Source organism: Micromonospora sp. NPDC047548 (genome assembly GCF_040642975.1).
Lineage (GTDB): Bacteria > Actinomycetota > Actinomycetes > Mycobacteriales > Micromonosporaceae > Micromonospora.
Window position 1 is genome coordinate 54187 of sequence record NZ_JBEYTI010000019.1, and the last position, 55526, is coordinate 109712.

56 protein-coding genes and 1 pseudogene (2 of these 57 only partly in view) are annotated in these 55526 nt (G+C 72.3%); 24 read left to right on the forward strand and 33 right to left on the reverse strand.

Features of this window, described 5'->3' with window-relative positions:
• Nucleotides 1-873 carry the 3' portion of a hypothetical protein gene (locus tag ABZ807_RS20050; protein WP_357159835.1) on the forward strand. 369 nt of this gene lie to the left of the window's left edge, so the window shows 873 of its 1242 coding nt (coding positions 370-1242); the start codon falls outside the window, past its left edge; its stop codon occupies nucleotides 871-873.
• An 80-nt stretch (nucleotides 874-953) separates the two neighbouring features.
• On the opposite strand, the gene ABZ807_RS20055 is transcribed toward ABZ807_RS20050, so the two are convergent.
• From ABZ807_RS20055 to ABZ807_RS20065, 3 genes are all read right to left on the reverse strand, one after another.
• Nucleotides 954-1352: a DUF2267 domain-containing protein gene (locus tag ABZ807_RS20055; protein ID WP_357159838.1), complete on the reverse strand. Its 399-nt coding sequence runs from the start codon at nucleotides 1350-1352 to the stop codon at nucleotides 954-956.
• 517 nt (nucleotides 1353-1869) lie between these two features.
• Nucleotides 1870-2688 (reverse strand): sugar phosphate isomerase/epimerase family protein, encoded by an 819-nt coding sequence (locus tag ABZ807_RS20060; protein ID WP_357159841.1) that lies wholly within the window; start codon nucleotides 2686-2688, stop codon nucleotides 1870-1872.
• Nucleotides 2688-3521: a zinc-binding dehydrogenase gene (locus ABZ807_RS20065; RefSeq protein WP_357159844.1), complete on the reverse strand. Its 834-nt coding sequence runs from the start codon at nucleotides 3519-3521 to the stop codon at nucleotides 2688-2690. Before ABZ807_RS20065 ends, ABZ807_RS20060 begins: the two co-directional genes overlap by 1 nt.
• A gap of 331 nt (nucleotides 3522-3852) precedes the next feature.
• Here ABZ807_RS20065 and ABZ807_RS20070 point away from each other — a divergent pair, with 331 nt between their 5' ends.
• Nucleotides 3853-4467: a methyltransferase domain-containing protein gene (locus ABZ807_RS20070; RefSeq protein ID WP_357159846.1), complete on the forward strand. Its 615-nt coding sequence runs from the start codon at nucleotides 3853-3855 to the stop codon at nucleotides 4465-4467.
• A 38-nt stretch (nucleotides 4468-4505) separates the two neighbouring features.
• Nucleotides 4506-5111 carry a class I SAM-dependent methyltransferase gene (locus ABZ807_RS20075; protein ID WP_357159848.1) on the forward strand — a complete coding sequence of 202 codons (606 nt, stop codon included), beginning with the start codon at nucleotides 4506-4508 and terminating at the stop codon, nucleotides 5109-5111.
• A gap of 46 nt (nucleotides 5112-5157) precedes the next feature.
• Here ABZ807_RS20075 and eccB read toward each other — a convergent pair whose 3' ends face one another.
• From eccB to ABZ807_RS20090, 3 genes are all read right to left on the reverse strand, one after another.
• The gene (eccB, locus tag ABZ807_RS20080) at nucleotides 5158-6549 is read right to left on the reverse strand and encodes a type VII secretion protein EccB (protein WP_357159851.1); all 1392 of its coding nucleotides are present in this window, start codon (nucleotides 6547-6549) and stop codon (nucleotides 5158-5160) included.
• Nucleotides 6550-6627: 78 nt separating this feature from the next.
• The gene (locus ABZ807_RS20085; RefSeq protein WP_357159854.1) at nucleotides 6628-7248 is read right to left on the reverse strand and encodes a hypothetical protein; all 621 of its coding nucleotides are present in this window, start codon (nucleotides 7246-7248) and stop codon (nucleotides 6628-6630) included.
• Nucleotides 7249-7268: 20 nt separating this feature from the next.
• Entirely contained in the window at nucleotides 7269-7442 is a 174-nt protein-coding gene (locus tag ABZ807_RS20090) for a hypothetical protein (RefSeq protein WP_357159856.1), read from the reverse strand.
• A gap of 63 nt (nucleotides 7443-7505) precedes the next feature.
• On the opposite strand from ABZ807_RS20090, the gene ABZ807_RS20095 reads away from it, so the two are divergent.
• The 7 genes and pseudogenes from ABZ807_RS20095 to ABZ807_RS20125 all read left to right on the forward strand — a co-directional run bounded on the left by ABZ807_RS20095 (nucleotide 7506) and on the right by ABZ807_RS20125 (nucleotide 14276).
• Entirely contained in the window at nucleotides 7506-8108 is a 603-nt protein-coding gene (locus ABZ807_RS20095; RefSeq protein ID WP_357159859.1) for a class I SAM-dependent methyltransferase, read from the forward strand.
• 278 nt (nucleotides 8109-8386) lie between these two features.
• Nucleotides 8387-9097, forward strand: coding sequence for a spermidine synthase (locus ABZ807_RS20100; RefSeq protein WP_357159862.1), 711 nt, complete (start codon nucleotides 8387-8389; stop codon nucleotides 9095-9097).
• An 80-nt stretch (nucleotides 9098-9177) separates the two neighbouring features.
• Nucleotides 9178-9357, forward strand: a complete 180-nt coding sequence (locus ABZ807_RS20105) for a hypothetical protein (RefSeq protein WP_357159865.1) — start codon at nucleotides 9178-9180, stop codon at nucleotides 9355-9357.
• A gap of 144 nt (nucleotides 9358-9501) precedes the next feature.
• Nucleotides 9502-10503 (forward strand): hypothetical protein, encoded by a 1002-nt coding sequence (locus ABZ807_RS20110; protein WP_357159868.1) that lies wholly within the window; start codon nucleotides 9502-9504, stop codon nucleotides 10501-10503.
• A 169-nt stretch (nucleotides 10504-10672) separates the two neighbouring features.
• Nucleotides 10673-11677, forward strand: coding sequence for a hypothetical protein (locus tag ABZ807_RS20115; protein WP_357159871.1), 1005 nt, complete (start codon nucleotides 10673-10675; stop codon nucleotides 11675-11677).
• 108 nt (nucleotides 11678-11785) lie between these two features.
• Nucleotides 11786-13072: pseudogene (locus ABZ807_RS20120) on the forward strand (AMP-binding protein); the annotation flags it as partial.
• A gap of 343 nt (nucleotides 13073-13415) precedes the next feature.
• Nucleotides 13416-14276 carry a hypothetical protein gene (locus ABZ807_RS20125; protein ID WP_357159873.1) on the forward strand — a complete coding sequence of 287 codons (861 nt, stop codon included), beginning with the start codon at nucleotides 13416-13418 and terminating at the stop codon, nucleotides 14274-14276.
• A 116-nt stretch (nucleotides 14277-14392) separates the two neighbouring features.
• Here the strand turns inward: ABZ807_RS20125 and ABZ807_RS20130 are convergent, their stop codons facing one another.
• The 3 genes from ABZ807_RS20130 to ABZ807_RS20140 are packed head-to-tail and all read right to left on the reverse strand — an operon-like array spanning nucleotide 14393 to nucleotide 16395.
• Complete coding sequence (locus ABZ807_RS20130) at nucleotides 14393-15841, reverse strand: acyl-CoA dehydrogenase (RefSeq protein WP_357159876.1); 1449 nt, start codon at nucleotides 15839-15841, stop codon at nucleotides 14393-14395.
• The gene (locus ABZ807_RS20135) at nucleotides 15814-16200 is read right to left on the reverse strand and encodes an acyl-CoA dehydrogenase family protein (protein ID WP_357159878.1); all 387 of its coding nucleotides are present in this window, start codon (nucleotides 16198-16200) and stop codon (nucleotides 15814-15816) included. The genes ABZ807_RS20130 and ABZ807_RS20135 overlap by 28 nt, the downstream gene beginning before the upstream one ends.
• 21 nt (nucleotides 16201-16221) lie before the next feature.
• Nucleotides 16222-16395, reverse strand: coding sequence for a hypothetical protein (locus ABZ807_RS20140; RefSeq protein WP_357159881.1), 174 nt, complete (start codon nucleotides 16393-16395; stop codon nucleotides 16222-16224).
• 364 nt (nucleotides 16396-16759) lie between these two features.
• On the opposite strand from ABZ807_RS20140, the gene ABZ807_RS20145 reads away from it, so the two are divergent.
• From ABZ807_RS20145 to ABZ807_RS20165, 5 genes are all read left to right on the forward strand, one after another.
• Nucleotides 16760-17215 carry a hypothetical protein gene (locus ABZ807_RS20145; RefSeq protein ID WP_357159884.1) on the forward strand — a complete coding sequence of 152 codons (456 nt, stop codon included), beginning with the start codon at nucleotides 16760-16762 and terminating at the stop codon, nucleotides 17213-17215.
• Entirely contained in the window at nucleotides 17212-17736 is a 525-nt protein-coding gene (locus ABZ807_RS20150; RefSeq protein WP_357159887.1) for a hypothetical protein, read from the forward strand. Before ABZ807_RS20145 ends, ABZ807_RS20150 begins: the two co-directional genes overlap by 4 nt.
• The gene (locus ABZ807_RS20155) at nucleotides 17733-19013 is read left to right on the forward strand and encodes an MAB_1171c family putative transporter (protein ID WP_357159890.1); all 1281 of its coding nucleotides are present in this window, start codon (nucleotides 17733-17735) and stop codon (nucleotides 19011-19013) included. Before ABZ807_RS20150 ends, ABZ807_RS20155 begins: the two co-directional genes overlap by 4 nt.
• Before the next feature lie 82 nt (nucleotides 19014-19095).
• A complete protein-coding gene (locus ABZ807_RS20160; protein ID WP_357159996.1) occupies nucleotides 19096-19614 on the forward strand; it encodes a hypothetical protein in 519 nt (172 codons plus the stop codon).
• Nucleotides 19615-19809: 195 nt separating this feature from the next.
• Entirely contained in the window at nucleotides 19810-20073 is a 264-nt protein-coding gene (locus tag ABZ807_RS20165) for a hypothetical protein (protein ID WP_357159893.1), read from the forward strand.
• Nucleotides 20074-20097: 24 nt separating this feature from the next.
• Here the strand turns inward: ABZ807_RS20165 and ABZ807_RS20170 are convergent, their stop codons facing one another.
• From ABZ807_RS20170 to ABZ807_RS20180, 3 genes are all read right to left on the reverse strand, one after another.
• A complete protein-coding gene (locus ABZ807_RS20170; protein WP_357159896.1) occupies nucleotides 20098-21270 on the reverse strand; it encodes an alanine--tRNA ligase-related protein in 1173 nt (390 codons plus the stop codon).
• Between the two features lie 254 nt (nucleotides 21271-21524).
• Nucleotides 21525-22670: an acyl-CoA desaturase gene (locus ABZ807_RS20175; RefSeq protein ID WP_357159899.1), complete on the reverse strand. Its 1146-nt coding sequence runs from the start codon at nucleotides 22668-22670 to the stop codon at nucleotides 21525-21527.
• Nucleotides 22671-22684: 14 nt separating this feature from the next.
• Nucleotides 22685-23776, reverse strand: coding sequence for a ferredoxin reductase (locus ABZ807_RS20180; protein WP_357159902.1), 1092 nt, complete (start codon nucleotides 23774-23776; stop codon nucleotides 22685-22687).
• Nucleotides 23777-23859: 83 nt separating this feature from the next.
• Here ABZ807_RS20180 and ABZ807_RS20185 point away from each other — a divergent pair, with 83 nt between their 5' ends.
• Entirely contained in the window at nucleotides 23860-25080 is a 1221-nt protein-coding gene (locus tag ABZ807_RS20185; RefSeq protein WP_357159904.1) for a helix-turn-helix domain-containing protein, read from the forward strand.
• A gap of 77 nt (nucleotides 25081-25157) precedes the next feature.
• Here ABZ807_RS20185 and ABZ807_RS20190 read toward each other — a convergent pair whose 3' ends face one another.
• From ABZ807_RS20190 to ABZ807_RS20205, 4 genes are all read right to left on the reverse strand, one after another.
• Entirely contained in the window at nucleotides 25158-25553 is a 396-nt protein-coding gene (locus ABZ807_RS20190; RefSeq protein WP_357159906.1) for a hypothetical protein, read from the reverse strand.
• Complete coding sequence (locus ABZ807_RS20195) at nucleotides 25514-26293, reverse strand: Stf0 family sulfotransferase (protein WP_357159908.1); 780 nt, start codon at nucleotides 26291-26293, stop codon at nucleotides 25514-25516. The genes ABZ807_RS20190 and ABZ807_RS20195 overlap by 40 nt, the downstream gene beginning before the upstream one ends.
• Before the next feature lie 492 nt (nucleotides 26294-26785).
• Nucleotides 26786-28420 (reverse strand): MFS transporter, encoded by a 1635-nt coding sequence (locus ABZ807_RS20200; RefSeq protein WP_357159911.1) that lies wholly within the window; start codon nucleotides 28418-28420, stop codon nucleotides 26786-26788.
• Nucleotides 28414-29109 (reverse strand): SDR family oxidoreductase, encoded by a 696-nt coding sequence (locus ABZ807_RS20205; protein ID WP_357159914.1) that lies wholly within the window; start codon nucleotides 29107-29109, stop codon nucleotides 28414-28416. The genes ABZ807_RS20200 and ABZ807_RS20205 overlap by 7 nt, the downstream gene beginning before the upstream one ends.
• Before the next feature lie 243 nt (nucleotides 29110-29352).
• Between ABZ807_RS20205 and ABZ807_RS20210 the strand changes: the two genes are divergently transcribed.
• The 3 genes from ABZ807_RS20210 to ABZ807_RS20220 are packed head-to-tail and all read left to right on the forward strand — an operon-like array spanning nucleotide 29353 to nucleotide 30757.
• Entirely contained in the window at nucleotides 29353-29682 is a 330-nt protein-coding gene (locus ABZ807_RS20210; RefSeq protein ID WP_357159917.1) for a metalloregulator ArsR/SmtB family transcription factor, read from the forward strand.
• Nucleotides 29682-30407 carry a cation transporter gene (locus ABZ807_RS20215; protein WP_357159919.1) on the forward strand — a complete coding sequence of 242 codons (726 nt, stop codon included), beginning with the start codon at nucleotides 29682-29684 and terminating at the stop codon, nucleotides 30405-30407. Before ABZ807_RS20210 ends, ABZ807_RS20215 begins: the two co-directional genes overlap by 1 nt.
• 11 nt (nucleotides 30408-30418) lie before the next feature.
• Nucleotides 30419-30757 (forward strand): DUF3703 domain-containing protein, encoded by a 339-nt coding sequence (locus ABZ807_RS20220; RefSeq protein WP_357159922.1) that lies wholly within the window; start codon nucleotides 30419-30421, stop codon nucleotides 30755-30757.
• A gap of 139 nt (nucleotides 30758-30896) precedes the next feature.
• Here the strand turns inward: ABZ807_RS20220 and ABZ807_RS20225 are convergent, their stop codons facing one another.
• From ABZ807_RS20225 to ABZ807_RS20260, 8 genes are all read right to left on the reverse strand, one after another.
• Complete coding sequence (locus tag ABZ807_RS20225) at nucleotides 30897-31466, reverse strand: gluconokinase (RefSeq protein ID WP_357159925.1); 570 nt, start codon at nucleotides 31464-31466, stop codon at nucleotides 30897-30899.
• Entirely contained in the window at nucleotides 31456-32685 is a 1230-nt protein-coding gene (gene manD / locus ABZ807_RS20230; protein ID WP_357159928.1) for a D-mannonate dehydratase ManD, read from the reverse strand. The genes ABZ807_RS20225 and manD overlap by 11 nt, the downstream gene beginning before the upstream one ends.
• Before the next feature lie 23 nt (nucleotides 32686-32708).
• On the reverse strand, nucleotides 32709-33662 hold the full coding sequence (locus ABZ807_RS20235; RefSeq protein WP_357159931.1) for a sugar kinase: 954 nt from the start codon (nucleotides 33660-33662) through the stop codon (nucleotides 32709-32711).
• The gene (locus ABZ807_RS20240; protein WP_357159934.1) at nucleotides 33659-34297 is read right to left on the reverse strand and encodes a bifunctional 4-hydroxy-2-oxoglutarate aldolase/2-dehydro-3-deoxy-phosphogluconate aldolase; all 639 of its coding nucleotides are present in this window, start codon (nucleotides 34295-34297) and stop codon (nucleotides 33659-33661) included. The genes ABZ807_RS20235 and ABZ807_RS20240 overlap by 4 nt, the downstream gene beginning before the upstream one ends.
• Nucleotides 34298-34299: 2 nt before the next feature.
• The gene (gene dgoD, locus ABZ807_RS20245; RefSeq protein ID WP_357159937.1) at nucleotides 34300-35448 is read right to left on the reverse strand and encodes a galactonate dehydratase; all 1149 of its coding nucleotides are present in this window, start codon (nucleotides 35446-35448) and stop codon (nucleotides 34300-34302) included.
• Nucleotides 35449-35454: 6 nt separating this feature from the next.
• On the reverse strand, nucleotides 35455-36270 hold the full coding sequence (locus ABZ807_RS20250; protein ID WP_357159940.1) for a carbohydrate ABC transporter permease: 816 nt from the start codon (nucleotides 36268-36270) through the stop codon (nucleotides 35455-35457).
• Complete coding sequence (locus ABZ807_RS20255; RefSeq protein ID WP_357159943.1) at nucleotides 36267-37214, reverse strand: sugar ABC transporter permease; 948 nt, start codon at nucleotides 37212-37214, stop codon at nucleotides 36267-36269. The genes ABZ807_RS20250 and ABZ807_RS20255 overlap by 4 nt, the downstream gene beginning before the upstream one ends.
• 79 nt (nucleotides 37215-37293) lie before the next feature.
• Nucleotides 37294-38583 carry a sugar ABC transporter substrate-binding protein gene (locus tag ABZ807_RS20260; protein WP_357159946.1) on the reverse strand — a complete coding sequence of 430 codons (1290 nt, stop codon included), beginning with the start codon at nucleotides 38581-38583 and terminating at the stop codon, nucleotides 37294-37296.
• Nucleotides 38584-38721: 138 nt separating this feature from the next.
• Here ABZ807_RS20260 and ABZ807_RS20265 point away from each other — a divergent pair, with 138 nt between their 5' ends.
• Nucleotides 38722-39480: a FadR/GntR family transcriptional regulator gene (locus ABZ807_RS20265; RefSeq protein WP_357159949.1), complete on the forward strand. Its 759-nt coding sequence runs from the start codon at nucleotides 38722-38724 to the stop codon at nucleotides 39478-39480.
• A 690-nt stretch (nucleotides 39481-40170) separates the two neighbouring features.
• Here ABZ807_RS20265 and ABZ807_RS20270 read toward each other — a convergent pair.
• Nucleotides 40171-41241, reverse strand: a complete 1071-nt coding sequence (locus tag ABZ807_RS20270) for an alpha/beta fold hydrolase (RefSeq protein ID WP_357159952.1) — start codon at nucleotides 41239-41241, stop codon at nucleotides 40171-40173.
• An 86-nt stretch (nucleotides 41242-41327) separates the two neighbouring features.
• Between ABZ807_RS20270 and ABZ807_RS20275 the strand changes: the two genes are divergently transcribed.
• Complete coding sequence (locus ABZ807_RS20275; RefSeq protein ID WP_357159955.1) at nucleotides 41328-41912, forward strand: TetR/AcrR family transcriptional regulator; 585 nt, start codon at nucleotides 41328-41330, stop codon at nucleotides 41910-41912.
• Between the two features lie 114 nt (nucleotides 41913-42026).
• On the opposite strand, the gene ABZ807_RS20280 is transcribed toward ABZ807_RS20275, so the two are convergent.
• Nucleotides 42027-42845 carry a UPF0158 family protein gene (locus ABZ807_RS20280; RefSeq protein ID WP_357159958.1) on the reverse strand — a complete coding sequence of 273 codons (819 nt, stop codon included), beginning with the start codon at nucleotides 42843-42845 and terminating at the stop codon, nucleotides 42027-42029.
• A 14-nt stretch (nucleotides 42846-42859) separates the two neighbouring features.
• The gene (locus ABZ807_RS20285; protein ID WP_357159961.1) at nucleotides 42860-43954 is read right to left on the reverse strand and encodes a histone-like nucleoid-structuring protein Lsr2; all 1095 of its coding nucleotides are present in this window, start codon (nucleotides 43952-43954) and stop codon (nucleotides 42860-42862) included.
• A 42-nt stretch (nucleotides 43955-43996) separates the two neighbouring features.
• Here ABZ807_RS20285 and ABZ807_RS20290 point away from each other — a divergent pair, with 42 nt between their 5' ends.
• Complete coding sequence (locus ABZ807_RS20290) at nucleotides 43997-45136, forward strand: hypothetical protein (protein WP_357159964.1); 1140 nt, start codon at nucleotides 43997-43999, stop codon at nucleotides 45134-45136.
• Between the two features lie 205 nt (nucleotides 45137-45341).
• Here the strand turns inward: ABZ807_RS20290 and ABZ807_RS20295 are convergent, their stop codons facing one another.
• A complete protein-coding gene (locus tag ABZ807_RS20295; RefSeq protein ID WP_357159967.1) occupies nucleotides 45342-47405 on the reverse strand; it encodes a glycogen debranching N-terminal domain-containing protein in 2064 nt (687 codons plus the stop codon).
• Nucleotides 47402-47779 carry an SCP2 sterol-binding domain-containing protein gene (locus ABZ807_RS20300; RefSeq protein ID WP_357159970.1) on the reverse strand — a complete coding sequence of 126 codons (378 nt, stop codon included), beginning with the start codon at nucleotides 47777-47779 and terminating at the stop codon, nucleotides 47402-47404. Before ABZ807_RS20300 ends, ABZ807_RS20295 begins: the two co-directional genes overlap by 4 nt.
• Nucleotides 47780-47979: 200 nt before the next feature.
• On the opposite strand from ABZ807_RS20300, the gene ABZ807_RS20305 reads away from it, so the two are divergent.
• On the forward strand, nucleotides 47980-48357 hold the full coding sequence (locus ABZ807_RS20305) for an SCP2 sterol-binding domain-containing protein (protein ID WP_357159973.1): 378 nt from the start codon (nucleotides 47980-47982) through the stop codon (nucleotides 48355-48357).
• Nucleotides 48354-50393, forward strand: coding sequence for a glycogen debranching N-terminal domain-containing protein (locus ABZ807_RS20310; RefSeq protein ID WP_357159976.1), 2040 nt, complete (start codon nucleotides 48354-48356; stop codon nucleotides 50391-50393). Before ABZ807_RS20305 ends, ABZ807_RS20310 begins: the two co-directional genes overlap by 4 nt.
• Nucleotides 50394-50570: 177 nt before the next feature.
• On the opposite strand, the gene ABZ807_RS20315 is transcribed toward ABZ807_RS20310, so the two are convergent.
• From ABZ807_RS20315 to ABZ807_RS20330, 4 genes are all read right to left on the reverse strand, one after another.
• Nucleotides 50571-50807, reverse strand: a complete 237-nt coding sequence (locus ABZ807_RS20315; protein ID WP_357159979.1) for an SDR family oxidoreductase — start codon at nucleotides 50805-50807, stop codon at nucleotides 50571-50573.
• 69 nt (nucleotides 50808-50876) lie between these two features.
• Nucleotides 50877-51752, reverse strand: a complete 876-nt coding sequence (locus tag ABZ807_RS20320) for an acetoacetate decarboxylase family protein (RefSeq protein ID WP_357159982.1) — start codon at nucleotides 51750-51752, stop codon at nucleotides 50877-50879.
• 84 nt (nucleotides 51753-51836) lie between these two features.
• A complete protein-coding gene (locus ABZ807_RS20325) occupies nucleotides 51837-54371 on the reverse strand; it encodes a malectin domain-containing carbohydrate-binding protein (RefSeq protein WP_357159998.1) in 2535 nt (844 codons plus the stop codon).
• Nucleotides 54346-55526, reverse strand: partial view of a S8 family serine peptidase gene (locus ABZ807_RS20330; protein WP_357159985.1) — the 3' portion only. It continues 598 nt past the right edge of the window; only the last 1181 of its 1779 coding nucleotides appear in the window; the start codon falls outside the window, past its right edge — the gene reads right to left on this strand; its stop codon occupies nucleotides 54346-54348. Before ABZ807_RS20330 ends, ABZ807_RS20325 begins: the two co-directional genes overlap by 26 nt.

Genomic DNA, 55526 nt, shown 5'->3' on the forward strand with positions numbered 1-55526 from the left:
ACCCTGGGGCTGATCGACCGGTTCCCGCTGACCATGTCGTCGGACGTGCTGCTGGCACTGGCCAGCGCGCTGGCGACCCGGATCTCCTGGGCCGACCCGTTCGACCTCGCGCCAGCGCAGCAGCTCGGCGCGTCGAGCGCCTGGGCGGGTCGGCTGGGCCAGGTGCTGCGTACCCCCGCACGCGGCCACCGGGCCTGGATCGCCGCGACCGGCCCGGCCGGTGATGTCGCCGTGCACGCCGCCCGGGCCGTCGAGCGCGACGGGGCGGGCCTGGTCGTGGTGTCGGTCGCCGCCGACCCCGCGGTTCCTCCCGCCGACGTGCTCGCCGCCGCGTACGAGGTGGGCCCGAACGCGGTCGACGACGCCCCACCGGCCGGCCGGCGCTCGCTGTTCGACCTGCCGCTGGGCGAGGGGCCGGCGTGGTCGCTGCGGGAGGAGCGGGTACGCACCCACGCGCGGGACGGCCGGGAGGAGCGGCACCCGGCGGTGCTGCCCTGCTGGTCGGCGCGGGACGAGCACGACCTGACCGGTCGCGGCCTCGGCTTCCCGGCGGTGGGCCGCACGATGGGCGAGCTGCTGGGCGAGCCGGACCTGCGGGTCGAGGCGCGGCAGGCGGCGATGGCCCGCTACGGCCGGTACGGCTTCGAGGCGGCCGCCGTGACCGGCGCGTTCGCGGTGGTCAGCCTGCCTCCGGAGGGCGTCGCCCGCACCGCCGAGCTGCGCTTCGGCCATCCGTACGCGGTCGTCGCGGTGGCCACCGACCGGCGGGGCGGCACCGGCCCGTGGCACGGGGTGCCGGTCTTCTCCGCCTGGGTGGCCGAGCCCGAGGAGCCGACGGCGACGGACCTGGCGGCCCCGCCCGACTCGGACTGATCGGCGGACGGTGACCGCTGGCCCGCTCGACCGGCCGGCGCGTCCCGCGCCACTGGCCTGGCGGAGGGCCCCACGCCGGGTCACACCGGCGGCGACGGATCGACACCCCTGGTGAAACTTTGCGGCAACTGGGCCACCAGATCCTGGAACTCGCCGACGGTGACCGCCTCGCGCAGGGTGGCGAAAACCGCCCGCACCCCGACCTGGGCGGTCGCCGGTTCGACGCCGGCCCGGTCGGCCACCCGGCGCAGGAACTCGACCGGCCCGAAGGTCTCCGCCGCCCCCGGCGCGCTGTCCGGCGGCGGCCCGGCCAGGTACCCGCTGAGGTCGTCCGGCAGCTGGGCGGTCAGGTCCTCGACCTCGCCGGCCTGGACCCGCTCGGCCACCGTCACCAGCACGGCACGGGCAATCGCGGCGGCCCGCTCCGGTGGCAGCTCCGCCCGCCGGGCAACCGCGTCGACGAAGAGGGGAAAGCGCACGGGTCCTCCTCCCACGCCGCCGACCCGTCGGACATCCGACCTGGGCGTCCACGGGTCGTCCGTCGGGAATCCGACCGCGGTTACCCGTCCGGGCGGGAGGCAAACGGCCGCCTCACCGACCGGTGCCGGCAGGTGATCGCGCCCGGGCCGGCCCCGTTCGCCTGGCTCCCGCTCTGCCGTGCCGCCGAGACCGCCGCCGTGCTCGTCCGCCGCCGGGGCGCCGCGGTGGCCGGGACCGCCGAGTTCGCCGCCCGGCACGGGACCGCGGCCGGGCCGCGAGCCGGGCCACCGGTACGCCCGCATGACGGCAACGTCGGCGGCCACCGCGGCCATCGGTGGATCCCAGGCCGGGCTGTTGTCCAGGCCGGACTCCCACGGGTGCACGATCGCGGCCAGCCCGGCGCCGCCGATGTCCCGCCGGCCGGTGAGGTACCGCTGCTGGGCGACCAGCCTCGGGTCGTCGGCGGGGCCGCCGTCGGGGGCGCGCCGACGCCGGACGGGCCGGTGGCGCCGGTGCTCACGCCGCCGCCGGCCGGGGCTGCGCGTGCCGGAGCACGGTCGCCGCCTGTTGCAGCGCCCGGACCGGGTCGCCGCGCAGCCGGCACTCCAGCGCCAGCCAGCCCGGGTAGCCGATCTCCCGCAGGGTGCGCAGCAACGCCCGCCAGTCCAGGTGCCCGGCGCCCGGCTGGAACCGGTTGGAGTCGCTGACCTGCACGTGCCCCAGGTATGGTGCGGCGGCGCGCAGGGCGGCGGGCACGTCGTCCTCCTCGATGTTCATGTGGAAGGTGTCGGCGACCACCCGCACCGAGGGCAGGCCGACGGCGGCGCAGAGCGCGACCGCCTCGTCCAGCCGGTTGACCATGTGGTCCTCGTACCGGTTGAGGGGTTCCAGGAAGAGGATGACGCCCTCGGCGCGGGCGTGCTCGCCGAGGACGCCCAGGGCGTCGACGAGCACCTGCCGGTCACCGCCGGGCGGGCGGGGCGGCTCGAACGGGGGCAGCCGGCGGGAGAACATCGCCCAGGCGGCGGGGGTCATCGCGCCGACGCCGCCGAGCTCGGCGATCACCGAGAGCTGGGAGCGGAGGTTGGCGACCGCGTCGCGGGAGCGCGCCGGGTCGAAGTCGCCGATGAAGTGATCCATCTCCACGCAGACGGTGGGCATGACCACCCCCTCGGCGCGGGCCCGGCGCAGCTCCGGCAGCCGGCGGGCGAAGGCGAGGTCGCCGCGGCCGCGCAGCTCGATGCCCTGGTAGCCGAGGGCGGCGGCGAGGGCGAACTTCTGGGACAGGCTGGTGCCCGGGAGCAGCTGCTCCTGGCAGGCGAGCGGGATGTACATCAGAACCTCAGCACGACTTGTAGGACGTCACCGGCACCGCGGTCGAGCAACGCGAGCGCGTCCGCCACCGCGCGGGCGTCCACGACGTGGCTCACCAGCGGCAGCGGGTCGACGCTCCCCTCGGCCACCAGGTCCGTGAAGGTGTGGGCGACGCGGGCACCGGACCACCGGCCGGCCAGGCCCGGCGCCGGGGCGGGTCCGGAGACCTGGGCCGCCACCAGCTGGATCCGGTTGTGGTGGAACTCCTCGCCGAGGCCGAGCCCGTCGGCCTGGCCCTGGTAGAAGCCGGCGGCCACGACGCGGCCGGCGTGGGTGGTGGCGCGGATCGCCTCGTGCAGCGCCGGGTACGCCCCGGACAGCTCCAGGCAGACGTCCGCGCCGCGGCCGGCGGTGGCCTCGTGCAGCACGGCGGCGGCGGAGTCGAGGCCGGCGTCGACGGCGCGCCGGGCCCCGAGGCGGACGGCCCGTTCCAGCCGGGCGGACACCCGGTCGACGGCCTCGGCCCGGTGCCCCCAGATGCCCCAGACGAGCTGGCCCGGGTGCCGGTCGGCGACGTCGTCGGCGACCTCGACGATCTCGCCGACCTCCTCGTAGCCGAACCCGGCCAGCGGGTAGGGCACGGGGGTCTGTCGAGGGACGAACATCCGGCTGACGTCGTCCCAGTCCTTGCTGAGCCGGGGGTTGCTCCCCCGAAACAGGGTGAGCTCGGTGCCGGCGGAGATGCCGGGGTAGCAGGTGCGGACCCGGACCTGGCCCGGGCCGAGCGGATCGGTGGGGCAGGGCTCGAGGCTCACGCGCCGCGGCCCGGCCAGTGAGACAACCCAGTTGCCCATGGCGCCACTCCCGGGACGTACCAGGCTCAATCTTAGCAAGAAATAGCCATATGTCTTGTTATTGATCAATCGAGGGCGTTGGAGCCAGCTTGCACCCTTCGAGAGGAGTGCCACCGATGCCATCACCCTCGCTCCGGTCACCGTCCGCGGACGCCACGATCACGCCTCGAAGCACCTGGTAGATCCCCGTGCCGACCGGCCCGGTGATCCGTAGCATCGGTCAGGAACCCGCCCCCGGCGGGTACGGGGGAGGCTGGCGGAACGCCCTGCGCGTGCCGCCGGAGGCGCGTGTGCGCCACATCCGTATCCGCGACAGGCAAAGGGGCCGGCGATGGGCCAGGCACGGCAGGACGCTCCGACGGGCACCAAGGGCGAGGACTACACCCGTCGGTTGCAACGCCTCGGCGGCGCGCGCTGGAAGCAACTGCTCGACGTACAGGCGCCGTACCGGTGGAACCTGCGGCGGCTCGGCCTGGGCCGCACCTTGGACGTGGGCTGCGGGCTGGGCCGCAACCTGGCCAACCTCGGCGGCAGCGCGGTCGGGGTGGACCACAACGCCACGTCGATCGCGCACGCCCGGGCGGCCGGGCACGAGGCGTACACGGTGGAGGAGTTCCTCCGCTCCGAGCACGCCCGGCCGGACGCCTTCGACTCGCTGCTCGCCGCCCATCTGCTGGAGCACCTCCCCGCCGGCCAGGCGCTGGAGGTGATCTCCTCGTACCTGCCGTTCGTCCGCTCCGGCGGCACCGCCGTCTTCATCACCCCGCAGGAACGCGGGTACGCCAGCGACGCCAGCCACGTCCGGTTCGTCGGGTTCGCCGAGGCGGCGGAGGCGGCCCGCGACCTCGGCATGACGGTCGTACGGCAGTACTCGTTCCCCTTCCCGCGGGCGCTCGGGAAGCTCTTCACCTACAACGAGTTCGTCACCGTCGCCCGGTTGCCCTGACCGCCGGCCCGCCGTTGGGTGCCGGTTACCGTGGTGGCATGACCAACCCGACCCGCTGGGCGACCGAGACCGGTCCCGGGCACTCGCAGTGGTACATCGACCGGTTCCGCACACTCGCCGCCGAGGGTGTGGACCTCGCCGGCGAGGCCCGCCTGGTGGACGCGGTCGTCCCGCCCGGCTCGCGGATCCTGGACGCCGGCTGCGGCACCGGTCGGGTCGGCGCGGCGCTGGCCGCCCGCGGTCACCAGGTGGTCGGGGTGGACGCCGACCCGGCGCTGGTCGAGGCCGCCCGGACCGACCACCCCGGCCCGCGCTGGCTGGTCGGCGACCTCGCCGAACTGGACCTGGCCGCGGCCGGCGAGCCGGAACCGTTCGACGCGGCCGTGGTGGCCGGCAACGTGATGGCCTTCGTCGCCCCCGGCACCGAACGGGACGTGCTGGCCCGGATCGCCGCGCACCTGCGCCCCGACGGCGTGGTGCTGGTCGGCTTCGGCACCGACCGGGGCTACCGGTTGGCGGACTTCGACGGCGACGCGGTCGCCGCCGGGTTACGCCACGAGCACCGCTTCGCCACCTGGGACCTGCGTCCCTGGCGCGACGACGCGGACTTCGCGGTCAGCGTGCTACGGCGCCCCGCGCGCTGACCGCCCGTCCCGCGCCCCTTCCGCCGACGCTGGCCGGGGCCCCGGCTCAGGCGGGGGCGGCCACCGCCCGCGCGGCGGCCGGGTCGAGCGGGCTGCCGGCGGGCACCAGGCTGACCAGGCCCGCCGGCAGGCGCACCGACCGCACGTCCCGGTAGCCGAGCATGCCCAGCACCTCGGCGCCGGCCAGCACGTACCGCCGGCCCAGGTCGGTGACGACGGAGACCGCCCCGCCGGTCGCACCGGGCGCGGCGACGGACTCCACCACGGCGCCCCGGCCGGGTTCGACCACCACGTGGTCGGCGAGCACCGCACCCCGCCCGGTGGTCGCGCCGGTGCGGGCCGCGGCGGCCAGGTCGGGCACGGTGGCGCCGACGCGAACCTCCTGAACCTCGCCGTCGTCGCCGACCCGCGCGCAGAGCCCGCCACCGTCGACGCCGGCCAGGCGGGGCGGCGACGCGGGCGGCGCGGTGGGGCCGGTGGGGACGAGGTCCGGCAGCTTGGGCAGCGCGGCGAACCGGCCGAGGGTGATCGGCTCCGGGTCGCCCTGCCCGGTGCGGGCCATCAGCAGGGCCGCCTGCAACTCGGTGATGCCGGCGAGGCCGTCCCGCTCGGCGACCGCGTACTGCCGGCCGCCGCCGGAGTTGCGGACCAGGTAGATGTCGCCGACCGCGGCGCCGGAGACCCGGGCGGAGGGCCGGCCCAGCTCGGGCAGGGCCGGCGGGGCCAGGTCGGCGCCCGCGGGCAATGTGTTGAGCAGGGCGGGCGCCACCGGCACCGCCCGCTCCCGGGTGGCGGCCAGGGCCGCCAGCACCCGACCGGTGTCGCGCAGCAGGAAGCGCCGCTCCCGCCAGATCAGGTGCAGCGTGCCGTCCGGGTGCCGGACCAGCACCCCCTCCTCGCCGGTCGGGCGCCCACCGGCGGCCTCCCGACCGATGAGCACCGCCGAGCGGGGCGCCGGACGCGCGGCCTCGGCCGGGACGACCGAGCACACGGTCCACGCGGCGGTCGAGAGGCGGCCCGGGGCGGGCAGCGAGTCCGGCGCGTCGGCGATGCCCAGCGGCAGGCCCCGGGGCACCCCCTCGATGGAGCGGCGGGAGACCAGCACCGTCGTGGACTGCTCGGCGCCGATGATCAGCAGCGCGGAGGCGTAGTTGAGCACCGGGTGCAGCTTGCCGTCCCGGTAGACGAACCGGGCGCCGGACTCCTTCTCCACGATCACCGCGCCCGGGTCGCGCCACTTGCTGCCGCCACCGGCGAAGAGGCCGTACAGGGCGAAGCCCCCGAGCCCGATCGCCGCCATCAGCACGCTCGCCAGACCGGCGCCGGCGAGCCGCCGGAACGGCGACCGCGCCGGGTCGGTCTCCCGCATCACCAGCGCGGCGACCGCCCGCTGCACGGTGAACTGGTACGAGTGGAGCTGGTCCTGCCGCGACGGCATGGTGTCCCTTCCGGCGAGTCGTCGCCGCACAGGATAAGCGCTCCGTCGATGCCACGGAGACCCTGCGTCGTCGGCGGGTCACACCTCCAACGGGGCGGTGACGCTCAGTCGCTCGTCCACCGAGGCCACCAGCAGGTCCGCCAGATCGGGAACGATGTCCCACGACCATTCCCGCAACCCGCCGAGGAAGCCGGTCAGATCCTGCTGGACGGAGCGCAGCAGCCCGGAGAACGCGTCGCGCGGGATGTCGATGTGCGGCTCGTCCGGGCCCGCGACGGTACCGGGCGGCAGGGCGTCCCTGTCCTGCCACAGCCGCAGCACCGGCCCGCGGTCCTCCAGCAACACGTCCGGTTCGTGCCCGAGGTCGGGCACCCGACCGTCGAGCACGTCCAGCCAGTCGCGCCACTCGTCGAGCCCGACGCAGCAACCGGGTTCGACGACCACCCGCCCGTCGGTGACCCGCAGGCCGCCGGCCGCGTAGCCGTCCGCCCCCGAGGTCAGGTACGCCTCGACCGCCTCGGTCGCGGTCGCCACGCTGACCGACTCGTCGTCGGCGGTCACGTGGTACCCGACCAGCGCCCACATCACCGTGCCGACCTGTGCCGGTGTGGGACGGCGGGGCACCGGGAGGAGGAACTCACCCTGCTCCACGGGCCAGAAGGGACAGTCGTACGACCAGCGCTCCAACACCGGGATCATCGTCAGCCTCCCCGTCCGGGTCATGGCAGCGGCTCCCGCTCCCAAACGGCCCGGCGAACGGCGGCGGTCCGCGCCGCGCACGCCGCGTCGATCACCTCCACCGGGCCGCGGCCGTGCCCGGTGTCCCATGCCGCCACCGCGTCGTACCGGCGCTGCTCGGCGGATCCGCCGTCCTCCCCCACCACGCCGGCCATCCTCCACCGTCGGCGCGCGGACCGCACCGACGTTTCCACCCCGCCGTCGCGTATAACCGGAGCGTGGACAGCAACGACTGGGACGGCCGGTACGCCGGCTCCGCCGAGCTGGTGTGGACCGCCGAGCCGAACCGGTTCGTGGTCGAGGCGATCGCCGACCTGGCCCCGGGTGACGCGCTCGACCTCGCCGCCGGGGAGGGCCGCAACGCGGTCTGGCTGGCCGAACGGGGCTGGCGGGTCACCGCTGTCGACTTCTCACCCGTCGCGGTCGCCCGCGGCCGGGAGTTCGCCGCGCGCCGGGGCGTACCGGTGAACTGGCGCGTCGCGGACGTCACCGCCGACGCCATTGAGCCGAACCGGTACGACCTGGTGCTGATCGCCTACCTGCACCTGCCCCCGGCCGGGCTGGCCACGGTACTGGCCGGAGCGCGGGAGGCGCTGCGGCCCGGCGGCACGGTCGTGGTCGTCGGGCACGACCGGGCCAACCTCGACGGCGGGGTGGGCGGCCCGAAGGACCCGCAGATCCTGCTCACACCGCAGGCGGTGGTCGCCGGGCTCACCGGCCTGCGCGGGGTCCGGGCGGACACGGCCCGCCGGCCGGTGACCGTCGACGGCGCCACCGTGGAGGCGCTCGATACGGTGGTGGTCGCGACCCGGCCGGAGTGAACGGTCGCGTCGGTCAGGGGCGCAGGATGAGCCGGATCGGGTTGCCCCGCTTGGACTCCACCCGCCGGACCGCCTGCTCCGCCTCGGCGAGCGGCAAGGGTCCGATCCGTCACGCACAGCCGTCCGGCCAGCATCTCCGCCACGCGCTCCTCCTCTTGCGGCCTGATCCAGCCGCTCACCCGACCGGGCGGCGGGGACGCGCGGCACGCCGCGAAATCCCGGAACGCACGTCCGTGCCGGTAGCATCCCGGCACGGACGGCGACGGCGAGGAGGCCGGGTGGGCGCGCGATTCGAGGAACTGGCCTGGCGGGAGACCCCGATCGGCGAGATCAGCCTGCGCCGGCGCCGCGACCCGGCGCTCGACGTCGACGTGTACGAGGTGAAGCTCGACGACGACTTCCTGATGTCCAGCCTCTTCCCGGTGGCGGAGATCGAACTGGCCCGGTTGGGCCTGGCCCCGCTGACCGGGGACGCCCTGGACGTGGCGGTCGGCGGCCTCGGCCTCGGATACACCGCGCGGACTGCCCTGGAGGACCCCCGGGTGCGGTCGCTGATGGTGGTCGAGGCGATCGAGGACGTGATCGACTGGCACCGCCGGCAGCTGCTGCCCTTCTCCGCCGGGCTGGCCCCCGACCCGCGTACCCGGTTCGTCCGGGCGGACTTCTTCGCCGCCGTGGCCGCCGGTGAGCTCGACCCGGAGGCGCCCGGCCGCCGGTTCCACGCCGTGCTGCTGGACGTCGACCACTCCCCGCGCCACGTCCTGCACCCGAGTCACGCCCCCTTCTACACCCCCGACGGGCTGCGCCGGCTCGCCGACCTGCTGCACCCGGACGGGGTGTTCGCCCTCTGGTCGGACGACCCGCCGGACGCCGACTTCGGCCGGGTCCTCGCCGAGGTGTTCCCCGCCTCGCAGGCCCACGTCGTCCGGTTCGCCAACCCGTTGACCGGCGGCGAGAGCGCCAACACCGTCTACGTCGCCCGACGCTGACCGACGTTTCCACCCCCGTCCGGCATGTCCTTGGTACGCACGGGGAAGGCACGCCCCGGTAGTCGATCAGGGAGGCGAGGATGCGGACCGTGCTCTGGATCGTCGGCGTCGTCGGCGGCGCGCTCGTCCTGCTGGGGCTGTTCCTCGAGGCGGTCCGCTGGTTGGTCCTGATCGGGGCGATCGCGCTGGTGGTGGTGATCGTGCTGGCGTTCGTGCGGGGGCGGCAGATGATGCGGCAGCACTCCCCCGGCCGCCGGTAGTCGACTCGCCTCGGGCCGGCCGCGGGCGCGGGCGGGAAGGCGAACGGGTTGTCAGGTATCGGACAGATTGCAACCCGATGTGGTCGTCGATGGTTCTCCCGTCACACCGTCCGGAAGCACCGGACCGACCACGGGGAGATACCGATGACCCACCTCGCTCGACGCAGGATGCTGGCGGCAGCCACCGCCGGCCTGCTGTCCGCCGCGCTCGGCGTCGCCACCGCACCGGCGACCGCCGCGCCACGGACGGCCACCGCCAGCGCCTGCAAGCTGTCCACCCTGCCCTACCCCGCCGACGTGTACCGCGCCGACGCGCAGGCGATCGACCCGACCGGCCGGTTCGTCGCCGGCACCGCCCTGCGGGTTCGCGAGGAGGGCAACCAGAACCTCCTGCTGGTCTGGGCCCGCGGACGGCTCACCACGATCGAGTCGTCGCTCGCCGAGAACGTGGCGGACGTCAACACCGCCGGCACGGTGGTCGGCAGCGGCTGGGGCGACGCCAGGATGCAGCCGTGGGTCCTGCGCGACGGCGCCGTCGCGCCCCTCCTGTCACCCCCCGGCGGCGCGGAGCCGTCGGCGATCAACGCGAAGGGAGACATCGTCGGTGTGGGGGTGGACCCGGACACCGGCGACTCCTTCACGCTGCGGTGGCCGGCCGCCCGGCCCGGCACGTTCGAGGTGCTCGACCTTCCGGCCGGCGCCGTGCCGCAGGGCATCACCGAGGACGGCACCGTCGTCGGCACCGCCGGCGAGTTCGCGGCGTGGACCGGCTGGGTGCGGTACCCGGACGGACGTGTCGAGGCGCTCACCGTGCCGGGGGCCCGCACCACCATCGTCTACGCGGCGCAGGGCCACTGGGCGATCGGTCGGGTCAACCTCGGTGACGGCAACCAGGTGAAGGTGCGCTGGGACCTGCGCGACGGCTCCTGGTCGCGACTCTCCGACGAGCTGGTGTTGGTGACCGACGTCAACGAGCGCGGAACGGTGGTCGGCGGCGACCGCATCGCCCGCGGCGGCGGCTCCCGGCTGCTGCCCGGGGGCGGAGCAGGGGTGGGCGTCGGGGCACGGGCCATCGCGGACACCGGCACGGTGGTCGGCTTCCGCAACGACGGCCGGGTCACGCCGGTCCGCTGGACCGGCTGCTGACGGTATCGGCCACGTCGCCGGGCCTCGGTCGCGCCGCCGGCGGTGCGGGTCGGACATCCGCACCGCCGGCGGCGAGCCGACGGCTCCGGTGGGGCGCAACCGGAAGCACCCGCCGACCGTGAACAGGACAGGGCCACCGACCGGAGGGCCCGGCATTCCGGGAGCAGCCATGACGCCAACCATCCCGCACCGCTTCCTCGCCGGCCCGGCCGCCGGCATCCTCACCGCCGCGCTGGTCGCGCCCGGCGTCGCCACCGCCGCGACGAGGCCGCACAGCGCGACGCTCTGCACGAGCCGGCCACTGCCGATGCCGGCCGACGTGACGCACGGCGAGGCGCGGGCGATCGACCCGGTCGGGCGGTTCATCGCTGGCCGGGGCCTGCGGGTCACCGGGGACGTGTCGGAGGAGCTGCTGCTGCTCTGGGACGGGCCGAGGGTCACCGTCGTGCCGTCCGACCCGTCCCGGCGCGTCGCCGCCGTCAACCGGTACGGCGTGGTGGTCGGCAGCGCCTTCGTCGACGGCACGTACCGTCCCTGGCGCTACCGGGACGGCCGGTGGGAGTGGTTGCCCGTGCCGGCGACCGTCTCCGGGACCTGGCCGCTGGGCATCAACGCCCGCGGTGACGTCGTGGGTCACGGCTCGGTGGAGGAGAGCGAGTCCGCCCTGCCGCTGCTCTGGCCGGTGGACCGGCCGGGCACCGTGGAGGCTGTCGACGGGGTGGCGACCGGAGTCGCGAAAGAGATATTCGACGACGGCACCATCGTCGGCACCTCGGCCGGCGCGACCACGCTGACCGCCTGGGTCCGCCGGCCCGACGGACGGATCGACTCGCTCACCGCGCCGGGCACGACGCGGACCTGGGTACAGGCCGCTCAGGGGGACTGGGCGGTCGGCGGCGCCGGTCCCGAGGGGGACCAGACGCCAATGCGCTGGAACCTGCGCACCGGGTCGCCGGTCCCGGTGCACCCGGGGCTGCCGGCGGTGCAGGACGTCAACGCGCGGGGCACGGTGCTCGGCGACCGGGCGGTCGATCGCGACGGCCGGCTCGTCCCGCTCCCCGGCACGGTCCCGGGCGCGGTGAACATCGCGGCCTGGGCGATCGCGGACAACGGCACCATCGTGGGTTCCCGCCACGGCTCCGCGTTGCGTCCGGTGCGGTGGACCGGCTGCTGACCCGGACCTACGCAGGCGTAGGTTACCGGTAGGTAGGTTAGGCTGGACGCCGGTACGCCCCGGTCCCGGCCGGCGGGCGGACCGTCGTGCCCAGCGAGGGGAGACCCGATGGACCTGACCGCCGAGCGGCCCTGGCTGCGCAGCTACGCCCCCGACGTGCCGGCGGCCGTCGCGCCGTAGGAGGAGTCCCTGGTCGACCTGCTGCGCGCGGCGGCCGACCGGTTCGGCTCCCGGGTCGCGCTGGACTTCTTCGGGTCCACCACCACCTACGTCGAGCTGGACGCGCAGGTGGCCCGGGCGGCGGAGGCGCTGCGCCGGCTCGGCGTCGGTGCGGGCGACCGGGTCGCCCTGGTGCTGCCGAACTGTCCGCAGCACGTCATCGCCTTCTACGCCGCGCTTCGCCTCGGCGCGGTGGTGGTCGAGCACAACCCGCTCTACACGCCGCAGGAGCTGGCCCACCAGCTCGCCGACCACGGCGCCCGGGTCGCCGTGGTCTGGGACAAGGCGGCGCCGCAGGTGCGGGGCGCGGGCGCGGTGGAGACCGTGGTCGCGGTGGACCTCACCCGCGCGCTGCCCCGGGCGAAGCGCTGGGCGCTGCGGCTGCCGCTGGCGAAGGCGCGGGCCGCCCGCGCGGCGATGACCGCTTCGGCGCCCGGCGCGCTGAGCTGGGACGCGCTGCCGGCCGCCGCGCCGCCGCTGCGCGCCGAGCACCCCGCGCCCGGCCCGGACGACACCGCGCTGCTGTAGTACACCGGCGGCACCACCGGCATCCCGAAGGGCGCCGTGCTGACCCACCGCAACCTGCGCGTCAACGCCGCGCAGGGCCGCGCCTGGGTGCCGGGGCTGCGCGACGGCGAGGAGACGGTGTACGCCGTCCTGCCGCTGTTCCACGCGTACGGGCTGACGCTCTGCCTGACCTTCTCGGTGAGCATCGGCGCCACCCTGGTGCTGCTGCCCCGCTTCGACGTCGACCAGGTGCTCGACGCGGTCCGCCGCCGCCCGCCGACGTTCCTGCCCGCCGTCCCGTCGATCTACGAGAAGCTCGCCACCGCCGCCCGCGAGCGCGGCGTCGACCTCACCTCCGTCCGGTACGCCATCTCCGGCGCGATGGCCCTGCCGCCGTCCACGGTCCAGCTCTGGGAGTCGGTCACCGGCGGGCTGCTGGTCGAGGGGTACGGCATGACCGAGACCTCCCCGGTGGCGCTGGGCAACCCGGTCTCGCCCGCCGGCCGGCCGGGCACCGTCGGAGTGCCGTTCCCGTCCACCGAGGTCCGCATCGTCGATCCGGAGGACCCGTCGGTCGACCGGGGCCCCGGCGAGGCCGGGGAGCTGCTGATCCGGGGCCCGCAGGTGTTCTCCGGCTACTGGAACCGCCCGGAGGAGACCGCCGCAGTCCGCTGGTCGGTGACGTGCCGGTCAACACCGTCCACATCGCTCGCCGCTGACCCCCGCCCCGCTCCATGCGGCGGCAGCTGTCGGCTCGCCGACCAACCGCAACCGCCGGGCGGGATCGAGCGTCATCCTCATCGAGCGGCCCGGAACACGCCGGGCCGAACAACGGGGAGAGAAGATGAGACGACAGGCACGACGTACCGCGTTGGGCGCGGTGGCCACCGCTCTACTGGCCGCCTCGGTCACCGCGACACCGGCCACGGCCGGCCCCCGGCAGCCACCGATCGGGACCGCCCGGCCGCAGCCGGCGGCCTGCACCATCGGCACGCTGCCGGCACCGGCGGACGTGTTCCGGTCCGAGGCCAACGCCATCGACCCGACCGGACGGTTCGCCGCCGGTACGGCCGGCCGGTCCACCGGCGGCGGCGGTAGCGAGGTGCTGCTGTTGCTCTGGGACCGGCAACGGCTGACCACGGTCGAGTCGGCGCTCATCAGCGACGTCGCCGACGTGAACGCCCAGGGCGTGGTGGTCGGCAACGGTTGGGTGAACGGAGCGGCTCAGCCCTGGCGATACCGCGACGGGAAGCTCGCGCCGCTGCCGCTACCGCAGCCGGACGCCAGGGACACCAACGTCGTGGCGATCAACGCGACCGGCGACATGGTCGGGTCCAGCTCCGATCCGGTGACCGGCCAGTGGGTTCCGCTGCGCTGGCCGGCCAACCGCCCGGGCACGGTCGAGGTGATCGACGCCCCGGCCGGCACCATGCCCACCGGACTCACCAGCAACGGCACGATCGTCGGCAACACGGGCGACTGGGGTGACTGGACCGGTTGGGTCCGGTACCCCAACGGTCGTACGGCGGACCTCACCGCACCGGGTGCCCGGGCGGCACAGGTTCACACCGCCGCCGGACGGTGGGCGATCGGCTGGGTGGACACGGGCGGCCAGGCAGCGGTCAGGGTGCGCTGGAACCTGCGCGACGGCTCGTACGCGACGTTCGACGAGTCGTTGGTGGACGTCAACGCGCGCGGCGTGATGGTCGGCGGGGACCGGGTCGTGCGGAACACGTCGAGCCGAGTGTTGCCCGGCGGCAGCGACCGGGTCAACGTCGGCGCCAGGGCGATCTCCGACAACGGGACGATCGTCGGCTTCCGTAACGACCGTGAACACCGCCAGGTCTCCGGGGTGATCTGGCGCAACTGCTGACGGTGCGCGGCCGACCCCGGCCGTAGCTCCTCGGTAGGCACGTCGAACGGGTGAGGCGCGTCGGGTGACCGGCGCGCCTCACCCGGTACGCCGAGCCGGGCAGCCGGGTGTCGGGCTCAGAACCACTCGTCGCGCATCTGCAGGGTGGTCCGGTCCAGGCGGTCGAGCAGGTCGAACTGTGCGGCGGTGCGGGGCAGCTCGTGGTGGAAGAAGTACCGGGCCGCCTGCCGCTTGCCGGCGTAGAAGGCCGGATCGGCGTCGACGTGGGCGGCGTCGACGGCGAGCAGCTGCTCCAGCCACATCCAGGCGACCACGACGTGCCCGACGGCCTCCAGGTAGACGCTGGCGTTGGCCAGGGCGAGCGCGGGGTCGCCGGTCGCCCACAGCCGGCGGGTGGTGGCGGCGATCCGGTCGACCGCGCGACCGAGCTGCGCGGCCAGCTCGGCGGGCTCCCCGTCGGCCTTCCAGGCCCGGCGCACCGTGGCGCCGATGGTCTCGAGCAGCAGGGACAGCCCGGCCCCGTCGTCCATGGTCGCCTTGCGGCCGAGCAGGTCCAGCGCCTGAATGCCGTGGGTGCCCTCGTGAATCGGGTTGAGCCGGTTGTCCCGCCAGTGCTGCTCGACGTCGTAGTCGCGGGTGTAGCCGTAGCCGCCGTGCACCTGGATGGCCAGGTCGTTGGCGGCCAGGCACCACTGCGACGGCCAGCTCTTGGCGATCGGGGTGAGCATGTCCAGCAGCAGGCGCGCCCGCGCCCGGTCGGCCGGGTCGGGGGCGGTCTTCTCCTCGTCCAGCAGCCGTCCGCAGTAGAGCACCAGCGCCAGGGCGCCCTCCACGTAGCTCTTCTGGGCCAGCAGCATCCGGCGTACGTCGGGATGCGCGACGATCGGCACCTGCGGCGCCGTCGGGTCCTTGTGGGCGACCGGCCGGCCCTGCGGGCGCTGCCGGGCGTACGCCAGCGACTTGAGGTAGCCGGTGTAGCCGAGCGCGGTGGCGCCGGCCCCGACGCCGATGCGCGCCTCGTTCATCATGTGGAACATCTGCGCCAGGCCCTGGTGGGGCTCCCCCACCAGGTAGCCGACCGCCCCGGCCCGCCCGGCCGGCCGGTGCACGCCCTCGCCGAAGTTGAGCAGGGTGTTGGTGGTTCCGCGGTAGCCCATCTTGTGGTTGAGGCCGACCAGCACCACGTCGTTGCGCGCGCCGAGCGTGCCGTCGGGGCCGATCAGCACCTTCGGCACGATGAACAGCGAGATCCCCTTCACCCCGGGCGGGCCGCCGGGGATCCGGGCGAGCACCAGGTGGACGATGTTCTCGGCGAGTTCGTGGTCCCCGCCGGAGATCCACATCTTGGTGCCGAAGAGCCGGTGGCTGCCGTCGTCCTGCGGCTCGGCGCGGGTGGTGATGTCGGCCAGCGAGCTGCCGGCCTGCGGCTCCGACAGGCACATGGTGCCGAAGAAGCGCCCCTGCACCATCGGCCGGACGAAGGTGTCGACCTGCGCCGCGCTGCCGTGGGCGAGCAGCAGGTCGGCGTTGCCCACGGTCAGGAACGGGTACGCCGACGTGCCCACGTTCGCGGCCTGGAGGAAGCCGAACGCGGCGGCGGAGCGACGTGCGGCAGCTGCATCCCGCCGACCGAGGAGTCCATGCTGGCGGCCAGCAGACCGGTCCGGGCGAAGACGTCCAGCGCGGCCTTCACCTGCGGGATCATGCGCACCCGCCCGCCCTCGACGGTGGGCTCGCTGGTGTCCGCGGCCCGGTTGTGCGGGGCGAAGTGCTCGGCGGCCACCCGCTCGGCGAGGTCGAGCACGTCGTCGAAGGTCTCCCGGGAGTGCCCGGCATAGCGAGGGCGCTCGGTCAGCCGGGGCGCGTCCAGCCACTCGTAGAGCAGGAACCGCAGGTCACGACGGGACAGCAGGGTGGACGACACGGGTCTCCTTCCGTCGTACGCTCAGCCGCGGCGCAGCCCGGCGATGGCGTCACGCAGGTCATCCTGGCTGATCGGGCCGGCCGGCGCACCTTCCGTGGCCTCGCGCATCGTCTTGGCGAGTTGCACCCGGCGTAGCACCTCGCGGATGTCCGCGCCGGTCCGTCCCGAGTTGAGCGACGTCCGGGTCGAGGCCACCGACCTGGTCGGGAGCCACCGCCGCGGTCCCCCGCCGGCGAGTCGGACATCCGGTCGCCGCCGCTGCCACCGGTGGACGTCGTGGGCAGGGGTGCGGCACGGCGTACCGCACCCCCGCGGCGGGCCGGGCCCGCGCCCGCCCGCCCGCGTCCCGCGGTGATCCGACGGCCCCCCGATGGCGCATGGCTGCGCGCTCCCGTCGTACCTGCGGGGACACCCCTGGCATCAGGCGGTGCCGTTGGCGGACCAAAGTGTCCACTCCCCGTGCCAGGGTGGTAATGCTATACATACTCGCGGTAGCGGCGTCAACAGTCGGTGCCACCGTCCCCGGCCGGTGTCACCGCACGCGTGCGGAGGAGCCCCCTTGCCCCAGGTCACCGAACCAGACGACCGCTCCTTCGCCGCCCGCCTGGACTGGCTGTTCCGGACGGTCACCGACCCGCAGGGCCGTCCGTACAGCGTCCGGCACGTGGCGCAGGAGCTGTCCCGGCGCGGCTGCCGGATCTCCCACACCCACCTGAGCAACCTGCGCCAGGGCCGGGCACCGGACCCACGGCAGTCGGTGGTGGACGCCATCGCCGCCTTCTTCGGCCAGCCCTCGAGCTTCTTCGCCCCCGGGGAGGACGACGTGGACGGTGGGCGCGACCTCGCCCACGCCCTGGCCAACCCGCACATCAAGCAGGTGGCCATGCGGCTCGCCGACGCCCGGCTCTCCCCCGAGGGGCACGCCGCCGTGGTGGCCATGATCGAGCAGGTGGAACGCCTGGAGGCCGCCGCCCGGACCCGCCGCAACGGCGAGCGCCCGGCGGAGACCCGATGATCCGCCGACGACGCGCCGACGAGGTCCAGCTGCGACAGCTGCGCCGCCAGTCCGAACAGGCCCTGGACGCGCTCGGGCTAACCGGCGGCTTCACCTTCGCCGAGCTGCACGAGCGGGTGCAACGACGGCGCGGCCGGCCGGTGCACCTCCTCCCCCGCGAGCTGCCCGCGCTGGCCCCGCACGGGCTCTGGGTGGCCGGCGAGCAGGCCGACTACATCTTCTACGCCGCCAACGCCAGCCCGGTGCGCCAGCGCCTGATCATCGGGCACGAGTACGGCCACGCCCTCTTCGACGACCTCTGGGCGCCGGCCGAGCTGGACCGGGCCGCCGCCGCGCTGGGCCGGCCGGCGCCGCTGGCCCGCAGCTCCTACGACGTGCCGCAGGAGCGGCGGGCGGAGATCTTCGGCAGCCTCGCCGTGCAACGCGCGGAGAGCTGGTCGGAGATCCCGGTCAGCGCCCCGGCCGACGCCGCCCTCGCCGATCGCCTCGCCGCGACCCTCGAAGGACGCCGCCACCCGTGATCAGCCTCATCCGTGACCTGATGATCGGCGTGACGCTGTCGTGCTGGGTGATGAGCCTCTACAAGCTGCGCGACCTGGCCCGCGACCCCCGCAACCAGCCGCTGCGGGCGCTCTGCCTGGCCCTGGTCGGCATCACGGTGTCGCTGACCCTCCAGCCGTTCATGCCGACCCTGGACCGGGCGCTCGGCGTGCTGGACCTGGCCCGCGTCCTGTCCAACTGCCTCACCCTGGTCGCCGCCACCGCCGCGCAGGCCTTCCTGCTGCACCTGACCGGGGACGATGAACGCACCCGGCGCCAGGTCCGCCACCGCACGGTCGCGCTGCTGGCCAGCCTCGCCGCGATCGCGGTGCTGTTCGCGCTGACCCCGGCGCGGGCCGCGCTGGACGACCCGCGGGTGGCCGGCGGCCGCTACTACGGCGACCCGTTCGACGCCCCCTTCCTCTACGTCTACCTGACCTACCTGGGCTGGTCGATGGCCCAGGTGGTGGTCCTGGCCCACCGGTACGCCCGGCGGACCACCCGGCCGCTGCTCCGCCTCGGCCTGCGGCTGATCGTGGCGGGCGCCGCCTGGGGCCTGGCCTACGTGCTGGCGAAGCTGACCGCGGTGGCCGCCGGCGCGCTCTGGCCCGGCTCCGCGCTCGCCTCCGACGCGGTGGTGGTGTTCAGCTTCACCGTCTCCATCCTGCTCATCCTGATCGGCTCGACGCTGCCGTCCTGGGGGCCGCTGGTCGGCCTCGACCGGCTCTGCGCGCGGGCGCAGGCCGTCGCGGACCACCACCGGCTGCGTCCACTCCAGGCGGCGGTGCACCGGGTGCTGCCGGAGGTCGCGCTGCTGCCCGAGCCCCGCGGGGCCGCCGGGCTGCTGGCGGTGCTGCGCGACCCGTACCTACGCCGGGTCCGCGCGACCGTCGAGATCCTCGACGGGTACGCCACCCTGCGCCCCTGGATGTCCACCGCGCTCTTCGACGCCGTCGAGGACGCGGGCCGTCGGGCCGGGTACGGCGGTGACCGGCTCGCCGTCGCCGCCGAGGCGACAGTGCTGGCCGCCGCGCTGGACGCGCGGGCCGCCGGGGCGCCGCCGGCCGCCGACCACGACGAGCTGCCCCACCTGCCGGCCGGGGGCGCCGGCGGCGGGGAGGCCGCGGAGCAGGTCGCCTGGCTCATCCGGGTGGCGAGGGCCTACCGTTCCCCGGAGGTCACCCGGCTGCGCGCCGGGTGGTGCCCGGCGACCGGCGCCGACGGGCGGAACGTGGAGAGGGGACGGCGTGTCCAGTGAGACCCGGGTCGTCGCGCCCGCCGAGTCCGGCGCGGCGCGGATCGTCACCGAGCTGTTCGCCCCGGCCGTGTGGGCGGCGGCGATGCCGGTGGTCGTCGCGCTGCACGCCACCGCGCCGGCCTGGCTGACCGGCCTCAGCTGGGCGCTGCTGGCGGTGTTGTTCAGCGCGGTCGTGCCGTACGGGATCGTCTGGCTCGGGGTGCGGCGCGGCCGGCTCACCGACCACCACATCGGGGTGCGGGAGCAGCGGCGCGGGCCGCTGGTCGGCGGGCTGCTCTCGGTGCTGGCGGGCCTCGCGGCGCTGGTCCTGCTCGGGGCGCCCCGGGCGCTGGTGGCGATGGTGGTGGTGATGTTCGCGGTGCTGCTCGTGGTCACCGCGGTCAACCAGGCATGGAAGCTCAGCGCCCACGCGGCCGTCTCCGCCGGGGCGGTCGCGGTGCTGGTGGTCGTCTTCGGGCCCGCGCTGCTGGTGGCGTTCGGGCTGGTGGCGCTGATCGGCTGGTCCCGGGTGCGGCTGGGCGACCACACCGCCGCCCAGGTGCTCGCCGGCGCCACGGCCGGCGTCCTGGTCGCGGCGCCGACGTACCTGCTGCTCGGTTAGGCCACCGGTCCCGCCGGGGCGGGCCCTTTCGACCCTGGCCGCGCCCACCGGTTGGCGGGCAGGGTGGTGGCATCAGCCAGGAGGTGTCCCGATGACCCAGCCGTCCACCGGCACGACCCGGGTGCCGACCGTACGCGAAATCGAAGCCACCGCCCGGCTGTCCCTCTACGCGCCGTCGGTGTTCAACACGCAGCCGTGGCGCTGGCGGGTCACCGGGCAGGCGCTGGAGCTGCGCGCCGACCCGGCCGACCCGGGGCGCTGTCGGCGCTGCTGCTCACCGCGACCGCCGACGGGCTGGCGACCGCGCCGATCAGCGACACCATCGAGCTGGCCTGGCCCCGGCGGATGATGCGGGAGCTGGTCGCCGACGTCGGCGAGCCCTACCTGGTGGTCCGGGTGGGCTGGGGCCGCCGGCCGGTGACCTGCCTGCGGCGCCGCGCCGCCCCGGCGCCGAGGTGATCGAGGTCGACGACTGAGGGGCCCTCAACCCGCCTCGCCCAGCAGCCCGTCGACCAGGTCGCGGGGCAGCCCGTGGGTGTCGTGCAGCCACCGGTAGTCGGCGTCGGTCAACGGTCCCCGGGAGCGACGCCGGTCGACCACCGGCCGTCCCCGCCGCAGCAGGCCGCGGAAGCGGCGCTCCTCGTCGGCCAGCACCGCGCGCAGCGACGGAACGTCGGCGCGCTGGCGGAACCGGCGGACGGTGTCCGCGTACGGCTCGATGGGCAGGTCGGCCAGGGTCCGCGACGGGTCGTCGCGCCACAGCGTGGTCAGCGCCCGCCGGACGAGCCGGCGCAGCACGTAGCCCCGGCCGGTGTTCGACGGCCGTACGCCGTCGCCGAGCACCACGACCGCGGAGCGCAGGTGGTCGCAGACGATCCGGTACGACGTCTCGCCCAGCCGCCACCGGTCGCGGACAGCGTCGACCCAGGGGGTCAGGCCGTCGCCCTCGAAGACCGACCGGCCGCCGCGCAGCACCATCTCCAGCCGTTCCAGGCCCATCCCGGTGTCGATGTTGGGCTGGGGCAGCGGCTCCAGCCGGCCGTCGTCGTGCCGGTGGTAGCACATCCGCACGTGGTTCCAGACCTCCGTCCACCGGTCGTCGCCGCCCGGGGTGCCGCTGGGCGGGCCGTCACCGGTCCAGACGAAGATCTCCGAGTCCGGTCCGCACGGCCCGGTGGGGCCGTTGGACCACCAGTTCTCCTCGCGATTCAGCTCCACCGGCACGTCGAGGTCGGTCCACGTCGCCAGCGCGGTCTGGTCCGGGCCGACCTGGTCGTCGCCGCCGAAGACGGTGGCGTACAGCCGGCCCGGGTCGACGCCGAAGCCGTCGGTGAGCAGCTCGTGCCCCCAGCGGATGCTCCGCTCGATGCCGTAGTCGCCGAGCGACCAGGTGCCGAGCATGTCGAAGACGGTCAGGTGGGTGCGGTCGCCGACCTCGTCCAGGTCGGTGGTGCGCAGGCAGCGCTGCACGTTGACCAGGCGCCGGCCGGACGGGTGGGGACGCCCCGCGAGGTACGGGGTCAGCGGGTGCATCCCGGAGGTCGTGAAGAGCACCGGGTCACCGGGCGGCGGGATCAGTGGGCTCTCCGGCGCGGACCGGTGGCCCCGCCGGTGGAAGTGCTCGACGAAGGTGTGGACGATCTGCTCGGGTGTCATGGCGCGGGCCTTCCGGGTCGGTGCGACCGGAACGGCCCGCCGCGCGGACGCGGGGTGCTGACGCGGAAACGCCGGCGGGCCGTTTCCGGTCGCCGGCGAGGGTTGGGATGATCAGGCGGCGGCAACCGGCGAGCGGGAAGCTCGCGCGGCCGCGGCGGTGGTGCGCCTGATCTGCATGGCCCGACCGTACCGCGACGACGGCGCCGCCGCCCACCGCATTCAGCGGTGGGGTCGGCGACGCCGTCGCGGGTGGATCAGGCCCCGGATGCCGCGAGGGTACGGGTGGACAGGTCGTCGCCCGGCTTCGGCCGGGGGGTCCGGTTGGGCAGCGACAGCCGGATGACCTTCCACCAGGCCGACGCGACCTGCTTGGGCAGCGGGCCGGTGGTGTACTTCAGCCCGTACCGGTCGAACAGCGCCCGGACCTGCGGGGCGATCTCCTGGTAGCGGTTGCTCGGCAGGTCGGGGAAGAGGTGGTGCTCGATCTGGTACGACAGGTTGCCGGTCATGATGTGCATCAGCCTGCTGCCGCTGATGTTGGCCGAGCCGAGCATCTGCCGCAGGTACCACTGGCCGCGGGTCTCGCCCTCGATGGACTGCTTCGCGAAGGTCTCCACGCCCTTCGGGAAGTGCCCGCACATGATCACCGAGTGACTCCACAGGTTGCGGATCAGGTTCGCGGTGAAGGTGGCGGCCAGGGTGGTGAGGAAGGACGGGCCGGACAGCAGCGGGTGCACGATGTAGTCCTTGAGCACCTGACGGCGGATCTTGCGGCCGACCGCGCGGGCCCGGGCCCGGAACTCCGGCGCCTTGTGCCGGCCCCCGCGCAGGTTGCGGCCCAGCTCCAGGTCGTACGCGGCGATGCCGTACTCGAAGAAGCAGGCGTTGACGAGGTTCCACAGCGGCTGCCCGAGGTAGACCGGGTGCCATGGCTGGTCCTCGTCGACCCGCATGATGCCGTACCCGAGGTCGTTGTCCTTACCGATCACGTTGGTGTACGTGTGGTGCAGCTGGTTGTGCGAGTGCTTCCACTGCTCGGCGGGCGAGACGTGGTCCCACTCCCAGGTGGTGGAGTGGATCTTCGGGTCGCGCATCCAGTCCCACTGCCCGTGCAGGACGTTGTGGCCGATCTCCATGTTCTCCAGGATCTTGGCCACGGCGAGGCCGGCGGTGCCGATCACCCAGGCCGGCGGGAAGAGCGAGAAGAGCAGCACCGCGCGGCTGCTCATCTCCAGCGTCCGCTGGGTCCTGACCACCTTGCGGATGTACCTCGCGTCGCGCTCGCCCCGGTCGGCGATGACCCGGTCCCGGATCGCGTCGAGCTCCTTGCCCAGGATCTCGATGTCCTCGGCGCTCAGGTGGGCGATCGGGTTGTCCGGCTTGTTCTGGATCACGGTCACGTCCGGCCTCCTGTCTACAGATCGATGTCGCAGGTACCGGCCGCCGCCGACACGCAGGTCTGGATGAGTACGCCGTCGCCGGGAACGGCCGTGGTGACCTCGCCGGTGCGCAGGTCGCGCACGGCCCCCTGGTGCAGCGGGAGGACGCAGCCGTAGCAGATGCCCATCCGGCAGCCCGAGGGCATCAGCACCCCGGCGGCCTCGCCGGCGTCGAGGATGGGGGTGGTGCCGTCGGCCGCCACGGTGGCGCCGGCCCGGGTGAAGGTGACCGTGCCGCCCTCGCCGGGCGCGATCACGGTAGGCCGGAACCGCTCGGTGTGCAGCCGCTGCGCCGCGCCCTCGGCCCGCCAGTGCTCCTGCACCGCGTCGAGCATGCCGACCGGGCCGCAGGCCCAGGTCTCGCGCTCCAGGTGGTCGGGGACCAGCCCGCCCAGTTCGCCGACGCCGAGCAGCCCGTCGGTGTCGGTGTGCCGCTCGACCAGCCGGATCGCGCCCTGCGCGGCGAGCGCCCGCAGCTCGCCGCCGAAGACCACGTCGGCCGGGGTGGGTGCGGAGTGCACGACGACGACGTCCGAGCGGGTGTGCGCGCCGGCGCGCAGCATCCCCATGACCGGGGTGACGCCGCTGCCGGCGGTGAGGAAGAGGACCCGGTCGGGGGCCGGGTCGGGCAGGACGAAGTCCCCCTGCGCCTGGTCGAGCTGGACGATGGTGCCGGGGCGGACCCGCCGGACCAGGTGGTCGCTGACCTTCCCGTCGGGGATCGCCTTCACTGTGACGCAGATGCGGCCGTCGGGACGCCCCGGAGCCGAGGTGAGCGAGTACGCCCGCCACTGCCGGACCCCGTCGACGTCGACGCCGAGGCGCACGTACTGCCCGGGGGTGTGGTCCCGCCAGGCGCGGCCGGGCTGGATGGTCAGCGTGGCGGCGTCGCAGGTCTCGGCGTCGACGGCGACCACGCGACCGCGCAGCGCGGCCCCGGCGCGCAGCGGCGCGACCAGGTCGAGGTAGTCCTCAGGGAGCAGCGGGGTGGTGACCGTCTCGGCGAGCCGGAGGAGCCGGTCCCGGACGGAGAGTTTCGCCGGGGGACGCGGGACGGTGGTGGTCATGTGACCAGGGTCGTCGCCCGTTCGCATAACATCTTGACCGGTAAAGGTGAATTGACCACAGATTCTTGTTCGGGGAGAACAACATGACCGATCCTTCCGGGGCCACCAGCCACCGGGCGGCCCACCTGGAGCTGGACGAGCAGGTGGCCGACCGGCTGCGCGGCCAGCTGCCCGTGGTGGCCGAGCGGACGGTCAGCGCGATCACCGCCGAGGTCCCCGACTACTCGGGCACCCTCACCGGGCAGATGCGCGACAAGATCGAGCATGCGGTCCGCATCGCGCTGGGCACGTTCCTCCAGCTCATCGAGCGGGCCGGAGCCTCCGACCCGAGCACCCCGCTGAGTCGGGCGCTGGAGGCCGCGTACGCCCTCGGCAGCGGCGAGGCCCGCTCGGGGCGGAGCATGGACGCGCTGCTGGCCGCGTACCGGGTGGGGGCCCGGGTGGCCTGGCGGGAGGTCTCCGCCACCACCGTACGCGACGGGCTCTCCGCCGAGCGGGTGGCCGAATTCGCCGAGCTGATGTTCGCCTACATCGACGAGCTCTCCGCCGCCAGCGTGGCCGGGCACGCCGACGAGCTGGCCAGCGCCGGCCGGATGCGCCGCCGCTACCTCGAACGACTGGTCCAGCAACTGCTCGCCGGCGAGCCGGAGGACGTGCTGCGCCGCAGCGCCGAGCGGGCGGAGTGGCCGCTCCCGCAGACCCTCACCGTCGCGGTGCTGCCCCGCAGCAACCTGCGCGGCGTGCTCGCGATACTCAGCCCGTACACCCTCGAGAGCGGCGAGGACCTGGCCGGCGTGGAACTGGCCGAGGAGTCCGCCGTGCTGCTCGTCCCGGACGTGCACGGCGGGCGCCGGCGGCGGCTGACCGGCGCGTTGCAGGGGCACCGGGCGGTCGTGGGGCCGGCCCGGACGTGGACCCGGGTCGCCCAGTCGTACCAGCGGGTGCTGCGGGCGCTGGCGCTCGGGCTGGACCGGCCGGAGGACGGCGCCCCGCTGGACACCGAGCAGCACCTGGCCCGGCTGGTGCTCAGCACCGACCCGGACGCCCTGGCCGACCTGCGGGCCCAGGTGCTGCAACCGCTGTCGGCGCTGCCCCCGGCGACCGCCCAGCGACTGGCCGAGACGCTGCGCTCCTGGCTGCTGCGCCAGGGCCGGCGCGACGACGTGGCGGCGGACCTCTTCGTCCACCCGCAGACCGTGCGCTACCGGATGGGCCGGCTGCGGGAGCTGTACGGCGAGCGCCTCAACGACCCGGCGACCGTGCTGGAGCTGACCCTGGCGCTGGCCTTCCTGCCGTCGGAGTGAGCCGGTCGGCCGTCACGGGTGGCGGTGCCTGCCCGCGTCTCCCATGGCGGGGGCCGAGCGGCGTCGGGTGGCAGCGATCAGGACGTCGAGCAGGCGTACCAGATCGCGAGGTCCCGGATGAGCCGGTCGGGCGGGGTCACGAAGCTGTCGAAGCGACCCCCGATCGCGTGCTCCACCAGGGGTTCGTGGCGCTGGGGCGGCAGGCCCGCCAGGGTGAGGAACCAACCCAGGACCTGGCGGCAGTGGTGTTGCCAGCCGCCATCGGCGCAGGTCCGGTCCACGACCACGGTGACCAGGTGCGCCACCGCCCGCTCCCAGGCGTCCAGCGCCACGTCGGCACGGTCGTCGGTGACCAGCGGCAGGTACCGGTCGAAGCGTTCGACCAGCTCCTCCAGCCAGCCCCGCCACTCGATCAGGGCCTCGCTGACGACGGTCAGGGTCGCTCCGAGACCGCCCGGTAGCGGCGGATCCACTCCCGGTTGACGTCGTCGGCCTGCCGCTGGTGCCGCGCCACGACGGCGGCCCCGTCAGGCAGGGCGAGCCCGAGGAAGTCGAGGACGGCGTGGGTGACGCCGACCATGTCGGCGTCGAGTTCCTCGTAGGACACCACGTACGGCCGGACGCCGGACGCGGCGAACCATGTCCGCCAGGCCGCATCGTGCCGGCCGATCACCTCGACCAGCCGCTGTATTCCGTCCGCGTCGAAGGTCGGCGCGCCGCCACCGCCGCCGCCCCGGCCGCTGATCTCGCCGTCGCCGCCGACGTACCAGGTGCCGGTCTGCTCGGCGCGCAGCCAGGACACCGCCTGCGCGACGACGTCGTCGCGGTGCAGATACACGAAACGGGTACGTCCGAAGGCTCGCTCCAGCAGCCCCCGGTCCGCGCCGGCGAGGTCCGGGTGCACCGTGGTCAGCCGATCGACCAGCTCGTCCAGCGTCCCCCACATGAGCTTCGCGCCGAACACACCGTTGCCCGTACGCCCGGCGGCCTGCGCCGCTGCCAGGTAGTCCCGGTAGTCGACGCTCCCGTCCGGGCTGCGGGCGATCCCCCAGCGCTCGGCCCACAGCGGCTCGTCCGGCGCGCGGAAGTACGCCTGCGGGCGGCCGGCGACCCCGGTGGAGGCCAGCAACCCGAGCAGCAGTGAACTGCCGGTGCGGGGCGTGGCGCAGACCAGGTACGAGTCGACGCGGTCGGGGCCGGAGCGGGTGGTCACGCCGGTGAGGGTAGGCCGGGCGGGTGGGCGCGGCTCAACCCGTTTTCCCGCGCGCCGGGTCGCCTGCGCCGAATTCGATGACACACACCGCTCGGGCCGGCCGTGGGCGACTAGCCGCCGGCTCGGCGGGTACGCGCTGCCCATGGGTAGCCAGAAGCACAACAAACACGACACCGACGGCGAATCGGCCCGAGGCCGGCGGCACCCGGGCAGCGGCGCTCCGGGCCGGCAGGGCTCGGAGGTGGAACACTCACCGAAGCGCCGGCACGAACGGGCGGCGACCGGCACCTCCGGCAGCGAACGCGACCACGGCCGGGCAAAGGTCACACACGACGGCCGTGTCCATCGCCAGGGTTCGGGCTGAGCAGGCGCCTGACCTGGCGGACGGGGTCAGCAGCCGGCCGCCGGGGGGTATCCGCCCACCGCACCGCGTCCCGATCGGCGGGGCGCGGTGCGACCATGCCCAGCGGCGGGCGCTGTCTGGGCTCTGGCTCAGGGCGCTTCCCGGTCGTCGGACATCGCCGGTCCGGCAGCGGCCGGCAGCAGGTGCCGCACCTCGGTTTCGCCGTCGGCGAGGTCCCGAGCCCGTTCCTCCGCCGCCTGGTCCGCCCCCGTCAGTCGACCCCCGTGCTGGCGCAGGTGCTCGTCCCAGGACGGCACCAGGTAGACCTCGACGAACCGGTCCCGGGCCTCACCCTCCCGGAACAGTCCCCACCGCATCGCGCCGGTGCGCTGCCGCGAGCCGCGGACCAGGTCCATCGCGTCCAGGAACTCCCGCTCCCGTTCGGGCCGGACGGTGTAGGTCAACACCACCAGCACGGGACCGACCCGAGGGTCCGGTTCGTGCGCCAAGTCCAGGCGGGGCCAGTACGTGGCCGGATCCCTGTTCACCCCACGCAGGTCCGGCAGCGGCCAGATCTGGGACGTCACCGCGCCGAGCAGCATCAACGCACCAGCCGCGACGAACGCGCTGACCAGTCCCGCGGCGTCGGCCACCACACCCCAGGCGAACGCGCCGACGGCCTGCCCGCCCCCCTGGACCACCTGGTAGACGGCCAGGCCCCGGGCGCGTACCCAGCCGGGCAGATACAGCTGAATCTCGGCGTTGATGTTGGCGAGCACGGTCACCCAGGCCAACCCGGCCGGCAGCAGGGCGACCAGCACCACCGGGACGACCCGGACCGACGCCACCACCAGCAGCGCCGTGCCGTACAGCGCCCCGGCCACCAGCAGGAACTGGTTGGCTGACATCCGGGTCCGGATCCACGGCAGCAACAGGCCGCCCCCGATGGCGCCCGCTCCGAGGGCGGCCAGCAGGAGACCGTACCCGCTCGAGTTCATGCCGAGGCGGCGGCTGGCCACCAGCGGCAGTAGCGCCCACAGGGCGCTGGCCGGTATCACGAAGACCAGCGCGCGGCGCAGCAGCCGACGCACGATCGGCGAATGCCGCACGTACCGGCCGCCGGCGCGCAGGGCGGCGGTGAACCGCTCGGGCACCTCGACGGCCCGCGCGTTCCCGGGACGCCACCGCACCAGCGCGAACGCGAAGACCAGGAAGGCCACGGCGTTGAGCCCGAAGACCGGCGCGACGCCCAGCCGGGCGATCAGCACACCGGCCACGGCCGGCCCGACTGCCCGGGCCACGTTCACGCTGATCGAGCCGAGAGCGGAGGCCGACCGCAACTGTTCCCGCGGCACCAGTTCCGGGATCACCGCCGCCCACGCCGGCAGGGTGAGCGCCTGCCCCACGCCGAACGCGAAGGTGAGCGTGAGCAGCAGCGCCGGCGGCATCCGGCCGGTCGCGGTGAGCAGGGTGAGCGTCGCCGCCACGGCGACCAGGAAGAGCTGCACCGAGATGAGCAGGTGCCGGCGGTCGAAGGTATCGGCCAGCGCACCGGCCGGCAGGGCCAGCAGCAGCACCGGCAGCAGGCTGGCGGTCTGGACCAGAGCCACCAGCGTCGAGGCGCGCGGCTCGTTGATCAGCAACCACTGTGCGCCGACGGTCTGCATCCAGGTGCCGATGTTGGCGGCGAGCAGGGCGAGCCACAGGTTCCGGTACACGGCGATCCGTAACGGAGCCCACGCCGAGACCGGAGTCTCGGCCGTGGCGCCTTCCGCCGTCACCACCGTCCGTCCGCGCGCAGCACGCGCTCACCGGAGACGTAGAGGTCGTCGGGGTCCAGCAGCAACAGCCGGACGACCTCGGGAGCGACCTGCTCGGGCAGCGCGTAGACCTCGTCCAGGAACTCGTCGCCAACCCGCTCCTGCAACCGGGTCGGCATCGGCCCGGGGTGCAACTGCATCACCTTGATCCGGTTGCTGTGCTGCGCCTCGGCCAGCGACTCGACCAGGCTGCTGCCGTAGCTCTTGCTGGCCTGGTAGACCGGGATGCCGGGCCGGGCCTTCACCACCGCCATCGCGCCGACGTACACCACGTTGCCGTAGCCCTGCCGACGCATGTGGTGCAGCGCCTCCTTGAGCACGTACGTCGTGCCGAGCACGTTGACCTCCACGGCCCGCCGGATGCGCTCGGGGGTGAGGTCCGCCAGATCACCGCCCGCCCACACGGAGGCGCAGGCGGCTACGCCGTCGATCGCCCCGTACCCGTCCACCACCTCGGCCAACACGTCGCGGACCTGGTCGTAGGAGGAGACGTCGCAGACGCTGCCGGCACAGCGCAGCTCGGTGGTCACCGCGGCCACCTCGTCCGGCACGTCGCCGACGACGGCCACCCGGTACTCGTTGACGAGCAGGCGGGCCACCGCCAACCCGAGCCCGCTGGTACCGCCGACCACCACGAAGGTCCTGACACCCATGTCCCTCCAGCCGCCGCGAGCGGGCATGCAACGGCTGGGCCTTCCCCCTTTTCCGCATTCCACACCCGGCCGGTGCCTGTCCGACAGCTGCCCAGGCGAGGCCGTTCCGCCATCCGGACGGATGTCAGCCACCGTCGGGTGCCCCCGTCTCCAGCAGCCGACCCCCGGAGAGCGAAGACACGGCCTCCCGGCGGCCGGCGCCGCCGCCCTTCTCAATACAGCAGATGATGTACTGTTGCCAGTGTGGAGACGTTGACGTACGGGCAGGTGCTGGCCCGCTTCGGCCATGCCCTGTCGGATCCGATCCGGGCCCGGCTGTTGCTGGCCCTGCGGGACGGGCCGGGCTATCCGGCGGAGCTGGCCGATCTGCTGGGCACGACCCGGCAGAACCTGTCGAACCATCTCGCCTGCCTGCGCGGGTGCGGTCTGGTGATGACCGTGCCGGAGGGCCGGCGTACCCGCTACGAGTTGGCCGACCCGCGTTTGGCGCACGCCCTGGGTGACCTGCTGGGCCTGGTCCTGGCGGTGGACCCCGCAGCGTGCCCGGACACCGCCGAGAAGGGCTGCTGCTGATGAGCCTGCCGCTGATCCAGCTACCGGTAGCGCCGTCCCCGGCCCGTCGGGCGGTACTCGCCCGCCGGGTGCGGCTGTTCGTCGCCGCGACGATCACCTACAACGTCATCGAGGCGGTCGTGGCGATCACCGCCGGCACGATCGCGTCGTCGACGGCGTTGATCGGCTTCGGCCTCGACTCGGTCATCGAGGTGTCCTCCGCCGCGGCCGTCGCGTGGCAGTTCGCCGGCCGCGACCCCGAGGCCCGGGAAAAGACGGCGCTGCGGATCATCGCCGTGTCGTTCTTCGCCCTGGCCGCCTACGTCACCGTCGAGTCGGTCCGCGCCCTGCTCGGGGGCGCCGACGCCGAGCACTCCACGATCGGGCTGGCACTGGCCGCGGTGTCCCTTGCGGTCATGCCGGTCCTGTCGTACGCGCAGCGCCGCGCCGGTCGGGAACTCGGCTCCCGCTCGGCGGTCGCCGACTCCAAGCAGACCCTGCTGTGCACCTACCTGTCCGCGGTCCTACTGGTCGGTCTCGGCCTGAACAGCCTGTTCGGCTGGTCCTGGGCAGACCCGATCGCCGCCCTGGTCATCGCCGCCGTCGCCGTTAGAGAAGGCCGCGAGGCGTGGCGCGGCGACACCTGCTGCACCGTGCCGCTGACCGCCCCACCCACCAACGGCTCCGACATTGATGCATGCGAGTGCGGGCCGGATTGTTCCTGCTGCCCTGGAGACGCCAAGTGATGTTCAGGAAGATGCCGCCGACGATCCGCGCGGCCTTCGACGCCGAACTGGCCACCGCCCGCCGGAGCACCGACGCCGTGACGGCGTGGCGAGCAGCCGAACGAGCCCACATCCTGTCCCAGCCCTGGCCCTGCCCACACACCGTCGTGCACGCCGTCATGCTGCGCCGCGCCCTGCGCGAACGGGATGTCGTTGAGGCGGTCGGGCAGGTCATCCGACTGGCGGTGGCCGGACCGGGCTCGGCTACCGGCCGCTACCCGGAGGGAAACACCGGCCGGGCGCGGGTACCGCTGACCCAGCCGATGCCGATGCCGGACGACCTCGCCGTACTACTGTCCGCCGCCCGGTGAGCGGATCTCCCGGCGTACGCCGGGTCCGACCGTCGCCGGACCGGTCCAGGAATTCCTTCCACCGTGCCTCTCGGACGGCACGGTGGACCGGCGGTCGTCGCTGACGCAGGCGACCGCCGGTCCCGACGTGAGGCTGCCCCTATCTGTCCCACACCGCCGTGCCGCACAGGTCGAGTCGGTCCACGGCCGCCGAGGCCAGCTCGTCCGGGGTGAGTGAGGCGTCGAGCACCAGCACCGACTCGTCCGGCTCGCCCCGTTCGAGCGTCGCCAGCTGCGATTCCAGCAGGCTCGCCGGCATGTAGTGCCCCGCCCGGCGGGAGACCCGGTCCCGGATGACCTGCGCCGGCCCGTCCAGGTGCACGAAGTCCACCGCCGGGGGGCCCTGGCGCAACACGTCGCGGTACGACCGCTTCAGCGCCGAGCAGGCCAGCACCGTCGACACGCCCTCGGCGCTGCGGGCGGCCATCCAGCCGGCCAGGTCGTGCAGCCAGGGCCAGCGGGCGGCGTCGTCCAGCGGTACGCCGGAGCGCATCCGTGCCACGTTCACCTCGGAGTGGAACTCGTCCGCCTCGGCGAAGGCCAGTCCGGTCAGCTCGCTGATCCCCCGCGCCACGGTCGTCTTGCCGGCACCGGAAACGCCCATCACCACGACGTGCCGGGTCGGGGGCCCGCTGCGGCGACCGGCGGCGGCACCCGGCTCACCAGTCATGGACCGTGCCGTCCTTGAGCCGGTTGAACGGCAGGTACGCCGCCACATACGGGAACCGGGCCGCGGCCGCCTCGTCGAGCTCGACCCCGATGCCGGGCTGGTCCCCGGGGTGGAGGTAGCCGTCGGCGAAGGTGAACGACTGCCGGAACACCTCGTTGGTGAGCGCGCCGTGCTGCATGTACTCCTGAATGCCGAAGTTGTGGATGGCCAGGTCGAGGTGGAGTGCGGCGGCCATGCCGACCGGCGAGATGTCGGTGGGGCCGTGGATGCCGGACTTGATCTGGTACTGCGCGGCGAAGTCGAGCAGCTTGCGCATCGCGGTGATGCCGCCGGTGTGGGTGACGGCGGAGCGGACGTAGTCGATCAGCTGTTCCCGGATCAGGGTCTGGTAGTCCCACACGGTATTGAAGACCTCGCCGATGGCCAGCGGGGTGGTGGTGTGCTGGCGTACCAGCCGCAGCGCCTCCTGGTTCTCCGCCGGGGTGCAGTCCTCCAGCCAGAACAGGTCGTACGGTTCGAGCTCCTTGCCGAGCCTGGCGGCCTGGATCGGGGTCATCCGGTGGTGACCGTCGTGCAGCAGCGGCAGTTCCGGGCCGAACTCGTTGCGGACCGCCTCGAAGACGCCGGGCAGGTGGCGCAGGTAGGCGCGGGTGTCCCAGTCCTCCTCGGCGGGCAGCGGAGTGCGCTGCGCGGGCTCGTAGTCGTACCGCGTGCCCTCGGCGCTGGGCTGCGCGGCCACCCCGTAGACGGCGTTGATGCCGGGCACGGAGGTCTGCACGCGGATCGACTGGTAGCCCAGGTCGAGGTGCCGGCGAATCGAGTCGAACAGCTCCGGCAGGTCCCGGCCGGAGGCGTGGCCGTACGCCATGATGCCGGTGCGGGACGCGCCGCCCAGCAGTTGGTACAGCGGCATGCCGGCGGCCTTGGCCTTGATGTCCCACAGGGCGACGTCCACCGCGGCGATGGCCGCCATGGTGACCGGGCCCCGACGCCAGTACGCCGAGCGGTAGAGGAACTGCCAGGTGTCCTCGATGCGGTGCGGGTCCCGTCCGATCAGCAGCGGGACGACGTGGTCGGCCAGGTAGGACGCGACGGACAGTTCCCGCCCGTTGAGGGTGCCGTCGCCCAGGCCGGTGATTCCGTCATCGGTGGTGATCTTCAGGGTGACGAAGTTGCGGTCGGGGCTGGTGACGATGACGTCCGCGGCGACAATCTTCACGGCGTGCCTTTCTGCAGTGGTGCTCAGCGAATGGTGCTTCCGGCTTCGTGGCCGTCGAGCAGGGACAGTTCTTCCCGGCGCGGCAGGCCCTCCCAGTCGCCGTGGCTCGCGACGGCGAAGGCGCCGAGGGTGACCGCGCGGCGCAGCCGGCCGGTCAGGTCGAGTCCGTCCAGGTGCCCGGACAGGTAGCCGGCGGTGAACGCGTCTCCCGCGCCGACGGTGTCCACGGCGGTGACCGGCACCGCGGGCACGTGCCGCACCCCGGCGCGGGTGTACGCGCGGACGCCCGCGGCGCCGAGCTTGACCAGTACCGTCTCCACTCCGCGTCGGAGCAGGCCCGCCGCGACGGTCGGCTCGTCGGAGCCGGCCTCGTCCACCAGGTCCAGCTCGTCCGCGGAGGCCACGATCACCGAGGCATACCCGGCAAGCGGGGCGAGCGCCACGCGCGCCGCCTCGCGGGACCAGAGCCGGGCCCGGTAGTTGACGTCGAGGCAGACGTGCGTCCCCGACCGGGACGCGGTCTCGGCCGCCCACGTCACGGCCGCCAGGGCAGTGTCCGACAGCGCCGGGGTGATCCCGGTCAGGTGCAGGACCCGGGCCCCGTCGGCGAGCGGCCCACGCAGGTCCTCGACGCGCAGGGCCGAGCCGGCCGAGCCGGTCCGGTGGTACCGCACCCGGGTCAGGTCGGCGGTACGCCGCTCCAGGAACATCAGACCGGCGGGCCGGTCCGGGTCCCGGGTCACCGCGCCCGTCTGCACGCCCTCGGCGCGCAACTGCCGCAGGACGAACTCGCCCAGCTCGTCGTCGCTCACCCGGCCGACCCATGCGGCCCGGTGGCCGAGCCGGGCGACGCCGATCGCGACGTTGGACTCCGCGCCGGCCAGGTGCGTGGTCAGGGTGCCGCCGGCGGCCAGCGGTCCGGTCGACCGCAGCGACACCAGCGACTCGCCGACCGTGAGCAGGTCGACCGCGGTCATGACGACGCGGCGGCGCTCGCCGCCGCCCGGTAGGCGCGGGCCCGGGCCCGCAGCGCGTCGAGGTCCCCGCCGGACGCCGCGTCGCCGACCAGCGGGCCTCCGAGGCCGACGGCGATCGCCCCGGCGTGCAGGTAGGCCGGCAGCTCGGCAAGCCCCACCCCGCCGACCGCGACGAACGGGATGTCCGGGAACGGGTCGCGCATCGCCTTGAGGTACGCCGGTCCGCCCACCGAAGCCGGGAACAGCTTGACCGCCGCGGCTCCCATCCGGACGGCGGTGTACGCCTCCGTCGGGGTGAACGCCCCGGCGGCGACCGGGAGTCCACGGCGGACCGCCTCGGGGATCGAGTCGACGACGGCCGGGGTGACCACGAACTGCGCGCCGGCCGCGGCCACGTCGGCGACGGCGGCGGCGGTCAGCACGGTCCCCGCGCCGACCAGGGCCCCGGGGGGCCCGGCCGAGCGGATCGCCGCGATGGCGTCGAGGGCGCCGGGCGTGGTGAGGGCCACCTCCACAATCCGTACGCCCTCCTCCAGCAGCGCGGTGCCGGTGGCGATCGCGGCGGCGGTGTCGGTGCCGCGGATGACCGCGAGGATCCGCGTGGCGGTGAGGTCGGCGGTGAGGTCGAGGGTCATGGTCACCATTCCGCGTAGGAGCCGTCGGGGTGTCGCCACATGGGGCTGCGCCAGGCGTGCCCGCGCTTGTCGGCCGCCCGGACCGCCTGCTCGTCGATGTCGATGCCGAGGCCGGGCGCGGTGAGGCGCTCGACGTGTCCGTCGACGAAGGTCAGCGGCGTCTTGTCCAGGCAGTAGTCGAGCACCTCCGCGCCGAGGTTGTAGTGGATGCCGATGCTCTGTTCCTGGATCAGGTAGTTGGGCGTGGCGAAGCCGACCTGCAGGCAGGCGGCGAGCGCCAGCGGACCGAGCGGGCAGTGCGGGGCGAGCTGTACGTCGTACACCTCGGCCAGTGCGGCGATCTTGCGTACCTCGGTGATGCCGCCGGCGTGCGAGAGGTCCGGCTGGGCGACCGCGATGCCTGCCTGGAGGACGGGCAGGAACTCCTGCCGGCTGTAGAGCCGCTCCCCGGTGGACACCGGCGTGGTGGTGGACCGGACGAACTCGCCGATCAGGTGCGAGTTCTCCGGGACCACCGGCTCCTCGAGGAAGAGCGGCCGGTACGGCTCCAGCAGCGGCGCGACCCGGCGGGCGTTGGCGAGGGTGAACCGGCCGTGGAAGTCGACGGCGACGTCGCGGTGCTCGCCGAGCACCTCGCGGGCGGCGGCGACCCGCTGGACCACTCCGTCCAGCTCGGCGACCGACGCGATCGGACTCATCCGCCCGGACGCGTTCATCTTGACGGCGGTCAGGCCGGCCGCCACCTGCGCGGCGATGTGGTCGCGGACCTCGCTCGGCTCGTCGCCGCCGACCCAGCCGTAGACCCGGATCCGGTCCCGGACGGGGCCGCCGAGCAGCTGGTGCACGGGCGCCCCGTAGTGCTTGCCGGCAATGTCCCACAGCGCCTGGTCGAGTCCCGAGACCGCGCTGGCCAGGATCGGGCCGCCCCGGTAGAACGCGCCCTTGGTCATCACCTGCCAGTGGTCCTCGATCCGCAGCGCGTCCCGGCCGATCAACAGCTCGCCGAGCTGCTCGACGGCGGCCCGGACGGTCTCCGAGCGCCCCTCACAGGTGGCCTCGCCCCAGCCGACGATGCCGCCGGAGGTCTCCACCCGGACGAAGAGCCACCGGGGTGCGACGAGGAAGGTTTCGATGCGGGCGATGGTCGTCATGTGTCCTCAGCCCTTCGTCGCGCCGGCGGTGAGCCCGGAGACGACGTACTTCTGCACGAACAGGGCGATCAGCATGATCGGCAGCGTGACCACGGTGGCGGCGGCCATCAGCCCACCCCAGTCGATGCTCGCGTAGCCGACGAAGTCGAAGATCGCGACGGGCAGGGTCTTCGAGTTGGCGCCGGAGAGCACCAGGGCGAACATGAAGTTGTTCCAGGAGAAGATGAACGACAGGATGCCGGCGGTGGCGATGCCCGGCACGGAGAGCGGCAGGGTGACCCGGCGGAACGCGCCGATGTGGGTCAGTCCGTCGACCAGCGCGGCCTCCTCGAGTTCGAGGGGCAGGCCGTCGAAGTAGCCCATCATGATGTAGACGACCAGCGGCAGCGACACGAACATGTGGCTGAGGATCAGCACGCTGAACCCGCCGACCATGCGCACGTTGGAGAAGACGTAGTACCAGGGCACCAGCAGCGACACGCCGGGGATGACCCGCGCCATGAGCACCACGAGCGCGGACTTCTTCATGTTGAAGCGGCTCATCGAGTACGCGGCGGGCACGCCGAGGATCAGCGAGAACACCGTGGCCGCGAAAGCGACCCAGAGGCTGTTGCCGATGAACTTGACGTAGTTCGCCTGCTGGAGCACGTTGGCGTAGTTGTCGGTGGTGGGCGAGAAGAAGATCGCCTTGCCGGTGTCGTAGATGTCGACGTTGGTCTTGAACGACGCCGCGATCATCCAGAGCAGCGGGGCCAGCAGCGAGATCACCACAACGGCGAGCGCCGCCACCCGGAACACCCGGTACAGGGAACGGGAGTTCATCGCTGCGTCTCCTTCCGACGGGACGTCAGGGCCCACATGGACCCGATGATGATCAGGAAGAAGATGATGAGGACCGTCGAGGAGACGCCGTACTCGTTGTAGTCGAAGCTGAGCCCGTAGGCATACACGTTGAGCGTCTCCACCTCGTGGAAGGATCCGCCGCCGCGGCCCTTGGTGGCATACAGGATGTCGAAGGTCTTCAGCGCGTCGATGCCGCGCAGCAGGATCGCCACGATCACGGTGGGCATCAGCAACGGCAGGGTGACGTGCCGGAAGCGCTGCCAGCTGCTGGCGCCGTCGATCCGGGCGGCCTCCTGGGGCTCTTCGGAGAGTGAGGTCAGCCCGGCGAGCAGGATCAGCACGACCATCGGGGTCCACTGCCAGACGTCGATGAAGATCGTGGTGGGCAGCGCCGAGTGCTGGCCGGCGAGCCACGGCTGGGGTGCGATGCCGACCCAGCCGAGCATCTGGTTGGCCATGCCGATGTTCGGGTCGAAGATGAGCCGCCACATCATGCCGACCGCGACCGGGGTGGCGACCAGCGGCATGAGGATGGCGACCCGGACCCACTTCTGGCCCCGGAATGGCCGCCACAGCAGCAGGGCGATCGCCATGCCCAGGACGACCTCGAAGAGGAGTGCGACGACGGTGAACGCGGCGGTCCGCCCGACGGCGGGCCAGAACCGGTCGGTGTCGGAGAGCACGTCGAGGTAGTTCTGGAGGCCGACGAACTCGGACTCGGCGCGGACGGAGCCCTCCGCGTCGGTCAGGCTGAGGTAGCCGGTCCAGACCAGCGGCACGATGATCAGCGCGGCGACGAAGGCCATCGCCGGTGCGGCGAAGAGCCACTTGCGGTGGTCGTTGGCCCACCGGGCCCAGGCGGGCGTGTCGGGGGTGCCGGTGGCGCCACGGGGCGCCGCGGTGGGGGTGGTCACTGTTGCCATCAGATCTCCGGGGTGGGCGGGCCGAGCGGGGTGGGGGGGGGGGGGGGGCCCCCCCCCCCCCCCCCACCCCGGGATCGGCTTACTTGGCCTCGTCGTCCAGGAACTTCTGGAACGCCTCGTTGGCGGTGTCGGCCGCCGCCGCGGCGTCCTTGCCGGCGATCGCGTCCACGATGGGCTGGCCGACGAACTCCCGGGCCTGGGCGACCTTCACGACCAGCGGCCGGTCGTGACCGACGCCTTCCTCGGTGCTGGCCGCGATGGCCTCGGCGAGGTCCTTCGGGTAGGTCGCGGTGCCCTCCGGGTTGGCCCAGACGGAGGTACGGGCACTCGGCACACCGGACTTCTGCTGCGCGAGCGTCTGCTGCTTACCGGTCGCCCACTCGATGAACTTCCACGCGTTGCCCTGGTTCTTCGAGCTGTCGTTGATGCCCAGCGCCCAGGACGGGATGTTGTAGGGCTTGGAACCGGCGGGGCCGGCCGGGAACGGCGCGAAACCGACGGTGTCGGAGACCTTGGACTTGGCCGGGTCGGTAGCGTTCTTGTAGAGCGAGTCGGCCTCGGTGTAGAACGCCGCCTTGCCCTGGGTGAAGATGGCCATCGCCTCGGGCCAGCTCATGTCGGTGCTGACGTTCGCCGGGCCGTGGTTCTTGATCAGCCCGCCGTAGTAGGCGTAGGCCTGCTTGGCGGCGTCGCTGTTGACGGCGGACTTGCCGCTGCTGTCGACGAAGTCACCGCCGAAGCTGTAGAGGAAGCTGGAGAACTGGGTGACCGCCGGCGACTTGCCCGTACGGGCGACGAAGCCCGCCACACCCGGCTCGGCGGCCTGGACCTTCGCGGCCGCCGCCTTCAGCTCGTCGAGGGTCTTTGGCGGGGCGGACAGACCGGCCTTCGCCAGCAGGTCCTTGCGGTAGTACAGGACCTCCCGCTCGGTGATGATCGGGACCCCGACCGGCTTGCCCTCGTACGAGGTGGCCTCCACCGGGCCGGCCTGGAAGTCGCTGAAGTCCCAGTCCTGGTTGGACTTGACCTTGTCCGCCAGGTCGGCGAGGTACTTGTTCTTGGCGAACAGCTTCCCCTCCTGCAGCGGCCGGTACATCATCACGTCGATGTCGCCGGAGCCGGCGTTCAGCTTGACGTTGTACTGGTCGGAGAGCTGGTCCTCGCCGAGCTGGGTGATCTCGACCTTGAGGCCGGTCTGCTTCTCGAACTCGGGCAGGGCCTTCTTGATGTTCTCCGTCCACACGTGGTTGGCCAGCGTGACGCGCACGGTGTTGGAGGCGCCGCTGTCGTCGCCGCCACCGCCGCACGCGGCCAGGCCCATGGCGGCAACCACGGCCAGGGAAGTTCCGATCAATGATCGACGCCGCACGTCCATCTCTCCTTCTGTCGTGTCGCCGCCCTGGGGGAAGCGCGCCACCTCGTCGTTAACATCTGCTTAACGTCGGCATGTTAGGCCGATAAAGCGGATTTATTCAAGGGTCGACCTCGAACTGATATGATCCCGAGCGTGGACCAGTCCTCCTCAGCGGTTGCCCCCACCCAGTCCGCTCCTGTCGAGGCCGGGCTGCACGCACGAGTGCTCGACCACCTCGGCACCGCCATCTGCGGTGGCGAGCTGACCGCGGGATCGGTCCTCAACATCGACGACCTCGTCGACCGGTACGCGGTGTCCCGGTCGGTCGTCCGTGAGGTCCTGAGGGTCCTCGCCGCCATGGGACTCATCGAGACCCGCCGCCGGGTCGGGGTCATGATCCGCGCGGCGAACGACTGGAACGTCTTCGACCCGCAGGTGATCCGCTGGCGGCTCGCCTCGGCCGGGCAGATGGCGCAGATGCGCTCCATCACCGAGCTGCGGACCGCGGTCGAGCCGCACGCCGCGTGGCTCGCCGCCAGGCGGGTGAACCACGACGAGGCGAGCGACCTGGTCGGGCTCGCGGCGAAGATGTGGGCCGCCGGGAAGGCCGGCGACGAGGCGCGTTTCCTCAGCCTGGACATCGAGTTCCACCGGCAGGTGCTGCTCGCCTCCGGCAACGAGATGTTCGTCAAGCTCCAGGAGTTGGTGGCCGAGGTGCTCACCGGCCGCCACCACTACCACCTGATGCCGCACCACCCGGACGAGCAGGCCCTCCAACTGCATGCCGACGTGGCCCAGGCGATCCAGCGGCGGGACGGCGAAGGCGCCCGCCACGCCATGGTGCAGATCATGGAGCAGGCGTTCGAGGAAATGAGGTCGATGTGGGAGAAGACCGAGCCCGACCGGGGCTAGGTGAGGGAACAGGCCATTCCGCCCACCCCGCGCCGGGCGCACCCCGGGGCGACGTGGTCGTGAACGGTACCGGCCAGTTGTCGAACGGTCCCGCTGCCGCTGCCGAACGGGCCGGTGGTGAGGAACGCGACGCTCCGCCCGAGGTGAGGCGGTAGCCGACGTCGCGTCCCAGACCGCGCCGCGCTGATGCGGATCATCGCCAACAATGTCGGCGACGCCCGCATGGTGCGCACGGACGTAACCGTCCTGGCTCTGTCCATCGTGGCCGGCCACCTTCCGCTTCTGCTGGCGGGCCGCACTGTCGGGTCGGGCAACCGGCACGCCGAAAAGCCGCGATGGTCGCATCGAGGCCATCTACCGAGGACGTGGTCCGGGAGCGGGACGCCATCAACTGGCGCCTGCGTGAGGACGACGTACGGCAGTTGCGGCACAGAGTCTTCAAGGCGGCCAAGGAACACAGGATCTGGCCAAGCTCAGGTCCTTGCAGACATCTGAGAGGGCCCCGATGCCGCAATGCATCGGGGCTACCCGACCTGGCTGCCCGCCAAGTTGGTCGGCAGGAGCGGCGCCCTCATGCTTCTCGTGATGATCGAGTCGATGGTCGCCGCCCTGTTCGGCACGGCGGCGGTGGCAACGCGGCAGCGCACCGGCGTCGCTGCTGCGCTGCTGCGTACTCGCTGGTCTGCTATTTCAGGAGGCCGTGACTGTCGGGCGGACGTGGGTCAGGAGTTGGGTCAGGAACCGCTCGGGCTGAGTGAAGGCAGCGAAGTGGCTGGCATCCTCGATGAGCGCCACGGCTTTCGCCGGGGCCTCGACCTGCTCGAAGAACTCGACCGCGAGATCGGTGATGGTCAGCACGTCGCAAGCGCCCTGGAGCAGGAAGAACGGCACTTCGAAACGCGTGCCTCCGGCGTACGCGTTGTAGCGCATCACCTCGGCGTGCATCTGCTTTCCCGTGGTCAGGAAGCCGGCGAGCAACTGCCGGACGTCGTCCAGCGAGTACAGCGGTGACGTCATCGCGAGCGGGAACAGCAGCTTCGTGACGCCGTTCGGGGTGACCGGATCGGTCTTCATCGTCCAGTCCATCTTGACCTGCCAGGCGCGCAGGTCCCAGCGGGTCGGGTCGTCGCCGATCGCCGTCAGTGCTGCGACCGCCTTGGCGTTGCCGGCCGCGCGCACGCGCTGCAGCGTCATCCGGTAGCCGACCTGCTCGTTGCGGTACATGTCGGCGTACATGTCGGTGCAGACCAGGGCGGAGAAGAGGTCCGGGCGGCGGCGCGCCAGCGGCAGGCCGAGCAGCGTCCCCATCGAGCCGGCCAGCAGCACGACCTTGTCCTGGGCCAGGTGATCGCGGAGGAAATCAACGACCTCGATCGCGTCGTCCTGAAGCCGGGCGAACGTGTTCAGGGCGGGATCCGCCGGCCCGCTGTGGGCGCGGGTCTTACCGACGCCGCGGCGATCCCAGTGCACCACGGTGAAGTGTTTCTCCCACGACCGAATCAGCGGGGTGAAGACGGCGTACGGCGAGCCAGGACCGCCGTGCAGGACCAGCAGGACAGGGTTGGCACGGTCTTCGCCACGGATCTGCACCCACTGCTCGACACCGCCGATGCGCAGGTAGTGCTGCTCGGTGATGCCGTTCGGGGGGTGGATGTCCAACTGCCGGGCGATGGCCGACCGGCGTACGGCGCGGTAGGCGAGGGCGCCGGCGACGGGCAGAGCGGCGACGGGCAGAGCGGCGGCGGCAACGATCTCGACCATCATGGTCATCCTTCCTGAGGGGCGTTGATGATGACTGTACAACCGTCTTGCACAAGCGTGCAAGACGGTTGTGCTACCTTCTTCGCATGGGAAATCGCGAGGATCTACTTGAGGGCGCGAAGCGCTGCCTCCACGAGACGGGGTACGCGCGGACGACCGCGCGCGACATCGCGACCGCCGCGGGCGTGAGCCTCGCGGCTATCGGCTACCACTACGGCACCAAGGAGTCGCTGCTGAACACGGCGCTGCTGCATGCACTGGAGGAGTGGGGCGAGGAGCTCGGCCGGATGATGGCGATCGAGGCCGATCCGGCGGCGAGCCCCGCCGAGCGTCTCGAAGCCGTCTGGGAACAGGTCCTGCGGTCCTTCGCCGCATACCATCCACTCTGGAGCGTACAGTTCGAGGTACTCGGCCGCCTCAACGCCGATTCCCAGATGCGAGAGACCTTCGCAGCGGCCAACCGCGGCGGGCGGCTCGCCCTCGCCGAGCTCTTCGGCGACTTCGGGGCCTCCACTCAGACGCTCGCCGAGGAACGGGCACTCGCCCTCGGGACCTTCTACCAAGCGATGCTCGGCGGCGTGGCGAGCCAGTGGCTGGTCGACCCGGACAGCGCGCTCAGCGGCGCCCAGTTCGTCGAGGCGGTCCGGGCCCTGGCCCCCGGGCTAACCTGAGCCGGTCGCGGCTTCGCCGCCCTCGACGCAGTGCCCCAGCCGGCCCTGCCCCACCCCGTCGCCTAGCTAGCGCGTCAGTGCCTTCGGCATCAGCCTGCAAGGCCGTCGTCGGGGTCATCGTCGTATCCACCGCCGGTATGCCGCGATCCACTGGCTGCCCTTCGGAGCGGGGTCGGGCAGCGGCAGGTCCAGGACGCCGATCGGCTGACGTGCTCCGTCCCGCTCGCACACGGCGACGATCCGGCCGTCGTCTGCCAGGTCGATCCGGTCGACCGAGACCGCGACGCCCAGCACCTCGGCGGTGAAGGGCAGCACCAAGTGCTCCTCAAGAGCGGCGTACAGGCCGGTGAGCCGCTCGTCGTCGTTGTACGCATCCACGGTCGCCGCCTCTATCAGAGCATCGAGTTCGGCGTCGCTCCATCGCAGTTTCTCGGGCGGCACCGGTGCGTCGGCGCGGCGGGCGGTTCGGGTCGTCTCGGACAGGTCGATGTCGGGGTGGTCGGCCAGGAAGCGGTAGGCGTGGGCGACGTCGACGAGTGAGCTGTCGGCGAGCCATTCGACGGCCCGCCTGACGCCGCGCCGGCCCGAGAACTCGTACCACAGTTGGAGCAGGTGCGGGTGCTCGGCGTGGAGTTCGTCCTTGAACCGGCGGAACGCGCCCCGGCCCTGGATCGCACGGGCCAACCTGCGCCCGACCCGCTCGTCCGCGATCCCGTCCGCGAAGTCCGCCATGTCCCGATACCACACCCGGGACGGCAGCGGATCGATCCGGATCAGGTCGGAGTCGTCGAGGTCCAGATCCGGATCGAGGTCTCGGGATGCGAACGTGATCTCGCCGGTCGCCGGGTCGATGAGCCAGAACTGCTCGTAGCCGTCCTGGCTCTGCAGCGCCATGACGATCTCGTCGAGATCGAGGTCCGATATCTCCAGCACCGGCCGCCTCCCGTTCATCCTGCCTCGGGCGCTGCCGGGGACGGGTGCGCGTCGTGCCAGGCCTGGATCACCTCCGGGCGCAACCGGCCGCGGTCGGGCACGTCGATGCCGTTGCGCCGCGCCCAGACACGGATCTCCCTGGTCGACGGCTGCGACACGCTCGGCGCCGCAGTGGTGACAGGCGTCGGCCCCTTCCCCACCTGCACGGTCGCGAGCGCCTCGCCGGCGGCCCAGACGTGGGCAGCGGCAAGGAATCGGTACACCCACTCCTCGGCGAGCTTGCGGGTCTCGCAGAACACGATCGGCACGTTGGGCCAGGCCACCTGCACCTCGGCCAAACCGTCGGCCACCACCGCCGGTCTCACCCGAGTCAGCGCGTACACCTGCGAGTAGCGGTCCTCGACCACCAGCGCGGCCCGGGGCAGCGCGGCCAGGTCCGCGAGCGCGAACTTCAACTTGCCGGACGTCAGCGAGGCGACCAGATCGGCCAGGCTCTTGCGCTCCACCGAGGCCACCAGGCGGCCCTGCTGTTCCAGGCCGTAGTCGCCGCAGGGCAGGGCCCGCCGGGCGACCGTGACGGGCTTGCCGGCGAACGTGTAGGCGTACCGCTCGTGCGAGTCGACGACCACCGGCAGGTCGGCCAGCCCGGCGGCGCGGGCAGTGGGCGTGCTCACCTGCGGTCTGGCCTGCTTGCGAGTACGCGGCGACTGCCAGAACACCACTTCCCGGCCCCGCGCAATCGTGTAGACGATCTGCGACCGGTTCTCCCGACCGCGGTCGAGGACCAGGTCGATCGCCGCACCCCGACGCAGGCACGACCGCACCGGCACCCGCTCGACGATCTCCGGGCTGTCGGGCCACTGGTCGGACCGGACGGGATGCAGGTACACCGCTGACGTGCGCGGCCAGGTGTCGCGCGCCCGGAACACCAGCCCGTCACCCAACGGCACCTTCAGCAGGTACGGCAGGGTCGATGCCTCGTCCGGGTTCCTGGCGATCAGCAGCTCCACGCCGTCCAGTCTCGCCCAGCCGAGCCGCAAGGCCCCCGCCGACTCGATGACGGGATCACGCAGCGCCGATCGCCGGAGCCGCGAAAAGATGACGATCACCCGCCTTCCGCAGGCATGGCATGACCCGGGCATACTCTCGTCATGACGAAGGGCGGCCGAATGTCATCGATCGACGAGTTGGTGCAGCGCAGCGTGACGCTGAAGCGTGAGCTGCTCGACTACGCGCGGAAGCCGCGCTTCGACCGCGCGTTCCGGCAGGAGATCAGAGCCCGGTTCGGGCGGGTCGTCGTCGTCGAAGACGAGGGAGAGCTGTCGAACTTCTTCGACTGGTTCATCCAGCAGCACCGCCTGCACGACGGGCGCACCGTCGTCGACCTGTTCGTCGAAGCCCATCCCGAACTGCCCGACACCGAGCGCGAGTTCCTCCTCGGCTGGCGTGACGTACGCGAAGGCGTCTTCGAGGTAACCGGACGCGATGGCCCTGTCCTGCACACCGTGAACGTCGTCGACGACCTGCCCTACCGCATCCGCACCAACACCGACGGGCCGATCTTCGACCGGATGCCGCCAGGCTCGTACATCGGCAGCCGCATCGTGCCCGTTCACAGCGACTGGCTGCTCAGCGGCACCACCGCCCTCTACTCCGCCCAAGGCCAGGCCGGCGCCTACAGCACGGCGGTCCGGCTCGCGGCCGAGCAGCCCGCACTCGTCTTCCACAACCCACAGCGCGTCGCCCACGCGTGGGACCTGCAACGCGCCCAACACGCCGCGTTCGTCGCGCACTTCGGCAGCGACGAGGTCACCCTCGGCGTGGACGAGCTCGACAAGGCCATGCGCGGGTACTGGGACACCTACTCCGGCGAACCCGGCACCGCCCCGCCGACCGACCTGGACTGGCTCGACGACGCGGTCGAAACCATCGGCGTGATCTACGACCAGCAGACCGGCCTCGGCATGTACGCCGACTACGACCTCGCCCAGCAGGCCTTCGCTGACCCCGACCTCATGCGCCGCCCCCGGCACAAGGAGATCGTCAAGGCATACCTCCACGATGACACCGTCGACCCGGTCCCGCTGCAGCGGCTCTCCGCCCGCCACCCCGACAACGCCGATCGCGTCCTAAGAGCGGCCACCGGCAAACCCGCCTTCACCTGGCACGAACACGGTGAGCAACTGCTGCGCAAATACAAGGCCGACTGGTACGCCAGCAGCCATCTGCCCCGGCTCACCGTCCTCAGCGACCGCCTCGCCGCCCACATCCGAGCCGGACTGCGGGAATAGAGTCAACCGGACGGCGTGCCCGTACGAACCATCGGATCCCGGGAGCCCGCCCGCGAACGCGCGGAACATCAGGTCCGCTGAAGCGGTTCGCATGCTGATCCCTTACCTTCCGGCGGTCCGGTCTGGGGCAGTCCGGAAACTGAGGGCAACGCCCCTTCCTCGCGACTGGTCACCTGCACCGGCCAGTGTGGCAACGCTGCCAGGCTCAGCTGCCGACCGCCTCCCCTTCCTGGGATGCCACGCTGCCGATGGCGTCGACGCGGCCCCACCGCCCGGGAATGTCGAGCAGTTCGATCCGGCCGAACCGTTCGGGCAGTGCCGGCGCGACCACCAGATCGTCTCCGTACGGCTCAAGGCCGAGCAGCGTGCGCACCAGCAGCAGGGGTGCACCGGTGGCCAGGGCCTGTGGGCTGTTCGCCGCGGGATACTGGACCGGGTGCCGGGTCAGCTCGCGGTCGTAGCCGCCGAAGGCCTCGGGCAGGCGCCCCTGGAAATACCGGGACGCGTCGATGATCCCCTCGGCGATGCGCCCGGCCTCCTGGTGGAAGCCGTATCGCCGCAGCCCCCAGGCGATGAACGCGTTGTCGAACGGCCAGACGGTGCCGACGTGGTAGCCGAGCGGGTTGTACTGCCCCTCTCCCTCGGCGAGGGTGCGCACGCCCCATCCGGAGAACAGTTGGGGCCCGAGCAGGTGTTCGGCGATCTTCGCGGCCCGGGATTCGTCGACGATGCCGCTCCACAACAGGTGGCCGATGTTCGACGAGAGCGCGTCGACCTGGCGGCCGTCGCCGTCGAGGGCGAGGGCATAGTAGTCGCCGTCGGTGATCCAGAAGTCGCGGTTGAAGCGTTCCTTGAGGTCGGCCGCCTCCCGTTCCAGCCGGTCGGCGTACGCCGGGTCGTGCCAGAACTGGCGGGCCAGCCGCGCGCCGCGGATCTTGGCGTCGTAGGCGTAGCCCTGCAGCTCGCAGGTGGCCCGGGGCAGGCTGGGCAGCCGGCCGTCCCGGAACGAGATGGCCTTCGAGGATTCCTTCCAGCACTGGTTCTCCAGGCCGTTGCGCTCGTTGCGGCGCTGGTACCAGACGTAGCCATCGCCCATGATGTCGCCGTACTCGTCGATCCAGTGCAGGGCCGCGCGCGCCTCGTCCTCGAATTCGCGCACCGTGGCGGCATCCCCCGTCCACCGCTCGTACTCGTCGAGCAGGATCACGTAGAGCGGGGTGGTGTCGGCGGCGCCGAAGTACGGCGCCTGTGGGCATTCCTCGAACGCGACCATCTCGCCGTAGCGGAACTCGTGCAGGATCTTGCCCGGCTCCTCGTCAAGGAAGTCGTCGAGCACGGAGCCCTGGTCGATGCCGAGCATCCGCAGGGTGTGGACGGCCAGATCCGGCGCGAACGGCAACACCTGCAGGCTGGTGAGGATGGGGGCGCGGCCGGTGAGGGTCGCGTTCCATGGCAGGCCCGCCGTGGGCAACGGCTCGGCCGGTAGCGTCAGCGGCGAGAACCGGAGCGCGGCAAGATCGACCAGACTACGCTGATACGTCCGCTCCAGCGGCTCCCAGTCGCAGCTCAGCTGCGGAGTCTTGCCGAGCCACTGCCGCAGGTCGTCCTGGAGCCGCGCCGCGTCGTGTCGCTGGCGGCCGGGAGACACGTGCTCTCGAACGTCCTGGCCGTCGGGGCGCAGCACCAGCCCCCGGACATGGAGCATGGTGGTCCACCGCCCATGGGGTTCGATCCGGATGTGGTAGGTCAGCCCCTGTTCGTCGACCTGGGCCGGCTCAGTCGTGGAGATCACCGTCTCCCGCCGGAACTTCTCCCGGACGTAGCCGATGTGCAGTCGCCCGTCCTCGACGCGCTGGTACAGCCGGCCTGGTGGCGTGTGTTCCTGTCCGACCATGGTCAGCGGGATGAAGTCACAGGCCGCGTCCACGCGGACCGTGAAGTCGGCGGCTTCCCCGGAATGGTTGAGCACCGTCAGCCGCTCCTCGAAGCTGCCCACCACCGACCGTTCCCGGATCACCGACACCTTGGCGTCCACGTAGTGCGTCGGGGCCCCCGGCACCAGAAAGAACCGCACCTCGAAGTACGACGGGTCGTCCATGGCGAGCGTGCTCACCCGTTCGCCGTTGATGGTCAGCCGCCACTGCGAGAGGAACCGGGTGTCGAACGCGAAGAACCCATACGGCACGCTGGGCTTCGCGTCCATGTCGCCGCTGCCGTCACTCAGCACGAAGATGTTGCCGTCCAGGATCCTGACGAGGTCTGTCTTCATCCCTGCCTCCGACGGTCACGTGCGGCGGTCTGCGGGTGACGCCCGCCGGGCGGCGGCGCGAAGAGCCGCTCCAACAGGATGATGAGCCGGAATTGTCCTTCGAACGTTATGTCGTTCCGCAGCCACGCCGGGAGCGGCTTGGCTTCGCCGCGCGCCATGCGGTCGAAGAAGACATTGTCGGAGCGGATGACCGTGTCGGCGTCGCTGTTCTGCTGTGACACCCGGACGGTGCCGCCACGGATCTCCACGAACCAGTGGTCGACCTCGTGGTCACGCTCGAGGTCGAAGCGTATGGTGCCGTTCGTCTTCTTCAACAGGCGTTCGTGGCCGTGGCGTTCGAGCGCGTCGAAGAACTTCCTGGTCGCCTCGGACATGCACCACCCCCGGAGGACTCCGATGACCAGAAGCAGCATCACTCAGACCGGGGTGCGGCCGCCTCACCCGGAAGGGATGAACCTGGCGGGCGGCCGCGGGCGGCGGGAATTCACCCGGTTCGGGTGATGCGGCAGCGCCCCGCTCCTGGTCATGGTGGTGACGGCTCGTTCGGGCTCGAGATCCAGCCGGAGGGAGGCTCATGTCGAATCCCACCACGACCTTCTTCGAAGCGCTCGGCCGTCGCGGCCACGAAGCCCTCCTCGAGGATGCCACCGCGACCATGCGGTTCGACCTCACGCACGAGCGGGGCGTCGACCGCTGGTTCGTGGCGATCGACCGGGGCAATGTCTGCGTCTCGCGGGACGGGGGCGAGGCCGACTGCGTCTTCCACGGCAGCCGGGCGACCTTCGACCGGATCGTGGGCGGCCAGTCACAAATATTCGCGGCCTGGTTGCGCAACGAAGTCAGAACGGAGGGCGACATCCGGCTGGTCCGCCTCATCGGTCGGCTCATACCGGGGGCGCCGGGCGCCCGTCACCCTCGGGATTTCGGCCGCGAGCGGAGAGGCGCGGCATGAGCGACGGCCTCGTCCGACTGTTGGACGGCAACATGTTCGTGGTCAGCGAGGAGACCGGCGACATCGACGCGTCCCCCACCATCCCGACCGGTCTCTTCTCGTTCGACACCCGATTCCTGTCGAAGTGGATCCTGTCCATCAATGATCAACGGGTCAACGCGCTCACCGTCGAGGAGGTCGAATACTTCGAGAGCCGCTTTGTCGTCGTCCCGATCCTCCCCACTCCGCTCCTCGACGTCGGCGTTTCGGCCATTCGCGACCGTTCCATCGGCGGAAGCTTCACTGAGCGACTGACGGTGATCAACCACGAACCCGAGCCCGTCGACCTGCGGATCCGGATTGACGTCGAGAGCGACTTCGCCGACCTTTTCGAGATCAAGGATGTGCGGAACAAGAGCGGGAAATACTACTTCCGGATCGACGGCGGATGCCTGCGTCTCGGCTATCAGCGGGAGGCGTTCTGCCGGGAGACGCTGGTCTCGTCCACCGCGCCGGCCCGAGTCGATGAGCGGGGCCTGACGTACCACGTTCGGCTCGGACCACACGGCCAGTGGATCACCGACCTGCGCGTGCGGGCGCTGGGCCTGGGCGGGCGCGACCTTCGGGAGAGCTTGGAAGGCAGACTCGGTCGGACCACAGAGCAGATCCGGCAGGACCTGGCCGACTGGCTCGCGGAGGCACCGCGCCTCACCTGCGACTCCCGCACGTTGGCGATGACCTACCGGCGCAGCCTGGCTGACCTTTCCGCGTTGCGTTTCGCGCCGTTGACCGCCGGCACACATGCCATCCCCGCCGCCGGCCTGCCCTGGTTCATGGCGATCTTCGGCCGGGACAGCATCCTCACCAGCATCCAGGCGCTACCGTTCGCGCCCGACCTCGCCGCCACGACGCTACGCATGCTGGCCCTGCGGCAGGGCGCCGTCCTGGATGACTTCCGCGAGGAGGAGCCGGGAAAGATTCTCCACGAGATGCGGTACGGGGAGACGACCGGGTTCGAGGAGCAGCCGCATTCGCCGTACTTCGGCAGCGCGGACTCCACGGCCCTCTACGTCATCCTGCTCGACGAGTACGAGCGGTGGACCGGCGACACCGCCCTGGTTCGGTCTCTCGAACATTCCGCGCGAGCCGCCCTGCACTGGATCAACGAGTACGGCGACATCATGGGCGACGGCTACGTCTGGTACCAGCGCCGCAACGAGCGCAACGGCCTGGAGAACCAGTGCTGGAAGGACTCCTGGGATTCGATCTCGTTCCGGGACGGCCGGCTGCCCAGCCTGCCCCGGGCCACCTGCGAGCTGCAGGGCTACGCCTACGACGCCAAGATCCGCGGCGCGCGGCTGGCCCGCCAGTTCTGGCACGACCCCGCGTACGCCGACCGGCTGGAACGGGAGGCGGCCGACCTCAAGGAACGCTTCAACCGCGACTTCTGGATCACCGACGGCGACTACTATGCCCTCGCCCTCGACGGCGACGGCCACCAGGTCGACGCACTCTCCTCAAACATCGGCCACCTGCTGTGGAGCGGCATCGTCGACGAATCCCGGGCCGCGAAGATCGCCGAACACCTGCTCGGCCCCCGCCTCTTCTCCGGCTGGGGGGTGCGGACCCTCGCCACCGGCGAGGGGCGGTACAACCCGATCGGCTACCACGTCGGCACCGTCTGGCCGTTCGACAACGCGTTCATCGCCTGGGGGCTGCGGCGATACGGCTTCCACCAAGAGGCCGGGCGCATCGCCGAGGGGATCATCGACGCCGCGGAGTACTTCGACGGGCGGCTGCCCGAGGCGTTCGGCGGCTACGACCGGACGTTGACCCGATATCCCGTGCTGTACCCGACGGCGTGCAGCCCGCAGGCGTGGTCCACCGGCACTCCCCTGTTGCTGCTGCGGACCATGCTCGGCATGGAGCCACGCGGCGAGCACCTGGTGACCAGACCGGCCGTGCCCCCGAGCATGGGCCGGATCGAACTGCTCCACATCCCCGGACGGTGGGGCACGGCGGATGCCCTCGGACGTGCCCATCCGGAGCGACGCTGACCGCGGCAGGGCGCACGCCTAGCCACCCGGTCCGGCGCACGTACAGCAGCGCCGACACCCGGAACGGGGGCGACCGAAGCGTCGCGCTTCGCCTGGTCGAGAAGCGGGCACGCCTGGGGGATCATGGACGGGTGAAACTCACTCGACTGGCCAAGCGTCGCGGGCCGCCTTCAGACATCAAAGCGAGACGACCCAACCGCCGTCGACGGTGAGCGTGTGCCCGGTGACGTACGCGGACGCGTCCGAGGCGAGGAACACCACGGCGCTGGCCAGGTCGCCCGCCTCGCCGACCCGGCCCAGGGGGATGCGGACGAGTCGAGAGCAGAGGCTGGCGTAGGCCGATTGGCTCAGCAGGGCGTTACCCGTCTGGTCGGTGCCGACGAGCGCGCCCTTTCCGACGTACTCCGACAACATCTCAATCCCTCCCCATGTCTTGCGCCGCTACTGCGCAGCGGCCCCGCATTCTGGCAAGCTACCGGACGGTTACGGGCGCTCCGCCGCTCCGACGCGGGACCGGTTGCCGCGAAGGTCGTCGATCACCGTCGAGATCCCGTTCTCCACCGTGCAGGCGTAGTCCCCGACGGAGAACTCGCCGCCGAGCACCTCGACCACCTTCAGTTCGACGCCGTTGACCGAGAGCGCGTCGGTGAGCTCGACGGCTGCGGGTCCGAAGCTCCGGTGCTTGAGGACGAAGTCCTTCGAGGTGTCCCGGGAGACGATCTCGAAGACACAGAACCCCGGCCCGTCGGCCTCGGGCAGGGCGTGGACCTGAAGGTGCGGATACAGGGACAGGTCCGCCCAGGCCGTGTTGTCGTGCCCCTCCCCCGGCGTCATCGAGATGCCGAATACCAGCTTGCCGGAGCGGTGGACGGCGCCCGAGACCGCGTCGGCGGTGTCGGTCAGCGCGATGTCGGCGTACTGCTTGGGGTAGCCCCAGACCTCCCGGCCGAAGGCGACGCTCCAGGGCTGGTCCTCGTACTCGAAGAAGTAGTTGACCCCCCGGTGGTCGCCGTAGCGGACGGGGATGACGACACCCGAGTCGTAGAAGGCGCCGGGGGTGGCGTTGCCGAAGTCCGCGATCTGCACGACGAACCGGTCGTCGGCGAGCTCGAACGGGGTGGGCGCGAGGAGCTCCTCCAGGTTCGCCCGGTCGCCTCGGCAGTAGACGGAGAGGCTGCGCAGGTCCTTGCACCAGTAAGGCCGGTTGCCGCTCGGGTACCCGAGGTAGGGCACCGTGTTGCCCATCAACGCCGGCGCGGTCGGCAGGTTGCTCGCGATCGCGGTGAACCACGCCCGACAGCAGCACCCGCCGCCGCTTGACGAAACCCATAGGGACGCCCCGGGGAGCGGCCCCGCCATCGGGCCACGGTCCCCAGATGCCCGCGGCCCCGCCGGATCGGCGGGGCCGCGGGGATGGCGCTGCACGCCTCCTTTCTCAGGCCATCAGCTCAGGTCGGGGCGCTCGGTGATACGGAGCGCGTTGACGACCGGAGCCTTGGCACCCTGCCGGGCGATGAACCGGATCGTCGCCGAACCGCCGTTTACCTGCACGGTGAAGGTGTGGTTGTCGGCCGTGTTCAGACCGACCTCGGCGGCGATATCGTGCGCGGTGAGTACGGCCTGGCCGTTCAGGGTGACGTCGTACAGTCGCTCGTTGGGCTTCATGTTCTGGAGCTCCGCGAACGACATCTCGACCGTGTACGTTCCGTCCGGCAGCCCGTCGAAGCGGTACTCCATCGTGTTGTCCTGGGCGACGCGCTGGGTCTGGTAGATCTGGCCGTCCTCGGTGCCGGCGATGGGTGCCCGCGTGCTTTCGGCCTTGCTCTTGTAGACGTAGCCCCAGCCGCCCGGCACATATGCCTGGTCGGCAGACCAGACAGCACCAGCATGGTCGGTGTAGCCACCGTCGCTGCCGGCATTCACACTCTGCTGGTACGCGGACACGACCACGGTGACCGGTAGCTGGACTGCCGGCTGCCGCCCGGCGTTGGTGATGAGCTGCACCGTGGCCGTGTGGATTCCCGGCTCCAGCCCGGTGGTGTCCACGGTGACCCTGACGTCCTGGGACTCACCCGGCGCGATGGTGCCGCTCGCCGGCTGCTCGGAGAGCCACGGGACGTCGGCGAACGACGACAGGCCGCTGTCGATGAGGTACACCCTGTTCGACTTCTGGCCGACCGTCCACAGATTGCCGGTGTCGTCCATCTCCAGACCGGCGCCGTTGAAGCCGGGGGTGGGGTGCGGGAGCGATCCGCGGATTCCGCACGTGCCGGGGTCGAGCTGGTAGATGGTGTCACTCTGGCTGTTGGTCGCAGCCCAGAGGACACCGAACGCGGCGTTCCAGGCGAGGCCGGAGATCGACCCGGCGTCACCGGCCGGCCGGCACTGGCTGATGACCTCGCCGGGATTGTCGGAGGACAGACCCTTGATGTGGTAAAGGGTGTGGTCCTCCCAACCTCCGATGTAGAAGGTATCGTCGTCGGCCCGGTAGGCGAGGCCACGCTGGGACGAGTCGGTCCACGGGAAAGAGCCAGTGATCTTGTTCACGACCGCACCCGTGGCCGGGTCCCAACAGTAGATCCCTTTGTCGCCGCTAACATGGACCTGGCACATGCCGGTGCCCGGGACGTAGGTCATGTCGGCCGGCCACCCGAGGGCCCAACTTGCGGGCCAGTGACGATCCGGGGTCCCGTCGCTGGTGTACTCGTAGTTGCCCTTGCTGTACACGTCGGAGACCCACACATTGCCGGTGTAGCCGACGCCCCAGCCGCGGTTGTTCCCCACCCGGGGCCACGACCGGATGACGTTGCCGGTTCCCTGCGGCGCCAGGTCCGCGACGCTCGGCAGCGTGGCCCCGTTGACGTACATGCCCTCCGTGGTGCGGGCGTTCGGGTCGTAGGTGGAACTCTTCTCCGGGGTCTGCGCCAGCACGGCTTGCTTCTCGGCCGTCCCGTTCCGGGCGCCGCCGATCTCCTTGGCCTCCCAGGTCAGCGGGGCGCCGCCCGGGTTCTTCACGGTGACCGTCTGCGTTCGCTGCTGGCCCGGCGGCGCGACGATGGTCAGCTTGCCCGGGTTGGCCTCGGCGACCGCGGTCGCGAGGGAGAGGTCCGCCGTGACGAACTGCTCCGCTTCCTCGAGGCTGACGTCGACCGGCTTCCCCCCCACGTAGTTCCTCGCCCCCACCTTGACGGTGTAGTCGCCGAGCGGGAGCTGCAGCAGGTAGCCGCCGTCGGAGCGAGTGGTCGCCTTCCGGACCTCCGTGTCACCCCTCATGACAGAGACGGTCGCGCCGGCGAGGGCCTTGCCGTCGTTGGCGTCCGTCACGGTGCCACGGACGTAGGCGGAGTTCGGCACCTTGTACTCGATTGCGAGGCCGGTCCGCAGGATCGGCTCGTTGTAGCTGTACTGCAGCGCCACGGTGCCTTCGGCGTTCTCGACGCCGACGGTGGCGGAGCCGCCGTGGCCGGACTGGTCGCCTTTGAGCTCGCCGTACTGGATCACGACGTGTCCGGTCTCGGTGAGCACGATCTCGGCGTTGACGCGTATGTTCGGCGCATCGCGCCGCTGCACGTTGCGCCACTCGATCACGAACCTGCGGTTCGGAGCGGTCCCGACGACCTGGGTCCGCACGCTGGCAAAGCTGTCGACAAGCAGGTCGTCCCAGAACGCGTAGACGGCCGCGTTCGGCGCCTCCCGGTTCGGGATCGCCGTGTTGTAGAACCGGCTGTATTGATCGGTCCCCGTGAATTCAACGAAGCCATTGATGGAGACGGTCGCCTTGTCGTAGGACGCGCCGTAGAGCGGGAACGCGAACGGCAGGTTCACCGTTTTGGTCCCCTCGTCTCCGGCGAGGGCCACGACCGTTTTCGCGTCGACGTAGCCGGCGCTCTTGGTCGAGCACGTGTAGCCGAAGGAGTCGGCGTGGCGTGCCAACACGGCGTCGAGGGTCTCCTCACCGTCGACGGCCAGCTCCTTCATCGCCGAGTCGACACAGCCGCCCGCCTCGAACGACAGTTGGTAGGAGCCCGCCGGAACGCGGGCGAAGGCGTACCGGCCTGAGCCATCGGTGGTCACGGGCTGGGCCGGTGTGCCGACGATGGTGACCGTGGGCCCCGGCGACTGGATTGCCGCCGTCGTCGGTCACGGTGCCGCGGACGGCGTGCGAGGGAGCCGCCGTGAGGGCGAAGCTCTGCGCCGTCTCCTGGCCCTCGGTGATCGTGATGTCGGCCTCGCTCTTGAGGTACCCGAAGGCAACCGCGCTCATGTGGTGGTCACCGACCGGTAGCCGCAGGTTGAAGGTCCCGCCCGCGCCGGTCGAGGCCGTGCGCCCCTGGAGGCCGCTCGCCTCGACGGTGGCACCCACGATGGGGCCGCCGGTGCCCGCGTCAGTCACCGTGCCGGTGAGGGTGCCCCACGGACCGCGCGGGGAGGCGTCGACCGCCGCGAACGCGTCGAGGCGGCCTTCTCCCCACACGTTGTTGTCGCCCGCCGTGCCGCCGCAGCTCGTGTCGTCGACGTCGATCGCGGTGCCGTCGAGCATGGCCCGCGTCCCGGCGACGTCACCGCGCAGGCTCGGCGCCGCCGACCAGATCAGCGCGATGGTCGCCGCCAGGTGCGGCGCCGCCATCGACGTGCCGCTCATAGAGCCGTACCCGCCGCCGGGCAGGCTGCTTCGCACGTTGGCACCCGGAGCGGAGATGTCGGGCTTGATGACGCCGTAGGCGCCGGGTCCACGGGAGGAGAACGACGCGATGGCGTTGTTGATGTCGGACGCGCCGACGGCGTAGCTCTCGGGGTAGTCGGCCGGGTCGCCGGGGGTGTCACAGGCCGGACCCGCGTTACCGTTGGAGAACACGGGGAAGATCCCGGCCGCGACCCACGCGCGTACCACGTCGCGATACCAGTCGTTGCCGCCTCCGATGTTGCCGCCCCAGGAGTTGTTGATCACATCCGGGCGCAGTTCGGGCCGCGGGTTCTGGCCGTTCAGGTCGGTCGGCGCGAGCATCCACTGGCCGGAGGAGAGCAGGGCGGCCTGGGGGCAGCCACGGTTCTCGCAACCCTTGGCCGCGATCCACGTCGCCCCGGGGGCCACCCCGATCTGGTTGCCCTGGCCGCCGTCGCCGACCATCGTCC

What these genes read in the sequence shown, in the direction of transcription:
- ABZ807_RS20115 (WP_357159871.1), top strand. Translation starts at nt 10,673, where the DNA reads ATGACGCCAACCATCCCGCACCGCTTCCTCGCCGGCCCGGCCGCCGGC.
- ABZ807_RS20240 (WP_357159934.1), bottom strand. Translation starts at nt 34,297, where the DNA reads ATGACCCTCGACCTCACCGCCGACCTCACCGCCACGCGGATCCTCGCG.
- ABZ807_RS20075 (WP_357159848.1), top strand. Translation starts at nt 4,506, where the DNA reads ATGACCAACCCGACCCGCTGGGCGACCGAGACCGGTCCCGGGCACTCG.
- ABZ807_RS20295 (WP_357159967.1), bottom strand. Translation starts at nt 47,405, where the DNA reads ATGAAGACAGACCTCGTCAGGATCCTGGACGGCAACATCTTCGTGCTG.
- ABZ807_RS20160 (WP_357159996.1), top strand. Translation starts at nt 19,096, where the DNA reads ATGCCGGTGGTCGTCGCGCTGCACGCCACCGCGCCGGCCTGGCTGACC.
- ABZ807_RS20105 (WP_357159865.1), top strand. Translation starts at nt 9,178, where the DNA reads ATGCGGACCGTGCTCTGGATCGTCGGCGTCGTCGGCGGCGCGCTCGTC.
- ABZ807_RS20170 (WP_357159896.1), bottom strand. Translation starts at nt 21,270, where the DNA reads ATGACACCCGAGCAGATCGTCCACACCTTCGTCGAGCACTTCCACCGG.
- ABZ807_RS20150 (WP_357159887.1), top strand. Translation starts at nt 17,212, where the DNA reads ATGATCCGCCGACGACGCGCCGACGAGGTCCAGCTGCGACAGCTGCGC.
- ABZ807_RS20110 (WP_357159868.1), top strand. Translation starts at nt 9,502, where the DNA reads ATGACCCACCTCGCTCGACGCAGGATGCTGGCGGCAGCCACCGCCGGC.
- ABZ807_RS20225 (WP_357159925.1), bottom strand. Translation starts at nt 31,466, where the DNA reads ATGACTGGTGAGCCGGGTGCCGCCGCCGGTCGCCGCAGCGGGCCCCCG.
- ABZ807_RS20305 (WP_357159973.1), top strand. Translation starts at nt 47,980, where the DNA reads ATGTCGAATCCCACCACGACCTTCTTCGAAGCGCTCGGCCGTCGCGGC.
- dgoD (WP_357159937.1), bottom strand. Translation starts at nt 35,448, where the DNA reads ATGACGACCATCGCCCGCATCGAAACCTTCCTCGTCGCACCCCGGTGG.
- ABZ807_RS20235 (WP_357159931.1), bottom strand. Translation starts at nt 33,662, where the DNA reads ATGACCGCGGTCGACCTGCTCACGGTCGGCGAGTCGCTGGTGTCGCTG.
- ABZ807_RS20085 (WP_357159854.1), bottom strand. Translation starts at nt 7,248, where the DNA reads ATGATCCCGGTGTTGGAGCGCTGGTCGTACGACTGTCCCTTCTGGCCC.
- ABZ807_RS20315 (WP_357159979.1), bottom strand. Translation starts at nt 50,807, where the DNA reads ATGTTGTCGGAGTACGTCGGAAAGGGCGCGCTCGTCGGCACCGACCAG.
- ABZ807_RS20290 (WP_357159964.1), top strand. Translation starts at nt 43,997, where the DNA reads ATGACGAAGGGCGGCCGAATGTCATCGATCGACGAGTTGGTGCAGCGC.
- ABZ807_RS20275 (WP_357159955.1), top strand. Translation starts at nt 41,328, where the DNA reads ATGGGAAATCGCGAGGATCTACTTGAGGGCGCGAAGCGCTGCCTCCAC.
- eccB (WP_357159851.1), bottom strand. Translation starts at nt 6,549, where the DNA reads ATGCCGTCGCGGCAGGACCAGCTCCACTCGTACCAGTTCACCGTGCAG.
- ABZ807_RS20300 (WP_357159970.1), bottom strand. Translation starts at nt 47,779, where the DNA reads ATGTCCGAGGCGACCAGGAAGTTCTTCGACGCGCTCGAACGCCACGGC.
- ABZ807_RS20180 (WP_357159902.1), bottom strand. Translation starts at nt 23,776, where the DNA reads ATGACCACCACCGTCCCGCGTCCCCCGGCGAAACTCTCCGTCCGGGAC.
- ABZ807_RS20255 (WP_357159943.1), bottom strand. Translation starts at nt 37,214, where the DNA reads ATGGCAACAGTGACCACCCCCACCGCGGCGCCCCGTGGCGCCACCGGC.
- ABZ807_RS20070 (WP_357159846.1), top strand. Translation starts at nt 3,853, where the DNA reads ATGGGCCAGGCACGGCAGGACGCTCCGACGGGCACCAAGGGCGAGGAC.
- ABZ807_RS20250 (WP_357159940.1), bottom strand. Translation starts at nt 36,270, where the DNA reads ATGAACTCCCGTTCCCTGTACCGGGTGTTCCGGGTGGCGGCGCTCGCC.
- ABZ807_RS20060 (WP_357159841.1), bottom strand. Translation starts at nt 2,688, where the DNA reads ATGTACATCCCGCTCGCCTGCCAGGAGCAGCTGCTCCCGGGCACCAGC.
- ABZ807_RS20090 (WP_357159856.1), bottom strand. Translation starts at nt 7,442, where the DNA reads ATGGCCGGCGTGGTGGGGGAGGACGGCGGATCCGCCGAGCAGCGCCGG.
- ABZ807_RS20320 (WP_357159982.1), bottom strand. Translation starts at nt 51,752, where the DNA reads ATGGCGGGGCCGCTCCCCGGGGCGTCCCTATGGGTTTCGTCAAGCGGC.
- ABZ807_RS20310 (WP_357159976.1), top strand. Translation starts at nt 48,354, where the DNA reads ATGAGCGACGGCCTCGTCCGACTGTTGGACGGCAACATGTTCGTGGTC.
- ABZ807_RS20205 (WP_357159914.1), bottom strand. Translation starts at nt 29,109, where the DNA reads ATGGGTGTCAGGACCTTCGTGGTGGTCGGCGGTACCAGCGGGCTCGGG.
- ABZ807_RS20270 (WP_357159952.1), bottom strand. Translation starts at nt 41,241, where the DNA reads ATGGTCGAGATCGTTGCCGCCGCCGCTCTGCCCGTCGCCGCTCTGCCC.
- ABZ807_RS20065 (WP_357159844.1), bottom strand. Translation starts at nt 3,521, where the DNA reads ATGGGCAACTGGGTTGTCTCACTGGCCGGGCCGCGGCGCGTGAGCCTC.
- ABZ807_RS20325 (WP_357159998.1), bottom strand. Translation starts at nt 54,371, where the DNA reads ATGAAGGAGCTGGCCGTCGACGGTGAGGAGACCCTCGACGCCGTGTTG.
- ABZ807_RS20185 (WP_357159904.1), top strand. Translation starts at nt 23,860, where the DNA reads ATGACCGATCCTTCCGGGGCCACCAGCCACCGGGCGGCCCACCTGGAG.
- ABZ807_RS20215 (WP_357159919.1), top strand. Translation starts at nt 29,682, where the DNA reads ATGAGCCTGCCGCTGATCCAGCTACCGGTAGCGCCGTCCCCGGCCCGT.
- ABZ807_RS20220 (WP_357159922.1), top strand. Translation starts at nt 30,419, where the DNA reads ATGCCGCCGACGATCCGCGCGGCCTTCGACGCCGAACTGGCCACCGCC.